Annotated in this window: 52 protein-coding genes (1 of these 52 running past the window's edge); 25 read left to right on the forward strand and 27 right to left on the reverse strand. The window is 68.2% G+C overall.

What is annotated here, in order from left to right; all coding sequences use genetic code 11:
• Positions 1-90: 90 nt before the first annotated feature.
• Positions 91-1,071, reverse strand: a complete 981-nt coding sequence (locus tag DPM12_RS04755) for a type IV toxin-antitoxin system AbiEi family antitoxin domain-containing protein (RefSeq protein WP_112257164.1) — start codon at positions 1,069-1,071, stop codon at positions 91-93.
• Positions 1,072-1,442: 371 nt separating this feature from the next.
• Between DPM12_RS04755 and DPM12_RS04760 the strand changes: the two genes are divergently transcribed.
• Positions 1,443-4,235 (forward strand): aconitate hydratase, encoded by a 2,793-nt coding sequence (locus tag DPM12_RS04760; protein WP_112257165.1) that lies wholly within the window; start codon positions 1,443-1,445, stop codon positions 4,233-4,235.
• Positions 4,236-4,270: 35 nt separating this feature from the next.
• Here the strand turns inward: DPM12_RS04760 and DPM12_RS04765 are convergent, their stop codons facing one another.
• Positions 4,271-4,738 carry a hypothetical protein gene (locus DPM12_RS04765; protein ID WP_112257166.1) on the reverse strand — a complete coding sequence of 156 codons (468 nt, stop codon included), beginning with the start codon at positions 4,736-4,738 and terminating at the stop codon, positions 4,271-4,273.
• A gap of 79 nt (positions 4,739-4,817) precedes the next feature.
• Between DPM12_RS04765 and dxs the strand changes: the two genes are divergently transcribed.
• Genes dxs through DPM12_RS04780 form a run of 3 tightly spaced genes read left to right on the forward strand, consistent with a single transcriptional unit; the run spans position 4,818 to position 8,931 of the window.
• Positions 4,818-6,734 (forward strand): 1-deoxy-D-xylulose-5-phosphate synthase, encoded by a 1,917-nt coding sequence (gene dxs, locus DPM12_RS04770; RefSeq protein WP_112257167.1) that lies wholly within the window; start codon positions 4,818-4,820, stop codon positions 6,732-6,734.
• Between the two features lie 3 nt (positions 6,735-6,737).
• Positions 6,738-7,973, forward strand: a complete 1,236-nt coding sequence (locus DPM12_RS04775) for an AI-2E family transporter (protein WP_112257168.1) — start codon at positions 6,738-6,740, stop codon at positions 7,971-7,973.
• 19 nt (positions 7,974-7,992) lie between these two features.
• A complete protein-coding gene (locus DPM12_RS04780; RefSeq protein WP_112257169.1) occupies positions 7,993-8,931 on the forward strand; it encodes an NAD-dependent epimerase/dehydratase family protein in 939 nt (312 codons plus the stop codon).
• On the opposite strand, the gene DPM12_RS04785 is transcribed toward DPM12_RS04780, so the two are convergent.
• The 3 genes from DPM12_RS04785 to DPM12_RS04795 form a co-directional block, all read right to left on the reverse strand.
• On the reverse strand, positions 8,879-10,984 hold the full coding sequence (locus tag DPM12_RS04785) for a 3-hydroxyacyl-CoA dehydrogenase NAD-binding domain-containing protein (protein ID WP_112257170.1): 2,106 nt from the start codon (positions 10,982-10,984) through the stop codon (positions 8,879-8,881). The genes DPM12_RS04780 and DPM12_RS04785 overlap by 53 nt on opposite strands.
• The gene (locus DPM12_RS04790; protein ID WP_112257171.1) at positions 10,981-12,204 is read right to left on the reverse strand and encodes a thiolase family protein; all 1,224 of its coding nucleotides are present in this window, start codon (positions 12,202-12,204) and stop codon (positions 10,981-10,983) included. The genes DPM12_RS04785 and DPM12_RS04790 overlap by 4 nt, the downstream gene beginning before the upstream one ends.
• A gap of 76 nt (positions 12,205-12,280) precedes the next feature.
• Complete coding sequence (locus DPM12_RS04795) at positions 12,281-12,985, reverse strand: DNA alkylation repair protein (RefSeq protein ID WP_211658440.1); 705 nt, start codon at positions 12,983-12,985, stop codon at positions 12,281-12,283.
• Between the two features lie 66 nt (positions 12,986-13,051).
• On the opposite strand from DPM12_RS04795, the gene DPM12_RS04800 reads away from it, so the two are divergent.
• A complete protein-coding gene (locus DPM12_RS04800; RefSeq protein ID WP_112257172.1) occupies positions 13,052-14,458 on the forward strand; it encodes a protoporphyrinogen/coproporphyrinogen oxidase in 1,407 nt (468 codons plus the stop codon).
• 4 nt (positions 14,459-14,462) lie between these two features.
• Here DPM12_RS04800 and DPM12_RS04805 read toward each other — a convergent pair whose 3' ends face one another.
• Both DPM12_RS04805 and DPM12_RS04810 read right to left on the reverse strand, forming a co-directional pair.
• On the reverse strand, positions 14,463-15,668 hold the full coding sequence (locus DPM12_RS04805; RefSeq protein ID WP_112257173.1) for an HRDC domain-containing protein: 1,206 nt from the start codon (positions 15,666-15,668) through the stop codon (positions 14,463-14,465).
• Positions 15,665-16,279, reverse strand: coding sequence for a DUF3000 domain-containing protein (locus DPM12_RS04810; protein WP_211658441.1), 615 nt, complete (start codon positions 16,277-16,279; stop codon positions 15,665-15,667). The genes DPM12_RS04805 and DPM12_RS04810 overlap by 4 nt, the downstream gene beginning before the upstream one ends.
• Before the next feature lie 67 nt (positions 16,280-16,346).
• Between DPM12_RS04810 and hemE the strand changes: the two genes are divergently transcribed.
• The gene (hemE, locus tag DPM12_RS04815) at positions 16,347-17,363 is read left to right on the forward strand and encodes a uroporphyrinogen decarboxylase (RefSeq protein ID WP_112257174.1); all 1,017 of its coding nucleotides are present in this window, start codon (positions 16,347-16,349) and stop codon (positions 17,361-17,363) included.
• Positions 17,364-17,437: 74 nt separating this feature from the next.
• On the opposite strand, the gene DPM12_RS04820 is transcribed toward hemE, so the two are convergent.
• Positions 17,438-18,340 (reverse strand): DUF4349 domain-containing protein, encoded by a 903-nt coding sequence (locus tag DPM12_RS04820; RefSeq protein WP_123788485.1) that lies wholly within the window; start codon positions 18,338-18,340, stop codon positions 17,438-17,440.
• A 190-nt stretch (positions 18,341-18,530) separates the two neighbouring features.
• Here DPM12_RS04820 and hemG point away from each other — a divergent pair, with 190 nt between their 5' ends.
• Both hemG and hemQ read left to right on the forward strand, forming a co-directional pair.
• Positions 18,531-19,997, forward strand: coding sequence for a protoporphyrinogen oxidase (gene hemG / locus DPM12_RS04825; RefSeq protein WP_112257176.1), 1,467 nt, complete (start codon positions 18,531-18,533; stop codon positions 19,995-19,997).
• Positions 19,994-20,698, forward strand: a complete 705-nt coding sequence (gene hemQ, locus DPM12_RS04830; protein WP_112257177.1) for a hydrogen peroxide-dependent heme synthase — start codon at positions 19,994-19,996, stop codon at positions 20,696-20,698. The genes hemG and hemQ overlap by 4 nt, the downstream gene beginning before the upstream one ends.
• On the opposite strand, the gene DPM12_RS04835 is transcribed toward hemQ, so the two are convergent.
• The 5 genes from DPM12_RS04835 to DPM12_RS04855 all read right to left on the reverse strand — a co-directional run bounded on the left by DPM12_RS04835 (position 20,682) and on the right by DPM12_RS04855 (position 23,743).
• Positions 20,682-21,140, reverse strand: a complete 459-nt coding sequence (locus tag DPM12_RS04835; RefSeq protein ID WP_112257178.1) for a GNAT family N-acetyltransferase — start codon at positions 21,138-21,140, stop codon at positions 20,682-20,684. The genes hemQ and DPM12_RS04835 overlap by 17 nt on opposite strands.
• 2 nt (positions 21,141-21,142) lie before the next feature.
• Entirely contained in the window at positions 21,143-21,535 is a 393-nt protein-coding gene (locus DPM12_RS04840) for a winged helix-turn-helix domain-containing protein (protein WP_211658443.1), read from the reverse strand.
• Positions 21,536-21,606: 71 nt separating this feature from the next.
• On the reverse strand, positions 21,607-22,011 hold the full coding sequence (msrB, locus tag DPM12_RS04845) for a peptide-methionine (R)-S-oxide reductase MsrB (protein ID WP_112257179.1): 405 nt from the start codon (positions 22,009-22,011) through the stop codon (positions 21,607-21,609).
• A 128-nt stretch (positions 22,012-22,139) separates the two neighbouring features.
• Complete coding sequence (gene ligD / locus DPM12_RS04850) at positions 22,140-23,204, reverse strand: non-homologous end-joining DNA ligase (RefSeq protein ID WP_245951203.1); 1,065 nt, start codon at positions 23,202-23,204, stop codon at positions 22,140-22,142.
• Complete coding sequence (locus tag DPM12_RS04855; RefSeq protein WP_112257181.1) at positions 23,201-23,743, reverse strand: hypothetical protein; 543 nt, start codon at positions 23,741-23,743, stop codon at positions 23,201-23,203. Before DPM12_RS04855 ends, ligD begins: the two co-directional genes overlap by 4 nt.
• 102 nt (positions 23,744-23,845) lie before the next feature.
• Between DPM12_RS04855 and DPM12_RS04860 the strand changes: the two genes are divergently transcribed.
• Together DPM12_RS04860 and DPM12_RS04865 are read left to right on the forward strand one after the other, a co-directional pair.
• The gene (locus DPM12_RS04860) at positions 23,846-24,931 is read left to right on the forward strand and encodes an ATP-dependent DNA ligase (protein ID WP_112257469.1); all 1,086 of its coding nucleotides are present in this window, start codon (positions 23,846-23,848) and stop codon (positions 24,929-24,931) included.
• 193 nt (positions 24,932-25,124) lie between these two features.
• Positions 25,125-25,556 carry a barstar family protein gene (locus tag DPM12_RS04865; RefSeq protein ID WP_158542743.1) on the forward strand — a complete coding sequence of 144 codons (432 nt, stop codon included), beginning with the start codon at positions 25,125-25,127 and terminating at the stop codon, positions 25,554-25,556.
• Between the two features lie 137 nt (positions 25,557-25,693).
• Here DPM12_RS04865 and DPM12_RS04870 read toward each other — a convergent pair whose 3' ends face one another.
• The gene (locus DPM12_RS04870; protein ID WP_245951212.1) at positions 25,694-26,569 is read right to left on the reverse strand and encodes a dihydrofolate reductase family protein; all 876 of its coding nucleotides are present in this window, start codon (positions 26,567-26,569) and stop codon (positions 25,694-25,696) included.
• Positions 26,570-26,622: 53 nt separating this feature from the next.
• Here DPM12_RS04870 and zapE point away from each other — a divergent pair, with 53 nt between their 5' ends.
• The 6 genes from zapE to DPM12_RS04900 all read left to right on the forward strand — a co-directional run bounded on the left by zapE (position 26,623) and on the right by DPM12_RS04900 (position 33,162).
• Entirely contained in the window at positions 26,623-26,985 is a 363-nt protein-coding gene (zapE, locus tag DPM12_RS04875) for an AFG1/ZapE family ATPase (RefSeq protein ID WP_211658447.1), read from the forward strand.
• Between the two features lie 161 nt (positions 26,986-27,146).
• Positions 27,147-28,229 carry a BMP family lipoprotein gene (locus DPM12_RS04880; protein ID WP_112257184.1) on the forward strand — a complete coding sequence of 361 codons (1,083 nt, stop codon included), beginning with the start codon at positions 27,147-27,149 and terminating at the stop codon, positions 28,227-28,229.
• A 12-nt stretch (positions 28,230-28,241) separates the two neighbouring features.
• On the forward strand, positions 28,242-29,801 hold the full coding sequence (locus DPM12_RS04885; protein WP_112257185.1) for an ABC transporter ATP-binding protein: 1,560 nt from the start codon (positions 28,242-28,244) through the stop codon (positions 29,799-29,801).
• Entirely contained in the window at positions 29,798-31,027 is a 1,230-nt protein-coding gene (locus DPM12_RS04890; protein ID WP_112257186.1) for an ABC transporter permease, read from the forward strand. The genes DPM12_RS04885 and DPM12_RS04890 overlap by 4 nt, the downstream gene beginning before the upstream one ends.
• Entirely contained in the window at positions 31,015-32,274 is a 1,260-nt protein-coding gene (locus DPM12_RS04895; RefSeq protein WP_112257187.1) for an ABC transporter permease, read from the forward strand. The genes DPM12_RS04890 and DPM12_RS04895 overlap by 13 nt, the downstream gene beginning before the upstream one ends.
• Before the next feature lie 60 nt (positions 32,275-32,334).
• Positions 32,335-33,162 carry an IclR family transcriptional regulator gene (locus DPM12_RS04900; RefSeq protein ID WP_158542745.1) on the forward strand — a complete coding sequence of 276 codons (828 nt, stop codon included), beginning with the start codon at positions 32,335-32,337 and terminating at the stop codon, positions 33,160-33,162.
• 25 nt (positions 33,163-33,187) lie between these two features.
• Here DPM12_RS04900 and DPM12_RS04905 read toward each other — a convergent pair whose 3' ends face one another.
• From DPM12_RS04905 to DPM12_RS04930, 6 genes are read right to left on the reverse strand one after another with little or no spacing between them, the layout of a single operon-like run.
• Positions 33,188-34,189: an electron transfer flavoprotein subunit alpha/FixB family protein gene (locus DPM12_RS04905; protein ID WP_112257189.1), complete on the reverse strand. Its 1,002-nt coding sequence runs from the start codon at positions 34,187-34,189 to the stop codon at positions 33,188-33,190.
• A complete protein-coding gene (locus tag DPM12_RS04910; RefSeq protein ID WP_211658450.1) occupies positions 34,190-34,942 on the reverse strand; it encodes an electron transfer flavoprotein subunit beta/FixA family protein in 753 nt (250 codons plus the stop codon).
• Positions 34,943-34,965: 23 nt separating this feature from the next.
• Positions 34,966-37,500 (reverse strand): GcvT family protein, encoded by a 2,535-nt coding sequence (locus tag DPM12_RS04915; RefSeq protein WP_112257191.1) that lies wholly within the window; start codon positions 37,498-37,500, stop codon positions 34,966-34,968.
• 27 nt (positions 37,501-37,527) lie between these two features.
• Positions 37,528-39,225: a formate--tetrahydrofolate ligase gene (locus DPM12_RS04920; RefSeq protein ID WP_170313664.1), complete on the reverse strand. Its 1,698-nt coding sequence runs from the start codon at positions 39,223-39,225 to the stop codon at positions 37,528-37,530.
• Complete coding sequence (locus DPM12_RS04925; protein WP_112257192.1) at positions 39,209-40,129, reverse strand: methylenetetrahydrofolate reductase; 921 nt, start codon at positions 40,127-40,129, stop codon at positions 39,209-39,211. The genes DPM12_RS04920 and DPM12_RS04925 overlap by 17 nt, the downstream gene beginning before the upstream one ends.
• A gap of 26 nt (positions 40,130-40,155) precedes the next feature.
• Positions 40,156-41,406 carry a glycine cleavage T C-terminal barrel domain-containing protein gene (locus tag DPM12_RS04930; RefSeq protein WP_112257193.1) on the reverse strand — a complete coding sequence of 417 codons (1,251 nt, stop codon included), beginning with the start codon at positions 41,404-41,406 and terminating at the stop codon, positions 40,156-40,158.
• A 285-nt stretch (positions 41,407-41,691) separates the two neighbouring features.
• On the opposite strand from DPM12_RS04930, the gene DPM12_RS04935 reads away from it, so the two are divergent.
• Positions 41,692-41,946 (forward strand): Smr/MutS family protein, encoded by a 255-nt coding sequence (locus tag DPM12_RS04935; RefSeq protein ID WP_112257194.1) that lies wholly within the window; start codon positions 41,692-41,694, stop codon positions 41,944-41,946.
• A 390-nt stretch (positions 41,947-42,336) separates the two neighbouring features.
• Positions 42,337-43,470 carry a M14 family zinc carboxypeptidase gene (locus tag DPM12_RS04940; RefSeq protein ID WP_164465292.1) on the forward strand — a complete coding sequence of 378 codons (1,134 nt, stop codon included), beginning with the start codon at positions 42,337-42,339 and terminating at the stop codon, positions 43,468-43,470.
• Positions 43,471-43,647: 177 nt separating this feature from the next.
• Here the strand turns inward: DPM12_RS04940 and cobA are convergent, their stop codons facing one another.
• The 4 genes from cobA to DPM12_RS04965 form a co-directional block, all read right to left on the reverse strand.
• Entirely contained in the window at positions 43,648-44,868 is a 1,221-nt protein-coding gene (cobA, locus tag DPM12_RS04945; RefSeq protein ID WP_211658452.1) for a uroporphyrinogen-III C-methyltransferase, read from the reverse strand.
• Complete coding sequence (locus tag DPM12_RS04950; protein WP_112257197.1) at positions 44,868-45,563, reverse strand: phosphoadenylyl-sulfate reductase; 696 nt, start codon at positions 45,561-45,563, stop codon at positions 44,868-44,870. Before DPM12_RS04950 ends, cobA begins: the two co-directional genes overlap by 1 nt.
• A 148-nt stretch (positions 45,564-45,711) precedes the next feature.
• Positions 45,712-47,376 carry a nitrite/sulfite reductase gene (locus DPM12_RS04960; RefSeq protein WP_112257199.1) on the reverse strand — a complete coding sequence of 555 codons (1,665 nt, stop codon included), beginning with the start codon at positions 47,374-47,376 and terminating at the stop codon, positions 45,712-45,714.
• A gap of 280 nt (positions 47,377-47,656) precedes the next feature.
• On the reverse strand, positions 47,657-49,321 hold the full coding sequence (locus tag DPM12_RS04965; protein ID WP_211658454.1) for an acyl-CoA dehydrogenase family protein: 1,665 nt from the start codon (positions 49,319-49,321) through the stop codon (positions 47,657-47,659).
• Between the two features lie 134 nt (positions 49,322-49,455).
• Between DPM12_RS04965 and rsgA the strand changes: the two genes are divergently transcribed.
• From rsgA to DPM12_RS04980, 4 genes are all read left to right on the forward strand, one after another.
• On the forward strand, positions 49,456-50,556 hold the full coding sequence (gene rsgA, locus DPM12_RS04970; RefSeq protein WP_112257201.1) for a ribosome small subunit-dependent GTPase A: 1,101 nt from the start codon (positions 49,456-49,458) through the stop codon (positions 50,554-50,556).
• Positions 50,557-50,758: 202 nt separating this feature from the next.
• Positions 50,759-50,914 (forward strand): hypothetical protein, encoded by a 156-nt coding sequence (locus DPM12_RS23075; protein ID WP_158542747.1) that lies wholly within the window; start codon positions 50,759-50,761, stop codon positions 50,912-50,914.
• 142 nt (positions 50,915-51,056) lie between these two features.
• Positions 51,057-51,890 (forward strand): NAD-dependent protein deacetylase, encoded by an 834-nt coding sequence (locus tag DPM12_RS04975; protein WP_112257472.1) that lies wholly within the window; start codon positions 51,057-51,059, stop codon positions 51,888-51,890.
• 41 nt (positions 51,891-51,931) lie between these two features.
• Positions 51,932-52,726, forward strand: coding sequence for an alanyl-tRNA editing protein (locus DPM12_RS04980; RefSeq protein WP_112257202.1), 795 nt, complete (start codon positions 51,932-51,934; stop codon positions 52,724-52,726).
• Positions 52,727-52,790: 64 nt separating this feature from the next.
• On the opposite strand, the gene DPM12_RS04985 is transcribed toward DPM12_RS04980, so the two are convergent.
• Positions 52,791-53,051 (reverse strand): hypothetical protein, encoded by a 261-nt coding sequence (locus DPM12_RS04985; protein ID WP_123788484.1) that lies wholly within the window; start codon positions 53,049-53,051, stop codon positions 52,791-52,793.
• 59 nt (positions 53,052-53,110) lie between these two features.
• On the opposite strand from DPM12_RS04985, the gene DPM12_RS04990 reads away from it, so the two are divergent.
• Entirely contained in the window at positions 53,111-53,617 is a 507-nt protein-coding gene (locus tag DPM12_RS04990; RefSeq protein WP_211658458.1) for a MarR family winged helix-turn-helix transcriptional regulator, read from the forward strand.
• A 76-nt stretch (positions 53,618-53,693) separates the two neighbouring features.
• Here the strand turns inward: DPM12_RS04990 and argG are convergent, their stop codons facing one another.
• A complete protein-coding gene (argG, locus tag DPM12_RS04995) occupies positions 53,694-55,139 on the reverse strand; it encodes an argininosuccinate synthase (protein ID WP_112257205.1) in 1,446 nt (481 codons plus the stop codon).
• A 571-nt stretch (positions 55,140-55,710) separates the two neighbouring features.
• A complete protein-coding gene (locus DPM12_RS23080; protein WP_158542749.1) occupies positions 55,711-55,857 on the reverse strand; it encodes a hypothetical protein in 147 nt (48 codons plus the stop codon).
• 265 nt (positions 55,858-56,122) lie between these two features.
• Here DPM12_RS23080 and DPM12_RS05000 point away from each other — a divergent pair, with 265 nt between their 5' ends.
• On the forward strand, positions 56,123-57,520 hold the full coding sequence (locus DPM12_RS05000) for an LVIVD repeat-containing protein (protein ID WP_112257206.1): 1,398 nt from the start codon (positions 56,123-56,125) through the stop codon (positions 57,518-57,520).
• Between the two features lie 117 nt (positions 57,521-57,637).
• Positions 57,638-57,671, forward strand: the start of a protein-coding gene (locus tag DPM12_RS05005) for a DUF305 domain-containing protein (RefSeq protein ID WP_112257207.1). 596 nt of this gene lie beyond the right edge of the window; only the first 34 of its 630 coding nucleotides appear in the window; the start codon lies at positions 57,638-57,640; its stop codon lies beyond the right edge, outside the window.

A 57,671-nucleotide genomic window follows, 5' to 3' on the forward strand; every position in this document is an offset into this window, starting at 1 on the left:
GGAACCTCGACATCTGATCAGTCTCGCAGGACGAGCGCTCCATATTTGTCAGACATGCCCTAGGTGCTGTGTGGGGATTCGGCGCCGTGATCATGTCCGGCTCCAACGACAGGGGCGATCTTGCACAGTAGTCGAGGCGATCGCGGCCCGGAAGCGCGCCGCCAGGCGGGGCCGGTTGAAGCGTGCGAGCTCCCATTCGTATCGCACGACCTGCAACCCGATCTCGCGGAGCAACCATTCCCGTTCGTACTGCTTCTTGATCACACGGCCCGCATCGAGCCGCCCGTCGTACTTGAACGCACCGTCCCCCTCGAAGGCGAGCCAGCGCACAGGGATCAAGTGATCGGGCCGGTACTGGCGTCGCCCGGCAGTGACCCAGGGGTTCGAAATCGGAACGGGCAACCCGTTCTCGATGAAGGTGAGCCGGCCGAGCGTTTCGAGCGGGCTCTCGGCGTACCCATCGGCGTGCTCGACGACCCAGGTGGCTGCTCGCACGCCCGGCCAGTGCGTGGCATGCTGCAACGCGTGCACCAGGCGGTCCGTGGTGGTCAGCGTCCGAAGCGCGGCGTCCGCGACCACCAGTGCGTCCTCCCGGCCGGCGGTGCGGGCGACGTCCACGACCGTGCGAGCCGCAGAGGTGACGCGGCAGCCGCTGACCAGGTCACGGTGTTGCGCGGGGAGGGCGACGGCACGAATGCGGCCGTAGGGGGAGTCGTAGCTCACGCCCGCGTCGTCGGGTATCACGATCAGCGGCCGGGCAGGTGGCGGACCGAGAACGGGCAGTCCCTGGACGGCGACCGCTGACCAGCCCGCGGCGTACGCGGCTGGCCCGCATGCGGCAACGAGGGCACGCGTGCGTAGAGCGAAGGCCGGCCATGGGGCTGTCTCGCTGTAGGTGCTCGCCTGCACGTACACGCCGGGCGCGAGCCGTCGTAGCACGCCGGTGCGGGCCAACCGGGAGAGCCGTGCCCGGCTCACTCCGTGCGCCTGCGCGTCGGCGACGGTGACGATGTGATCCCAGGCGAGGATCTGCTGGATGGCGGTCGGAATGGTGCAGCGTCGAGATCCCATGACCAACGAGAATGGAGGAAAGTGAATGTTAGAAGAAGTAGACAGACGCAAATTGTGGATAACGACGGCTTCCTCGGCTGGCTCGCCGCATCTTGTTGGGTCTGCGGAACGCCCAGCGGTCCAAATCCGGCCCTGGACGTTCCGCAGGCCCAACAAGTGGGCAGCGCGGAGCCCGGGGTGGCGCGGAGCCCGGGGGTGGCGCCGTATGGAACCTCCGAGTTGGCTGGCGGCGCCGCCCCGGCATGATGTATCTTGAGTTCAAGATAAATTGGATGAAGTGGTGCGCTACTGGGTAAGCCAACCCTGAATGGCCAGCGGCACCACGCGCTGCGCGAGGATGGCGAGAGCACTGTGACGCGGAAAGGTTGGGATTGGACGTGGCCAGCAAGGACAGTTTCGGCGCGAAAGGCACCCTGGAGGTCGGCGCGAACTCCTACGAGATCTATCGCCTGGCCGCGGCGGGTGACATCGATCGCCTTCCGTACAGTTTGAAGATCCTCCTCGAGAACCTGCTGCGCACCGAGGACGGGACCAACATCACCGCGGAGCACGTGCAGGCCGTGGTCGACTGGGACCCGAGCGCGGAACCGAGCACCGAGATCCAGTTCAGTCCGGCACGCGTGGTGATGCAGGACTTCACGGGCGTGCCATGCGTCGTCGATCTCGCCGCCATGCGGGAAGCGATGAACGTGCTGGGCGGCGACGCGAACCGGATCAACCCCCTGGCCCCGGCGGAGCTGGTCATCGACCACTCGGTGGTGGCCGACGTGTTCGGCGCTCCGGACTCCTTCCAGCGCAACGTCGATCTGGAGTACCAGCGCAACAAGGAGCGCTACCAGTTCCTGCGCTGGGGCCAGACCGCCTTCGACAATTTCAAGGTGGTTCCCCCGGGCACCGGCATCGTGCACCAGGTCAACATCGAGCACCTCGCCCGCGTGGTCATGACGCGCGACGGCATGGCCTACCCGGACACGTGCGTCGGCACCGACAGCCACACGCCGATGGTCAACGGTCTCGGCGTGGTCGGCTGGGGTGTCGGTGGTATCGAAGCCGAGGCTGCGATGCTTGGGCAGCCGGTGAGCATGCTCATCCCGCGGGTGGTGGGGTTCAAACTCTCCGGCGAGCTTCCCGAGGGCGCGACGGCCACCGATCTCGTCCTGACGATCACCGAGAAGCTGCGCAAGCACGGGGTGGTCGGCAAGTTCGTGGAGTTCTACGGACCCGGCGTGGCCCAGGTGCCCCTCGCCAACCGCGCCACCATCGGCAACATGAGCCCGGAGTACGGTTCGACCATCGCGATCTTCCCGATCGACGAGGAAACCGTCCGGTACATGCGGCTGACCGGACGCTCCGAGGACGAGGTGGCCCTCGTCGAGGCGTACGCCAAGGAGCAGGGCCTGTGGCACGATCCCGACGGAGTGCCCGACTACTCCGAGCATCTCGAGCTCGACCTCGGTACCGTCGTGCCGTCGATCGCCGGCCCGAAGCGTCCCCAGGATCGCGTGTCGCTCAGCGACGCCAAGTCCGCGTTCCGGAACGCCATTCCCGAGTACGTGCCCGCCGAGTCCACCTCCACCACATATGCGTCGAACGTGGACGAGGCATCGGACGAGTCGTTCCCCGCCAGCGATCCTCCAGCTCCGTACAACGGCAACGGCCATGGAGGCGCCCCGCGCGCGTCCGAGAACACCGGTCCGGCGCGGCCGAGCAATCCGGTGCGCGTGACGCTTGACGACGGCACCGAAACGGAGGTCGACCACGGCTCGGTCGTGATCGCGGCCATTACCAGCTGCACCAACACGTCGAACCCGTCGGTCATGGTGGGTGCCGCGCTGGTGGCGAAGAAGGCCGTCGAACGTGGCTTGACACGCAAGCCATGGGTGAAGACGACGCTCGCGCCCGGCTCGAAGGTGGTCATGGATTACTACGATCGTGCCGGCCTCACGCCGTACCTGGAGAAGCTCGGCTTCCACCTCGTCGGCTATGGCTGCACCACGTGCATCGGCAATTCCGGCCCGTTGCACGAGGCGATCTCCTCGGCGGTCAACGAGAACGACCTTGCCGTCGTGTCGGTGCTGTCCGGCAACCGTAACTTCGAGGGCCGGATCAACCCGGACGTGAAGATGAATTACCTGGCCTCACCGCCGTTGGTGGTCGCCTACGCGCTGGCGGGCACGATGGATCTCGACCTCACCACCGAGCCGCTGGGCACGGACACCGAAGGTAAGCCGGTGTACCTCAGTGACCTGTGGCCCACGATGTCCGAGATCGAGGAAGTGGTGGACTCCGCGATCGCCAGCGAGATGTTCACCCGCGATTACGCCGACGTCTTCGCCGGCGACGAGACGTGGCAGGAGCTGCCCACGCCGACGGGCAACTTGTTCGAGTGGGACCCGGACTCCACGTATGTGCGCAAGCCGCCGTACTTCGAGGGCATTCAGGCCGAACCCGCGCCGGTGACGGATATCTCGGGTGCGCGGGTGCTGGCGAAGCTGGGTGACTCGGTGACCACCGACCACATCAGCCCGGCGGGTGCCATCAAGGCCGATTCGCCTGCGGGGGAGTACTTGAAGGCGCGCGGGGTGGCGCGCCGCGACTTCAACTCGTACGGATCCCGGCGAGGCAATCACGAGGTGATGATCCGGGGCACGTTCGCCAACATCCGGCTGCGCAACCTGCTCGCGCCGGGAACGGAGGGCGGCTTCACACGCGACTTCACCAAGCCCGACGGCCCGGTAACCACGATTTACGACGCCTCGGTGGCGTACGCCGAGCAGGGCATCCCGCTCGTCGTGATCGCCGGCAAGGAGTACGGCTCGGGTTCGTCGCGGGACTGGGCTGCCAAGGGCACGGCGCTGCTCGGCGTGCGGGCGGTGATCGCGGAGTCGTTCGAACGCATCCACCGGTCCAACCTGATCGGCATGGGCGTGCTCCCGCTGCAGTTCCCGGAAGGGGAGAGCATCGAGTCGCTGGGCCTGACCGGCGAGGAGACCTTCGAGATCACCGGCGTGGAGGTGCTGAACTCCGGCGAGATCCCGTCGACGGTGCGCGTGCGGGCCGGCGACGTCGAATTCGACGCCGTGGTGCGGATCGACACCCCGGGCGAGGCGGATTATTACCGGCATGGCGGGATCATGCCGTACGTGCTGCGTAACCTGCTCTGAGCTGGCGGGCGAGCAGCGCCGGGTATCGCTCGCCGCTACTCGGGTGGTTTGTCGTCGAAGACGGAGAGTGGGGCCTCGACCTCTTCGTGGCGGGGCCCCATCACCACCAGGCCGATGAGCACGACGAGCAGCCCGACGAGGCCGATCCAGGCTCCGCGTTGAAGCTCCCCGAGTCGCCATTCGCCGTCGATCGCGCGCATCGCGGACCAGAGGATGAACGTCGCCGTGCCGATCAGCCATCCGAGTCCGAGGATGAACCGGAAGCGCAGCGCCGCGCCGAGGATGCCGAGAAGGCCGACGACGGCCAGTGGTGCGGCGACCGAGCCCCAGTAGGCGGTGACCGTGCCGGCGGGGTTGGCCTGAAACAGCTGCATCAGCGGCCAATCCCGCGGGCCTTCGTCCCGGTACCAGGCCGGGTAGGCGCTGGCCGCGACCGCGATGGCGCCTAGCAGCGCGATGAGTGCGCCGACGCCGCGTCGGGTAGGAGTGATCTTTAGCGTCACAGCCCTACCGTGGCACAACCGGGTGGCCCAAGCCATCTAGACTCGATGCGAGGCCGATCGACGTAGGAGGCGAGCCGCATTGGGCGTACTGGATCGCGTGCGAGAACCTCGAGACCTGCGCGGGTTGACTGGGGAAGAGCTGGACACGCTCGCCCAGGAAATTCGCGACGTGATCGTCACGACGGTATCCCGGACGAGCGGCCATCTCGGGCCGAATCTGGGTGTCGTCGAGCTGACGCTGGCGGTGCACCGGGTGTTCGATTCGCCCAGCGACCCGATCGTGTTCGACACGGGTCACCAGTCTTATGTTCACAAGCTGCTGACCGGTCGCATCGACCGTTTCGACACGATCCGGTCGCGAGGCGGCATGTCCGGCTATCCCAGCCGCGCCGAAAGTCCCCATGACTGGGTGGAGAATTCGCACGCTTCCACGGCACTGTCCTACGCGGACGGCATGGCCAAGGCGTTTGCCGTCCGGGGCGAGCGCCACCGCACCGCCGTCGCCGTCGTCGGAGACGGCGCGCTGACCGGCGGGATGGCCTGGGAGGCGCTGAACAACATCGCGGGCGGTCCGCAGACCGGATCGCACGCGCGCTCCCTGGTGATGGTGGTGAATGACAACGGCCGCTCGTACTCCCCGACGGTGGGCGGGCTGGCCGAGCACCTCGCGGCACTGCGCACCGACCCGCGCTACGAGCAGGCCCTCGACCTCGTGAAGCGGACGTTGAACCGGATGCCGGTGGTAGGCACCCCGACGTACGACGCGCTGCACGGGCTGAAGAAGGGGCTCAAGGACCTGCTGGCTCCGCAGGGCATGTTCGAAGACCTGGGCCTGAAGTACATCGGCCCTGTCGACGGGCACGACCGCGGTGCCGTGGAGCAGGCGTTGATCCAGGCCAAGAAGTTCGGCGGCCCGGTCATCGTGCACTGCATCACGCGCAAGGGCAACGGCTATGACGCGGCGCTGCGCGACGAGATCGATCACATGCACAGCCCGTCGGCATTCGATCCGATCACCGGCGAGCCGGTGGCGAGCCCGAAGCGGACCTTGACGCACGTGTTCAAGGAATCGCTGGTGGATGCCGGGCATGCCCGGCCGGACATTGTCGCCATCACGGCGGCGATGCTGTTCCCCACCGGCTTGGAAGCTTTCGCCCGGCACTTCCCGGAGCGCTGCTTTGACGTCGGCATTGCCGAACAGCACGCGACGACCTCGGCCGCGGGGATGGCGATGATGGGCCTGCATCCCGTGGTGGCGGTCTACGCGACGTTCCTCAACCGTGCCTTCGATCAGCTGCTGATGGACTGCGCGCTGCACGGTGCGGGTGTCACGTTCGTCCTCGATCGTGCGGGCATCACCGGTCCGGATGGGGCATCGCATCACGGCATGTGGGACATGTCGGTGCTTCAGGTGATTCCCGGCTTGCGCCTGGCGGCCCCGCGTGACGCCGCCCGGCTCACCGAGCAGCTCGGCGAGGCACTTGACGTCGACGACGCGCCGACGGTGGTCCGGTTCCCGGGCAAGGAGTCCGCCGAGGTGGAGATCGCCGCGCTGGAACGTATCGGCACCTGTGACATCCTCGCTCGCGACGGTGACGACGTCTTGCTGGTGGCCGTCGGGACGATGGCCGGCGCGGCGCTGGACGCCGCGCGCGGGCTGCAAGCGCACGGGGTCGGGGTGACGGTGGTGGACCCCCGCTGGGTGAAACCCATCGACACCGCACTCGTGGATCTCGCTCGTGGGTATCGTGCGGTGGTGACCGTCGAGGACAACTCACGTGCCGGCGGCGTCGGCGTGAGCCTGGCGCAGACGCTGCGCGACCACGACGTGACGGTTCCGGTCCATCCGTTCGGGATCCCGCATCGCTTCATCGACCAGGGCAAGCGCGGCGAGATTCTCGACGAGCTCGGGTTGAGCGGGCAGAGCCTGGCACGCGAGGTCACCGGGCTGGTGGCCGCGCTGGACTCCGAGAATTCGCAGACGGCGGCGGTGTAGCCGGTGACTACGTCCACACCCGACGAACCCGGCACCGAGGGCCCGCGCAACCGCCGCGCTCACCAGCACGAGCTGCTGCAACGCGAGGGCGCGTTTGCCTGGCGGTTGCTCGGGATCGGGTTGGTGATCGCCGGCGCTGTCTACCTGGCGCTGCAGGTGCAGCTGATCGTCATGGCCGTGGTCCTGGGCTTTGCCATGGTGGCGCTGCTGTGGCCGCTGGCGAAGTGGCTGCGCCAGCACAAGGTTCCCGGCGTCTTCGCGGCCCTGATATCCGTCTTGCTCTTCCTCGGGTTCTTCTCCGGGATCATCTTCTTCGTCGTCTACGAGGTCATCGATTCGTGGCAGGACATGGTCCGCTCGGTGACGGGCGCCGTGGAGGAGCTCATCGAATGGGTCGAACAAGGTCCGTTCGGCGTCGACACGGCGAACATCCAGGACATGCTCAACGACATCCAGCAGAACCTGGGTGACGTCCTCAGCGGTGTCGGCCAGGCCGCTGCGACGGGCCTGACCGTGGTCGGCAACTTCTTCGCCGTGCTGCTGATCGCGATCTTCTTCACGATTTTCGCGCTGACCAGCGGCGACAAGCTCTGGGATCAGTTCGTCCGGGCGATGCGCCCCACCTACCGGGCTCCGATGCACGCCGCATTCAAGGCGTCGATGAGGACCACCGGCAACTGGTTCTACGCCTCCACCGTGACCGGGCTGGTCGACGGGTTCATCATCGGCCTCGGGCTGGTGATCCTCGGCGTTCCGCTGGCCATCCCCATCGGCGCGCTGACCTTCATCATGGGCTACGTCCCGCTCGTTGGCGCCACGCTGGCCGGTGCCTTCGCGGTCCTGGTCGCGTTCTTCTCCGGCGGGCTGACGGCGGCGATCTGGGCACTGATCATCGTGCTGGTCGCGCAGCAGATCGAGGGCAACCTGCTCGCGCCCCTGCTGATGGCCCGCGCCGTGCGGTTCCACCCGTTGCTGACCCTGGTGCTGACCACCGGCGCCGGATTCGCATTCGGTCTTGTCGGCTTGTTCCTGGCCATTCCGGTCGCCGGTGCGATCACCGCGGCCGTGATCGCGTGGCGGCGCAAGATGCAGGAGCAGGAGCGGCTGCGAGAGGAGCGCGAGCGGCTCGCCGAGGAGGAAGAGAGCGCCGAAGTCATCATGCCCGGTGCCGAGGTTCCCGACGTGGACGTGCAGATCCCGGAAGAGGCGCTCAGGCCGGAAAACCGGCGGCGTTCGTGACGCGATCACCAGGAGCACCATGACCGAGCACGTACTGATCACCGGGGCGGCGGGCATGATCGGCCGGGCTGCCGTGCGGCACTTCCGGTCGTCGGGTGTGACCACCACCGGCCTGGTGCTCGACGACCCCGGCGACGTCGACGTGGACCGGCTCGTGATGGGAGACGTCCGTGACCGGCAGGTGCTGGACAAGGCCCTGGAAGACGTCGACGCCGTCGTGCACCTGGCGGCGCTCGCGACACCGGATTCGGGCATGGCAGACGAGGTGTTCGGCGTCAATACCCAGGCGACGTTCACCGTTCTCGACGCCGCCGGCGAGCGCGGCATCCGGCGGGCCACCATCGCGAGCAGCATCAACGCGCTGGGCTACCGGTATGGCCCGCACGTGGTGCACCCGGAGTACCTGCCGCTGGACGAGGCGCTGCCGACGCACGCGGCGGATGCGTACTCGCTGTCCAAGCACGTGGACGAGGCCACGGCCGCGGCCATGCACCGCCGGCACGGGATGGACGTGGTGGCGCTGCGCTTTCCGATGGTCGGAGGGTTCGGCGAGCAGGATTCCCTCGACGCGCGGCTGCCCCCGGCATTCGACCAGCTGGCCAGCGAACCCGGCACGGGTGCCAGCGACCTGTGGCTCTACCTGGAAGAACGCGATGCCGCCCGCGCGCTGGCGCTGGCCCTGACACCGGCCGAGCCCGGCGCGCACGTCGCGTTCGTGGCCGCGCCGGTGACGTCGGTACCGTACCGCACGCGCGACCTGCTCGACGCCTACTATCCGGACGTGCCGCTACGCGACGGCCTTGCTGGTCGCAGCGCACCGGTGGATCTGACCCGCGCCCGCACGCTGCTCGGGTTCGAGGCCGCGCACGTCGCGCCGATGGACGTGCGCGACCTCCCCGCCGGCATCACGACGCCGGCAAGCTGGCCACACCGGCCGGCAAGAACCGGCGACCGGTGACCTTCTCGGCCACGCCGCTGCGGTCCAGGTACGGTGTCACGCCACCGAGGTGGAACGGCCAGCCGGCCCCGAGGATCATGCACAGGTCGATGTCTTGCGGCTCCGCGACCACACCGTCGTCGAGCATCAGCCGGATCTCCTGCGCCACCGCGTCGAGCACCCGTTCGCGCACCTGCTCGGCGGTCAGCTCCTGGTCTCCCTGCTCGATCAGCGCGGCGGTGTCGTCCTCCAGATAGGGCTTGCCGTGCTCGTCCCACGACCACACGCCCGGCTTGCCGGCCTCGACCAGCCGGCGCAGGTTCGGCGAGACCGGGTAGCGCTCGGGGAAGGCCGCGTGCAAGGACTCCAGCACGTGCAGGCCGACGGCGGGTCCGACCAGCTGGAGCAGCACGAACGGTGACATCGGCAGGCCGAGCTTCAGCAGCGCATTGTCGGCCACCTGGAGCGGCGTGCCGTCGTCGACGGCGCGCAGCACCTCGGCCATCACGCGCAGCAGGATGCGGTTGACGACGAAGGCGGGAGCATCCTTGACCAGGACGGGCGACTTCTTCAGCGTCTTGGCCGTCGCGAACGCGGTGGCCAGCGCGGCGTCGTCGGTGTGCTCCGCCCGCACGATCTCCAGCAGGGGCAGCACCGCTACCGGGTTGAAGAAGTGGAACCCGACGAGCCGGCCGGGGGCCTTCAGCACCGAGGCCATCTCGCTCACCGACAGCGACGACGTGTTGGTGGCGAGGATGCACTCCTCGGACACGATCGACTCGAGTTCGGTGAAGACCTGCTGCTTGACGCCCATCTCCTCGAAGACCGCCTCGATGACGAAATCGGCGTCCGCGAACACGGAGTTGTCGGTGGAGCCGCTGACCAGGGCCTTGTACCGGTTGGCCTGGTCGGGGGAGATGCGACCCTTGCCGAGCATCGTGTCGAGCTCGCCGTGCACGTAGCCGACGCCGCGCGAGACCCGTTCGTCGTCGAGATCGGTCATGATCACGGGAACCTCGAGCCGCCGCGCGAACAGCAGGGCGAGCTGGCTCGCCATGAGGCCAGCTCCAACCACCCCGACCTTGGTGATCGGCCGCGCCAGCTCCTTGTCCGGCGCGCCGGCCGGGCGCTTGGCGCGGCGCTGGGTGAGGTCGAACGCGTAGAGCCCGGCACGCAGCTCTTCGGTCATGATGAGATCGGCCAGGGCCTCGTCCTCGGCGGCGAAGCCCTCGTCCCGGCTCGTCGTGCGCGCGGCGGAGATCAGCTCCAGGGCCGTGTAAGGGGCGGGCGCGGCGCCGTGCACCTTGCTGTCCGCGAACGCCCGGCCGCGGGCGACGGCTTGCTCCCACGCGTCCTCGTCGCGGTTGGGCTGCTGGCGCTCGACGGTGACATCTCCCCGCAGCACGCGTGCGGCCCACGTAAGCGACTGTTCGATGAAGTCCGCCGCATCCAGCGCGACGTCGGCGATTCCGAGCTCGGCGACCTGCGCACCGGCGAGCATCCGGTTCTGGTTCAACGCGTTCTCGACGATGACCTTCACGGCGGTGTCCGGCCCGGCGATGTTGGGCAGCAACCACGCGCCGCCCCAGCCGGGAACGAGCCCGAGGAACACCTCGGGCAGCGCGACGCTCGACGCGGCCTTGCTCACCGTGCGGTACGTGCAGTTCAGGGCGATCTCCAGGCCGCCGCCGAGCGCCGCTCCGTTGATCAATCCGAACGTGGGCACCGGGCCGTCGCCGAGCTTGCCGAGCACGCGGTGGCCCAGCCGGGCGACCTCCAGCGCCTGCTCCCGATCGGTGAGCATGCCCATGGCCTTGAGATCCGCGCCGGCAGCGAGCACGAAGGGCTTGCCGGTGACGGCCACCGCAACGATTCCCGGCTGGGCATACGCGGCATCGATGGCCCGTTCCAGGCTGCGCAGGCCGGCCGGGCCCAGCGTGTTCGGCTTGGTGTGATCGTGGCCGTTGTCGAGCGTGATGAGCGCCGCCGTACCAGCATCGGCCGGCAGCTCGACGAAACGCAGGTACGCGTGGGTGACGACTTCTTCGGGGTGCGAGATGTCGGACGTGGTCATCGGGCTGCATTCTCCTTCGCGACGCTGGCGTGATGCGGGTTCTCCCAGACGACGGTCCCGCCCATGCCGAGGCCGACGCACAGGGTGGTGATGCCGTAACGCACGTCCGGCCGTTCCTCGAACTGGCGGGCGAGCTGGGTCATGAGGCGCACCCCGGAGGAGGCCAGCGGGTGCCCGAGCGCGATGGCACCCCCGTACGGGTTGACCCGGGGATCGTCGTCGGCGAGGCCGAAGTGCTCGAGGTAGGCAAGGACCTGGACGGCGAACGCCTCGTTGATCTCGATGAGGCCGATGTCGTCCATGGACAGCCCGGCCTGGCGCAGCGCCCGCTCGGTGGCCGGCACCGGGCCGATCCCCATGACCTCGGGCTCGACACCGGTGAAGGCGTAGGCGACGAGCAGCATCTTGGGGGACAGGCCCAGGTCGGTGGCGGTGCCGGTGTCCGTGAGCAACGACGCCGTGGCGCCGTCGTTCAGCCCGGCGGAGTTGCCCGCGGTGATCCGCCCGTGCGCGCGAAACGGCGTGCGCAGCTCGGCGAGCGCTTCCACCGTGGTGCCCGGTCGCGGCGGCTCGTCCTTGGTGGCCAGGCCCCAGCCCTCCTCGGTGCTGCGGGTGGCGACCGGCACGAGGTCGGCCTGGATCTTGCCGTCCGCGTACGCTTTGGCCAGCTTCGCCTGGCTGGCGGCCGCGAAGGCGTCCGCGCGCTCCTTGGTCAGGTGCGGGTAGCGGTCGTGGATGTTCTCCGCCGTGTTGCCCATGACCAGCGCCGACGGGTCGACCAGCTGTTCGGAGAGGAACCGGGGATTGGGATCGATGCCCTCGCCCATGGGGTGGCGGCCCATGTGCTCGACGCCGCCGGCGATCACCGCGTCGTAGGCGCCGAAGGCGATGCCGCTGGCGGTGGTGGTGACTGCCGTCATTGCCCCGGCGCACATGCGGTCGATGGCGTAGCCCGGCACGCTGCGGGGGAGCCCGGCCAGCAGCGCCGCGCTACGGCCGATGGTGAGGCCCTGATCGCCGGTCTGGGTGGTGGCGGCGATGGCGACGTCGTCGACACGCTCGGGTGGCAGCTGCGGGTTGCGGCGCAGCAGGTCCCGGATGCAGTTGACCACGAGGTCGTCGGCACGGGTTTCGGCATACATGCTTCCGGCCTTGCCGAACGGTGTACGGACACCGTCGACGAAGGCGACGTCACGGACGTGGCGTGCGGTGTGCGGCACGGGAGACCCTCCTGGCTGGTGTCGAATGGGGCCGTTGACGACGATGCTACTCGCCAGTAACAAGTGCCACAACTGCTCACGCGTGCGCGACGTGTTTCAATGCTTCGCGCCGGGACAGGGGCGACAGCCGATCTCCGTGGATGCCGACGAACGTGCGCACCCACTCCGGATCCACCCGGGCATGCTGGCGCAGTGCCCACCCGATGCCCTTGCGGAGGAAGAAATCGGGATCGCCGGTGTTAGCCAGCACACATTCGCGCAGTAGCTCCACGTCCGTGTCCTCGCCCGAGCCCACCTGACAAATCACCGCCGTACGCCGGCGCCAGCGGTCCGGATCCCTGGCCCAGGCCCGGATGGTGGGCGCGGTCCTTTCCGGATGGGCACGCAGGACGCGGCCGACCAGCCGGATCGCGACATCGTCGACGTGATCCCACCACGCCCCGGTCACGATCATGTGATCGTAGAGGGGCAGCGAACTCAGCTCGCTGGACCACGCCTGATATGGGCGGGCCTGAGCGAGATCGCTCGCGGCATACCGTTCTTCCCGGAACTGCGCGCCGTCCCAGAGCGCCCGCACGGTGGCCTCCCAGCATTCCCGGTCGGAAAGGACGTGGTCGCGGAACACCGGGCGCAGCGCACGGACCCGGTCCGGCTTCTGGGCACCGAGGAACGGGATATCCGATTTCATGTAGGCCCGCATGGGCGCGGCCTTGGCCGGATCGGCCATCGCGCGCAAGGCGGCGCGGATCTCGGCAACGAGGCGTCCGTCTTCACCGGTCACGGCGACTACCTTAAAGGCGTGTCCGGGTAGATGATCACTCTGGGGGGAGATAGGCTGGCACCCTCCATGAGCACTTCTTATGATCTCATCGTCATCGGTGCCGGACCGGCCGGTCTGGCTGCCGCATGGCGCGCTGCCCTGCGTGGTTTCTCGGTGGCCCTGCTGGAACGGGCAGACCACGTGGGGGGCATGGCGGCCTCGGTCGACGTCGCGGGCATCCGGGTGGATCAGGGTTCGCACCGCCTCGACCGGGCAACTCCCGGCTACCTGCTCGCCGATCTGCGTGAGCTGATGGGTGATGATCTTCAGCTGCGGCAGCGGTCGAGCCGGATCCGGGTGCTGGACAACTGGCTGTCCGTACCGTTGCGGGCCGACGAGGTGACCCGCCGGCTGCCGCGCTCCTTGCTTGCGCGGATCGCGCGGGACTCGGCCACGACGTCGTTCCGGCGCGGCGGCAACGAGAGCTATGCCAGCGTGGTGCGCAGCCGGGTCGGCCCGGCGCTGTACGAGACGGTGTACGGGCCTCTCGCCGAGAAGCAGTGGGGCATCCCGGGAGACTGCATCAGTGCCGTGCAGGCATACCGGCAGGCGTCCCGGCTGAGCGCGTGGAAGGTGGCGGGGCGGGCCGTCGGCCGCATCCGCCGCAAGACCCAGGAAATCGCCGGGGGGTACTACTATCCTCGCCACGGCTTCGGCCGGCTGGTCGAGACGCTCGCCGACGCGGGCGCCGAGGCCGGCGTGGACATCAAGCTCGAAGCCGAGGTCGACCGGGTGCGCGTGTACGAGGACGAGGTGGAGGTCGCCACGCAAGACGGCGACGTCGTGCGGGGCGGGCTGGTCTTCTCCACGCTGCCGTTGCCGCTGCTGGCCCGCATCTCACGCCCGGCCCCCTCGCTGACCTCCATCGAGTCGGCCGCCCGGTTGCGCTACCGGGCCATGCTGCTCGTGTACATCGTGCACAAGGGGGGCCGCTGGAGCCCGTACGATTCCCACGACATCCCCGACCAGCGCACACCCGTCCTGCGTATTTCCGAGCCGATGAATTACCGCGACAACCCGGACGATCCCAGCGATCGCTCGGTGCTGTGCGCGGAAATCCCGTGTTCCATGACCGACGAGGTGTGGGGGCTGGACGACGAGTCGCTGGCCGACCTCGTCGACGAGACCCTCGGCATGACCGGGCTGCCCGGCGTGGAGCGCGCGCACGTGGAAACCCGCCGGCTCGGCCAGGTCTATCCGATCTACCGGCTGGGATACGAAGACGATCTCACCGAGGTGGATGCGTGGGCACGGATGATCCGCCGGATCGTCACCCTGGGCCGGCAGGGCCTGTTCGTGTTCGACAACGTCCACCAGGCACTGCTCATGGCCTACGACGCCGTCGACGCGATCCGCGAGGACGGCCGATTCGACCGCTACGCCTGGACCGTCGCGCGCGAACGCTTCGCCAAGTCCGCTGGCCACTACCACTGAACGATCATGCAGTCGCGAGCGCGTCCGCGACCGGGCCGGCAGTCAGCCTGATCTGCCACTCGCGCGCACCCCGGGCCCGGAAGGCCGCGGCCACGGCAGCCTCGGTGATCTGATCCGGCGGATCCCACGTGACCCGGCGCAGCACGTCCGGCGCCAGCAGGTTCTCCACGGGCAACGTGTGCGCCTCGGCGATTTCGGCGACGACGGCACGCACGGACGCCAACCGGGCGGCGGCTTCGGGTTCCCGCGAGGACCAGGTGCGCGCCGGGGGTGGACCGTCGTAGCGTGCGGTCTGCGAGGGAAGGTCGTCCTCGCTCAGCGCGCGGGCGCGCGTGATCGCCGCGAACCATCGGGTCGCCTCGCGGCGTTGTGCCCGCCCACGGAAGACCGATATGGCGGTCAGCTCCTCGAGGCTTGCCGGCTGCGCGATGGCGGCCTCGACGATCGCGGTGTCGGGCAGGACGCGCCCGGGCGACAGGTTACGCTTGCGAGCGAGAGCGTCGCGGGCGTACCAGAGCTCGCGGACCATCGCGAGGCCACGGCGGTCACGCACCCGGTGCACCCCGGAGGTGCGCCGCCAGGGGTCGCTGCGCGGAGGCGGGGGAGGAGCCGCCACGATCGCCGCGAACTCCTCGTGGGCCCACTCCAGCTTGCCGGCGTCGCGCAGGTCACGCTCCAGCGCGTCGCGCAACTCCAACAGGAGTTCGACGTCGAGGGCCGCATAGCGCAACCAGTCCGGCGGCAGCGGCCGGGTGGACCAGTCGACGGCGGAATGTCCCTTTTCCAGGTGGAACCCGAGCACGCTTTCGACGAGCGGGGCCAGGCCGACGCGGGGCAACCCCAGCAGCCGAGCGGCCAGCTCGGTGTCGAACAGCGTGGCCGGGCGCATGCCGATATCCGCCAGGCACGGCAGATCCTGATGTGCCGCGTGCAAGACCCATTCGGCGTCGCCAACCACGGTGCCCAGGGTCGAGAGATCCGGCACGCCCAGGGGGTCGAACAGGAAGGTCCCGGCTTTCGCCCGGCGTAGCTGTACGAGATAGGCGCGCTGTCCGTAGCGATAGCCCGACGCTCGCTCGGCATCGATGGCCACGGGACCGTGACCGCCGGCGACGGATGTGACTGCGGAACGCAGCGCGCGCTCGTCGGCAACGACATCGGGTAACCCGTCACGCGGCTCGGTCAGCGGGACGGCTGGTTCAGAGGTCACCTGCGTTGCTGCCGTGGTTTGCGGTTGGGGATGGCGACGACGCCGCTGGGCAGGGGCACCAGCCCGGCGGCCGTGCTCAAGGCGTCCGCCCAGGCGAGCGCGTGCGTTTCGAGGTCGGGCTCAAGCGGGGTCCACGAGGCACGGATCTCGACGTCGGCGGTGGCAGGTTGGCTGGCCATGCCGCCGAAACCTTCGGACGCGGCACGCGTGACGGTGCCGCTGGCGGCCGTATACGGCGCGGAACGGCCGTCGAGCGCGTCAGTCAGCCAGCTCCACGCCACCGGGAGGAGCATGGGGTCCGCGCCGATGTCTGGTTCGAGGCTGGCCTGGATGTACGTCACCAGACGGAACTCCCCGTGCCAGGTCTCGTGACCACCGGGCTCGTGCAGCAATACGAGCCGGCCCGTCGCCGCCGCGGTGGCATCGTCCTCGGGATGGGTGTCGGGGAACACGTCGGCGCTGAGGGCGAACGTGTACGTCGCCAGCCGCTTGGGAGGCGACAGCTCGTCGACATGGACCTCGGGCCGGAATTGGGCAGAACACAATGTCTCGACCGCCCGCACGAAGGCGGCCGGAGCCTCCGGCTGGAGGTGCTCGCTGCTCCTCGCCACATCTCGCAGGTTAAGTCGGATAACGCCCAGTGTCAGCGAGGCACGCCCAACATGAAACGATTGACCTGTGAAAAACAGCCTACTGGTCCGTACCTGCCGGGGGATCCGGTCCGGGCGGCCACCGGTGTGGTTCATGCGCCAGGCGGGCCGGTCGCTACCCGAATATCGCCAGGTACGCGAGGGCATGTCGATGCTCGAATCGTGCCAGCGCCCGGACATGGTCGTCGAGATCACGATGCAGCCGGTACGGCGTTACGGCGTGGACGGCGCGATCTTCTTCTCCGACATCGTCGTGCCGTTGAAGGCGATCGGACTGGACATCGAGATCGAACCGGGCGTCGGGCCCGTCGTCGCCGAACCGATCCGCCGGCCAGCCGACCTTGAGCGCCTGCGACCGCTGGAGCCCGACGACGTGAGCTTCGCCACGGAGGCTGTTCGGGGCCTGCTGGGCGAGCTCGGGGAGACGCCGCTGATCGGGTTCGCCGGAGCGCCGTTCACCCTGGCGTCGTACCTCGTCGAGGGCGGGCCGTCGCGGCACCACGAGCGAACCAAGGCCCTGATGCACAGCCAGCCGGATCTCTGGCACGACCTGCTCGCCCGCGTGGCCCAGATGTCGGCCACCTACCTGCAAGTCCAGGTCGCCGCAGGCGCCAGCGTGGTGCAGCTGTTCGACTCGTGGGCCGGAGCGCTGTCACGTGCCGACTACGAACGGTTCGTTCTCCCGCACAGCACCACGGTGCTGCAGAGCGTCCGCGACGTGCCCCGTATCCACTTCGGCGTCGGCACGTCGGAGTTCCTTGACCTCATGGCAGGTGCTGGCGCCGACGTCGTCGGCGTGGACTGGCGGCTCGCGCTGGACGAGGCGGCGCGCCGGGTCCCGGGCACGGTGCTGCAAGGAAACCTCGATCCCGCGCTGCTGCTGGCGGACTGGCCGGTGATCGAGGCCGAGATCGAGCGGATCGTCACCGAGGGGCGCGCCGCGCCGGGCCACGTCTTCAATCTCGGACACGGCGTCTTGCCGTCGACGGATCCCGATGTGCTCGCCGCGGTGGTGGAGCACATCCACACCCTCAGTACCCGCTGATCATGAACAGGAAGCGACCACATAGGTCGCTTACTGTTCATGATCAGCGGGACGAGGGGGGCGGAGGTGGGCGGTCAGGTGGACGGGGACGGCTCGGGCTGGGGCTCGGAGCGCACGCGCCGGCGCCGGAACCAGTACCACAGCGCGACGGCGAGCGGCCCCGCGATGATCAGGAACGGGAGGATGGCGCCGAGCACCGCCGTCGCCACGACGAGCACGCCGACGAACGCGTCCCACCCGGCGCCGAGGCCGGACAGGAAGCCCGGTGTGCCGGCCTCCTCCGTGTCGCCTTCCTCGTCCAGCTCGAACGTCACCGTGACGGTCGCCAGGGAGGTCTGATCTTCCAGGTGCTCCTGCCGGGACAGCAGCGCGTCGAGATCGGCCTCGCGCCGGGCGAGCTCGCTCTCGATGGAGACGATGTCACTGACGTCTTCGGCCTCCTGCAGGAGCTCCTGGATCCGCGCGATACTCGCGCGTTGCGACTCGATCCGCGACTCGACATCGACGACCTCGTGCGTGACATCCTCCGCGGTGCGGCTACGGTCAGCGACGTCGCCGAGATCCTCCAGCTCGGAGACCGCGTCGGCGTGCTCGTCCGACGGGATGCGCAGCGTGAGCGTCGCACGCTCTTCCGTGGCTCGCTCGTTGGCCACGAAGCCCCCCGCACCCTGCGTGATGGATGTCGCCCGCTCCGTCGCCTCGTCGAGATCCTCCGTGACGACCCGCAGCTCGACCGTGTAGATGATGTCGCGGCCCAGCGCCTGCTCTTGCACCTGATCGATGACGCCGCCGGCGTCCTCCGAGGCGGCGCCGTCACCGCCGGGGGCGTCCATGTCGCCGGCGTCCGCGCGCTCCGGCGCGGCGCCCTCCTCGATATTGGCGTCCCCCGCGGCCTGCTCGTCCTTGGTCGCATCGTCAGCGCCACCACATGCGGCCAGGGCCAGCACCGCTGCGATCGCCGCGTATCCTATTACCATCCGTCGGTGCACGGTCTCCTCCACGATTCAGCGGAACGTTGCGGCAGATATGTCGCGAAAACGCGGTGGATATCTGCCATGGATCGGTATGCGGTTCGGGCCCGTCCGCTTTCTGTCTGTTCGGACGGAAGGGCCGAGCCGATGGTTGCAGGCGGCATGATTACGATCGGGCTACGGGAGGGTGAAGCCGATGACGCGGGCGCCGCGGGTGGCGGTGATCGGCGGCGGGATCAGCGGTCTCGCGGCGGCGTGGTCGCTGCGGCGTGAACTCGCCGGGCATGCCGGTCAGGACGGGCATGCTGATCAAGCCTGGGAGGGCGATCAGGCCGAGATCACGCTCTTCGAACAGCGCCGCATGCTGGGTGGGCACCTGCGGGTGTCCGACGTCGCCGGCCTGCCGGTCGACGAGGGCGCCGAGTCCGTCCTGGCACGCCGGCCCGAAGCCGTGGACCTCGCCCGTGATGTCGGTCTCGGCGACGATCTCGTCCATCCCGCACCGGTTGGCGCCGGAATCTGGAGCCGCGGGTCGATTCATCCGATGCCGGCGAGCACCGTCATGGGGGTTCCCGCCGATCCGGTGGCCCTCTCCGGCCTGCTGACCGGCGCCGAGGTGGCCACCGTGGCCGGTACCGACGACGCCGCCGTCCCCGGGATGCCCATCGAGGCCGACGTCTCCATCGGCCGGCTGGTCGCATCACGCATGGGACGGGCCGTCGTGCAACGCCTAGTCGAACCGCTGCTCGGAGGCGTATACGCGGGCCATGCCGACGAGCTGTCCCTGGACGCGACCGTCCCGGCGCTGGGTGCGGCGGCACGGCAGCATCCCACCTTGCGCGAGGCGGTGCAGAGCGTGCGCGAGTCGGCCCCGGCGCCCGACGGCCCGGTCTTCGCGGGGATTGACGGCGGCGTCGGCCGGCTCCCGGAGGCGGTGGCGCGCGCGGCCGAAGCAGACGTGCGCACCGGCGTGACTGTCCGCGAACTCCAGCGTGACGGCACCGGCTGGCGGCTGGTGACCGGACCGGTCCCGGCGCCCGACATCTTTCACGCCGACGCCGTGATCCTCGCCGTGCCACCCGTGCCGGCAGCGCGGCTGCTGCGCGGCCACGCCGACGCCACCGCCGCCGAGCTGGACGGTATCGAGTCGGCGAGCATGGCCGTCGTCACGCTCGCGTTGCCGCAGTCGGCCTTCCCCGAACCGCCCGCGTCGTCGGGTTTCCTGGTCCCGCCGGCCGAGGGCAGGACCATCAAGGCCGTGACCTACTCGTCGGTGAAGTGGCCCTGGCTGGGCCAACGGGCCGGAGACCTCGTGGTACTGCGCGCGTCCATCGGACGGCACCGCGACGCCGCCACCCTCCAGCGCGACGACACCGAGCTCGTCGACGCCGTGCTGGCTGACCTGCATGACGCGGTGGGGGTGCGGGGCCGCCCGATCGATTCCCGGGTCACCCGCTGGGGTGGAGCGGTGCCGCAGTACACCGTGGGCCACGTGCAGCGCGTGGAACGCATCCGCGCGGGCGTCTCGCAGCTGCCTGGCCTAGACGTGTGCGGCGCCGCATACGACGGCGTGGGCATCGCCGCGTGCGTCGGCACGGCCGGGGCAGCGGCACGACGGGTGGCTGACGACGTGCGCAGCAGTCGTGTCAGGATCGGAACATGAGCGAGCAGCCAGCGCGCCCGAAGGCGCGTGATCTGAACGAGGTCATTCGGTACACCATGTGGTCGGTGTTCCGCCTGCGTGAACCACTCGGCGACATCGACCGCGCCCCGCTGGTGGCTGGCGTCGACGGGCTCGTCGACGAGCTGGCCACCAAGGACGTGGTGGTTCGGGGCACGTACGACGTCGCCGGGCTGCGGGCCGACGCAGATCTCATGATCTGGTGGCACGGGCCCACCATCGACGAGCTCCAGCTGGCCTACCAGCGTTTCCGGCGCAGCGGCTTCGGGCGCTACCTCGAAGCGGTGTGGTCGCAGGCCGCCTTGCACCGTCCGGCCGAGTTCAACAAGAGCCACGTTCCCGCGTTCCTGGCCGGCGAGGAGCCGCGGGCGTACGTGTGCGTGTACCCGTTCGTGCGCTCCTACGAGTGGTACCTGCTGCCGGACGAGGAACGCCGCCAGATGCTGGTGGAGCACGGGCAGATGGCGCGCGACTACCCGGACGTACGAGCCAACACGGTTCCGGCGTTCGCCCTGGGGGACTACGAGTGGATGCTCGCGTTCGAGGCCGACGAGCTGTACCGCATCGTCGACCTCATGCGGCACCTGCGCGGCTCGTCCGCCAGGCGCCACGTGCGCGAGGAGGTGCCGTTCTACACCGGGCGCCGGGTGCCGGTGGAAGAGCTCGTCAACTCCCTGCCGTGACGGCCGCCCGCGCCATCGGGACATGCGGGATGCCGTCGTCGAGGAACTCCGGGCCGGTGGGGGAGAAGCCGTACCTGCGGTAGAACTCGACCAGGTGGGACTGCGCGTGCAGCACGCACCGGCGCTGGCCCACTCGCGCCAGGGCGGCGTCCATGAGCTGCCCGGCGAGCCCGGTTCCGCGTGCGGCCGGCAGCACGAGCACCCGGCCGATGCGGCACGTGCCGTCCGGGTCGGTGAGCAGGCGCAGGTAGGCAACCGGTGAGTCGTCGTGGTCGAACCAGAGGTGCAGGGCGCCCGGTTCGAGATCGCGCCCGTCGAGCTCGGAGTAGGGGCACTGCTGCTCGACGACGAACACGTCGACGCGCAACGCCAGCAGCGCGTAGAGCGTGGGGACGTCGAGCTGGCCGGGCGTGGCGACGTGCAGGCGCGGCTGGTCGGTCATGCTCACCGGATCCGGACGAAGGTGCCCTTGGCAGGCAAGGTGATCACGAGCTGTCGTTTCTCCAGCTCGGTCCGGACCCGCCGGATGGTGCCCAGCGAGACGCCGTACTCTGCCGCGAGGTCACGTTCACTGGGCAGGCGGCGGCCCGGTGGCAGGTCGCGGGCCTCGATGCGGGCCGCCAGGTGCTCGGCCAGCCTCTTGTAGGTGTACTCGGTGCTGCGCACATCGGGATCGAACTCCGGGATGTGCACCGAAACCGGCGGCTCGACACTGACGCTGTCCAGGGCCGCAGCGGTAGCACGCATGGCCATGACATCGGCGTGGCGCAACTCCCGCACGACCGGATCGTGAAGCTCGGCCGCGACGTGGTGGGGGACCCCCTCCTCATGCAACATGCCGAACGATCGTAGCCGAACCGACATGGGCGAACAAGCAGGTCACGCGTCTAGTGGATCTAGAAGAATCGCTACGGTTCCACGCGGCGCAGCGCCACACCGTTGATGCAGTACCGCTCGTCGGTCGGTGTCGGAAAGCCCTCACCTCGGAACACGTGACCGAGATGCGAGCCGCAGCGCGCGCACCGCACCTCCGTGCGAACCTGGCCCATGCTGCGGTCCTCGTGGTATTCCACCCGGTCTTCGGCGAGCGGGGCATAGAAGGTGGGCCAGCCACAGCGCGCGTTGAACTTGGTCTCGCTGTGGAACAGCTCGGCACCGCACGCCCGGCACTGGTAGATGTACGAGCCGTCGTCCAGATGCTCCAGCGGGCTCGACCCCGGAGCCTCGGTACCCGCCTGGCGCAGGACGTAGTACTCATCAGCCGACAGTTGCGCGCGCCATTCCGCGTCGCTCTTCTCCACCTCGTAGGACATACTGCGAGACTACGACGCCCGCGCCGTAGAAGGGCGGTCTGGCGAGCAGGGAACCGGCGGCCACATCCATCTCGCCGATGTGGCCGCCGAGGGTCAGGCCGGCAGCCGTCGAGCCCGGCTCCGCCGGGTCACGGCGAGCTCTCGGCGCCCGTCGCTCCCCTGGCGCGGCTGGGCTGGACCCGCGGCGGCTCGCCGGGCATCTTCGGATAATCCGGGGGATAGGGCAGCTCGGCGGGCTCGCCGTCGTGCTCGTCACGGTCGGCCATCTCCAGCAGTGGCTCGATCGAGTACGCCCGCGCCTCCAGGGACGCGTGCAGGTCACCGAGCTCGGTGAAGCGGGCCGGCATGGTGGCGATGTCGAAGTCGTCGGGTTCGACATCGCCGAGCTCGTCCCAGCGCACGGGCGCCGACACCGTGGCGCGCGGGTTGGGGCGCACCGAGTACGCCGAGGCGATGGTGCGGTCCCGCGCCATCTGGTTGTAATCGACGAACACCTTCTCGCCCCGGTCCTCCTTCCACCACGACATCGTGACCTGCGACGGCATCCGCCGTTCCAGCTCCCGCCCGTACGCGATGAGCGCCCGGCGCACCTCGGTGAACTCCCAGCGCGGCTCGATCGGCACGTACAGGTGCAGGCCACGCCCGCCGGACGTCTTGGGGAAGGCGTCCATGTCCAGCTCGTGTAGCAGGGCCCGGGCCTCGCCGGCGACACGCACGGCGTCGGCGAAATCCGTGCCCGGCTGGGGATCGAGGTCGATACGCATCTGATCCGGCCGATCGACGTCGGCGCGGCGCACCGGCCACGGGTGAAACGTCAGCGTTCCCAGGTTGGCCGCCCACGCGACAACGGCCAGCTCGGTGGGGCACACTTCGTCAGCGAACCGGCCGCTGGGAAACGCGATCCGGGCCGTCTCCACCCACGACGGCGCACCCTTGGGGATGCGCTTCTGGTAGAACGCGTCCCCCCGGTTGTCCTGGCGCGTCGACAACCGGGCGCCGTCGAACACCCCGGCCGGCCAGCGCTCGAGCGTCGTGGGCCGCTCCCGCAACGCTCCCAGAATGCCGTCACCGACGCTGACGAAGTACTCGACGACGTCGAGCTTGGTGAAACCGCGCTCGGCAAAATAGATCTTGTCCGGATTGGAGACACGCACCGACCGGCCGGCCGCGTCGACGAAGGCGGGCTCGTTCACAATTCCGCATTCCCTTCCTGGTGATGCCGGGCCTCTGACTCCCAGTCTGGCTCGGACTGGGCGAGCAGGTGCAGGACCGGCACCTTGAGCTTACGCCGAGCGCGGTTGGTCCAGTCGACGTGAAAGAACTCCGCCACCAGATGCGGGCGGGTGAGGATGATGACCTCGGCCGCGCCACACTCGTCGACGAGCGACGCGAGCCGTTCCAGGGGATCGGCCGCCGTGATCTCGCCGGTCACCCGTACCCCCTGATCGCCGAACGCGGTCACGGAGGTGTCGAGTGCTTGCCGGCTGGCCTCGCGGATCTCGTGGTGGACCCGTTCGAGGTCTTCCTCGTCCAGGTACAGCGCGGCCGTGCCCATGACCTCGCTGGCAGCCAGCGAACCGATGGTCGCTTCCACGCGGGTGGCGGCGTCTTCGACGGGGATGAGGACGTAGTAGTGGACGGTATCGGGGACGTCAGCGTGCAGCGCGACGATCTGCCGGGCATCCCAGCTGGTGACCGGCTGCTCGACCAGAACGACAACCTTGTACGACATGGCACACCTCCGAGGGTGCCGACGGAACGTCGCGTACCGTCGATCGAAGGATTCATATGTCATGGTGACACCAAATCGGTCCAGATGGGTGAAGATGAAACCATGCAGTTACCCGTGATGCCGCCCGTGGCGCCAATGCTGGCGAAGTCCGCGAAGAAGATCCCCTCGGGGATGCACTACGAAGGCAAGTGGGACGGTTTCCGCTCGATCATCTTCCGCGACGGCGACGAGGTCGAGATAGGCAGCCGCAACGAACGGCCCATGACCAGGTACTTTCCCGAGGTGGTGGAGGCGGCTCGGGAGCACCTGCCGCCACGGTGCGTCGTCGACGGCGAGATCATCATCGTCACCGGTGACCACCTGGATTTCGAACGCCTGCTGGATCGGATCCACCCTGCCGACTCGCGCGTGCGGGAGCTCGCCGAACGCACGCCCGCGAGCTTCCTGGCGTTCGACCTGCTCGCCCTGGGCGACGTCAACAGCATGGAACACCCGTTCGAGCAGCGCCGCGAAGCGCTCGTGGGGGCGCTCGCCGATGCCGGGCCACCGGTCCATCTGGCCCAGGCCACAACCGACGAGACCGAGGCGCGACGCTGGTTCGACCAGTTCGAAGGGGCGGGACTGGACGGGCTGATCGCGAAAGGACTGAACGATCCGTACCGGCCGGGGGAGCGCACCCTCGTCAAGGTCAAGCACGACCGCACGGCCGACTGCGTCGTCGCCGGCTTCCGCTGGCACAAGAGCGGCGGCGTGGTCGGATCCCTGCTGCTGGGCTTGTACGACGACGCGGGAACGTTGCAGTTCATCGGTGTCAGCTCGGCGTTCCCGATGAAACGGCGGGCCGAGCTGGTGGAGGAGCTCGCCCCGTACCGGATGGACGCCGGCGCCCTGGCCGAGCACCCCTGGGCCGACTGGGCACGCGCCGAGGCGCACGAGGGCGCGCGGCTGCCCGGCAACCAGAGCCGCTGGAACGCCGGCAAGGACCTCTCGTGGGAGCCGCTGCGCCCCGAGCTCGTGGTCGAGGTGGCCTATGACCACATGCAAGGCACGCGGCTGCGGCACACCGCCCAGTTCCGCCGCTGGCGGACCGACCGGGACCCGAAAAGCTGCACGTACGAACAGCTGGAAGAACCGGTCAGCTACGACATCGCCCAGGTCCTCGGCACACAACCCACCTCCACAGAATGATCATGTTTGGTACGTTTTCTCGGGCGATAACACGTCTGCAGACGTGGTACCGCCCGAGAAGGCGTGTTACGGCTTGTGTCTCATGTTTCGTTCGGGGCCCGAGCGGATGAGCGACGTCGGGGTACTGTTGAGGGTCGACGCAGACTTTCGGCCGCTTCTGCTCCCAGGTGATCATCAGGTGATTGGATCGGCGATGATCGGCTGGGTTGAGTCTGGCCTGACCGCCCGGACTGTCCGCGGTCGCAAGATGCACACGCTTCAGGGACTCTTCGATGAGTTCGCAGCAGCGCTTCAGTTCCCGCTGTACTTCGGTGAGAACGAGGATGCGTTCAACGAGTGCATCGCCGAACTGGAGACGCTGCCCGCCGGCGAGGGCTACGTCGTGACCATCACCGAGCCGGACCAGGTCCTCGCCGATGCCGGCGACGAGCCGCTTGGATGGCTAGCCCGGTCGCTCGAATCTGCGGCTGAGGAATGGGCCCAGCCGGTCGAACTCGGCGAATGGTGGGACCGGCCCGCGGTCCCGTTCCATGTCGTGCTCGCTGGAGCGCGGCACGTGATCGAGCTGGCAGCCCGCCGGTGGTCGAGCGCAGGGGCGACGCCGGTGCCGTTCGAGCAGGCGTGATCGCGGCCGAGTTCGAGAGGGCACTTGTTGGCTCTGCGGAACGTCCAGCGGCCCGCATCCTGCTCTGGACGTTCCGCAGAGCCAACAAGTGGGCCCGGCGCTTGCTGCCCGCTGCCCGCGCCCCGGCCGCGCTGCGGCTACGCCCGGGCGAGCCAGCGGGTGAACAGCGTGCTCGCGTCTTCGATGATGTGTGCGAGCTGCCAATCACTGCCGATGATCGGCTCGCCGTCGAGGATGTGGGTCGCATAGCCACCGGTCAACGCGGGCGTCATGGTGAAACACAGCTCGTCGAGATGCCCCGCCCGCACCACATGCGCCAGCAGCTGCGGCCCGCCCTCGCACAGCACCCGGCGTAGCCCGCGCGTAGCCAAGTGCTCCCGCACCGCCTTCACATCGATGTCGGCATCCCCGGCGATGATCACATCAGCGACCTCGGCCAGCGCCGAGCGTCGCTCCACCGGCGAGGCATCAACCGTGAACACCATGGTGCGCTGCTCGGCACCGGTCATCTGGCACGCGTGCGTGAACAGCGGCGACGACGGATGCAGCTCCAGGCGACGACTCACCACGGCCATCGGTGCGGCCGGCGGCTGCCCGTAGCGGGCTCGCATGTCCGTCAGGATGGGATGCGGCTCCACCGGACCATAGTGTTCGGCCCGCGCCGTCCCGGCGCCGACGAGCACGACGTCGGCCAGCGCCCGCAGGACACCGAGCAGCCGTTGGTCAGCGGGATTGGACAGCGTTCCGGAACGCCCGTCGGGTCCCTGTGCGGCACCGTCGATGCTGCTCACCATGTTGCCGCGGATCCAGACACCGTCATCGAGCGGTTGCGGGAAGGCGTAGAGGCGAGCCAGCGCCGTGTCGCCGTCGAGGTCGGCCTGGCGGTGAACGGGGTGGTGGAGATCGGCGCGGCCGAGGTCGGCAGGCTCGCCCACATCAACGGGTGCGGGGGAGCCCGCGTATCCCGACGACGAGGCGCCGGGCGGGGTCGGTGGCGGGTAGATGAGCTGCACGATCAACTATTCCATCAGACTGTCCTGGAGCGCCCCGACCAGCTCGTGCGCCGGTGGAACCGTACGGCGACGACACGCTCTCCGAGCTGGCACATTGTGCCGACGACGATGCCACGCTCGACGATTTCGACGCCTTGTGCCGTCATCTGGAGGCGGTTCATTTGTCGCAGCACGGCCCGCTGTTCGGCGGTGTCCCGTCGGTGTTTCTCCGTGGGCTGCGACCCGTCGATGATCAGAGCGTGGCGCTCCGGCTGGCGGTCCTGGCCGGCCGCCTGTCCGACCGCACTATCCCCGTGCAGGTCAGCGGCGTTTCGCTGGACAAGCTCTGCGCACCGGAATTGCTGACTGGCGGCTATCGCACGACGTACTATCGCGCCACGGGCCGCCTCGTCGCGCTCGCCCGGCGGCACCCGTGAGGCCGGCACCGGTTACTGGTTGGTTACAGCTCGATATCGTGGACTTTCGCCCCTGACGAGCGGGGCTGACTCGATATAGTCTTCGTGGCCTGCCTTATGAGAAGACTCACTATCAAGACGCTCTATCAAGACGCTGAACATCACCGGCCTGGAGGACGACCGTGAAGAGACGTTTTCGATTCGCCGCAGCACTTGGAGGACTCGCGCTCGTCGCCACGGCCTGTGGTGAGGCGCCCGACGAGGAGAACGACACCGCCACCAACGGCGAGGAGGAAGGCGCGGACTTCGAGGCCTGCATGGTCACCGACGAGGGCGGCGTGGACGACAAGTCGTTCAACGAATCCGCGTGGAATGGCCTGCAAAACGCCGTCGACGCGGGCGTGATCAACGAGGACCCCAGCCTTGCCGAGTCGAACTCCCCGTCGGATTTCGAACCGAACCTGCGCAGCATGGTGGACCAGGACTGTGGCCTGATCGTCACGGTGGGATTCGCCCTGGCTGATGCCACGCAACAGTTCGCCGAGGACAACCCGGACGAGCAGTTCGCCATCGTCGACTTCATCTACGAGGAGGAGATCGACAACGTCAAGCCGCTGGTCTTCAACACGCACGAAGCTGCCTTCCTCGCGGGCTACGTTGCCGCGGGCTACACGGAGACGGGCACGGTCGGCACCTGGGGCGGGGCCAACATCCCGACGGTCACCATCTTCATGGACGGCTTCTGGGACGGCGTTCAGCACTACAACGAGGTCAAGGACGAGGACGTCGAGGTGGTCGGCTGGGACAAGGAAGAGCAGGACGGCCAGTTCGTCGGCGACTTCAGCGACACCACCCTCGCGTTGCAGATCAGCGAGAATTTGATCGATGCCGGCGCCGACGTGCTGCTCCCGGTGGCGGGTCCGCTGGGCGAGCAGGCAGCCATCGCCGCCCGTGACGATGGCGACTCGGTGGTGATCTGGGTCGACGTCGACGGTTACGAGGCCGCTCCCGAGTACTCGGATCTCATGCTGACCAGCGTGGAGAAGGGCATCTCCGTCGCCGTCGAGGAGGCGGCGAGCGCCGCGGCGGCCGGCGAGTTCTCGAACGAGCCGTTCGTCGGGACGCTGGAGAACGACGGTGTGGGACTCTCGCCGTACTACGACTACGAGGACGAACTGTCCGACGAGCTCAAGTCGGAGGTCGAGGAGCTGCGCGAGCAGATCATCTCCGGTGAGCTGACCGTCGAGTCCGACGCCGCGTTCTAGGCAGCAACGTCCGTGAAGCTCGAACTCCGAGGGATCACGAAGAGGTTCGGGCCGGTCGTCGCGAACGACGGCATTGACCTCACCGTCTTGCCAAGCGAGATCCACGGCCTGCTCGGTGAGAACGGCGCTGGCAAGAGCACGTTGATGAACGTGCTCTACGGCCTGCTCGAACCGGACGGCGGAACCATCTCGGTCGACGACCGCGAGCTCGCGCTGACCAGCCCGAACGACGCGATGGCGGCGGGCATCGGCATGGTGCACCAGCACTTCATGCTCGTTCCGGTCTTCACCGTGGCGGAGAATGTCATGCTCGGGGCCGAGCAGACCTACGGCCCCGGGTTCCTCGACCTGGCCGCCGCCCGGGAGCAGGTGCGCGAGGTCTCCGAACGCTACGGCTTCGACGTCGACCCCGACGCCGTGGTCGAGGATCTACCCGTCGGCGTGCAGCAGCGCGTCGAGATCATCAAGGCGCTCGTCCGCGACGCCCGGGTGCTGATCCTGGACGAGCCGACGGCGGTGCTCACTCCCCAGGAGACCGACGAACTGATCGACATCATGCGCCAGCTGAAAGCGGCCGGCACGTCGATCGTTTTCATCACGCACAAGCTGCGCGAGATGAAGGCGGTCGCCGACCGCATCACGGTGATCCGTCTCGGTGCGGTCGTGGGCGAAGCATCACCCGACTCCAGCGAGAACGAGCTGGCGTCGATGATGGTCGGGCGGGCGGTGAGCCTCATGGCCGACCGTGGCGCCGGCGAACCAGGCGATCACGTCCTCCAGGTCGACGGGCTCACCGTCGTCGACGGCCGGGAGCAGGTGGTCGTCGACGACGTGTCCTTCGACGTCCGTGCCGGGGAGATCTTGGCCGTCGCCGGTGTTCAGGGCAACGGCCAGACCGAGCTGGTCGAGGCGATCCTTGGCCTGCAAGAACGGGTGACCGGATCGGCACGGCTGGATGGGAGCAACGGCACGGAGCTGCTCGGCATGTCGGTGCGCCAGGTGCTGCACGCGGGTGTCGGGTTCATTCCGGAAGACCGCAAGGTCGACGGCCTGGTCGGCCAGTTCACGGTGGCCGAGAACCTGATCCTCGACCTGTACGATCAGCCACCCTTCGCGGCCGGGCCGCGGATGAAGCCGGCTGTCATGCGTGACAACGCGCGCCAGCAGGTCCGCGAGTTCGACATCCGCACCGACAGCATCAACACGCTGGCCGGCACCCTGTCCGGAGGAAACCAGCAGAAGCTCGTCGTTGCCCGCGAGCTGTCCCGCCCGCTCAAGCTGCTGATCGCTGCCCAGCCCACCCGGGGGCTCGACGTCGGTTCGATCGAGTTCGTGCACAGCCGGATGGTCGCCGAACGCGATCGGGGAACGGCGGTGCTCATCGTGTCGACCGAACTCGACGAGGTCAGCGCGCTCGCCGACCGGATCCTGGTGATGTGCCGGGGCAGGGTCATCGGCATCGTCCCCGGCGACACCAACCGCGACGTGCTGGGCCTGATGATGGCGGGGTTGGCACCCGAAGACGCCAAGGCCGAGGCCAGCGCCCGCCCCGATGATCGCGGAGCACCATGACTGAGACGCGGGAAGACACGCCCCCGGAAGAGAAGGGCCCATCGGCCGGGCAACGGTTCTGGCAGGAGCTGACCACCGGGAACATCATGGTCACGCTGCTGTCCGTCGTCCTCGCTCTGGTCATCGGCGCCGTGCTGGTCGCCATCTCGGATCCGCGGGTACAGGACGCGGCCGGGTATTTCTTCGCCCGCCCGGGCGACCTGTTCAGCGCCACGTGGAGCTCGGTCGGCGACGCATACGCCGCGCTCTTCACCGGATCACTGATCGACGTCAGCGAATACACGGTGGGCCGGGCGCTGCGCCCGTTCGGTGAGACGCTGACGAACGCGACCCCGCTGATCGCCGCCGGGCTGGCCGTTGCCATCGCGTTTCGCGCCGGGCTGTTCAACATCGGCGCCGAAGGCCAGATCATCCTGGGCGCCATCTTCGCGGGCTACGCGGGATTCGCCTTCGACCTGCCGATCATCGTGCACGTCACCGCTGCCGTGGTGGCGGGCATCGTCGGAGGCGCGATCTGGGCGGGAATCGTTGGCGTGCTCAAGGCGAAGACGGGCGCGCACGAGGTCATCGTCACGATCATGCTGAACAACATCGCTGCGTTCCTGCTGGCCTACCTGCTGGGGACCGTCGCGTTCCAGCGGCCGGGCCGCCAGGACCCGATCAGCCCGTTCGTCGACGAATCCGCCCAGCTGCCCCGCCTGGTCGAGAGCACCCGCGTGCACGCCGGATTCCTGCTCGCCATCCTGGCGGCTGCCATCATCTGGTGGCTGCTCAGCCGCAGCACGCTGGGATTCCGGCTGCGCGCCGTGGGCAACAACCCGAATGCCGCGCACACCGCCGGGATGTCGGTGGCCGGTACCTACGTCGTCGTCTTCGTGCTCGCCGGCATGCTGGCCGGGCTGGCCGGCGCGTCGCTGGCGCTGGGCACCGAGCGGCACCTGAACACCGGGATATCCGGCGGCCTCGGCTTCGACGCGATCACCGTCGCGCTGCTTGGCCGGGCCAACCCCTGGGGAACCGTCGCGGCCGGGATCCTGTTCGGCGCGCTGCGAGCCGGCGGTGTCACCATGCAGGCGCGCACCGGCACGCCCATCGACCTGGTCCTCGTCGTACAGGCACTCATCGTGCTGTTCATCGCCGCGCCGCCGCTGATCCGGGCGATCTTCCGGATCCGGGTACGCGCGAAGGAACCGGTGGCCACCGCGTCGAAGGGGTGGGAGTCGTGAGTACCGCGCGCGTGCTGACCCGCAGCTGGAGAACACCGATCACGTTGACCGTGCTCGGTGCCGTCGCTCTGGTCGTCTTCGGCCTCCTCGCACCACCCGGCGAGCACAGCACGTTCGGCGTGTCGACGGGCGGCGACCTGGTCCAGTTCGAGCCGCTTGCCCTGCCGTCCCGTCTGGTCGGCATCCTGCTGGGTATCGCCTGCCTCGCGCTCGCCGGCTGGTCATTCACGCTCGTCGCGCGGGGGAGACGGGTACCGATCTGGCTGTCCATCACATTCGGTGTCGCCTTCGTTCTGGCGTTCCTCACGTGGTCGGTCGCCGGGGCACAGATCTCGCTGCCCGCACTGCTGCAGGGCGCGCTCGCCCTGTCGGTCCCGCTCATCTTCGGCGCGCTGTGCGGGCTGGTGTGCGAACGTTCCGGGGTCATCAACATCGCGATCGAAGGGCAGCTCCTCGGCGGTGCGTTCCTGTCCGGCGTGGTGGCGTCGCTCACCACCAGCGTCTGGGCGGGGCTCGTGGCAGCGCCACTGGCGGGGCTGCTCGTCGCATATCTGCTGGCGGTGTTCACCGTCCGGTACTACGTCAACCAGATCATCGTGGGGGTCGTGCTGAACGTGCTCGTCATCGGGCTGACGAGCTTCATGTTCGGCCGCCTGCTCAGTCCCAATCCCGAGACGTGGAACTCACCGGGACGGTTCCTGAGCATGAAGATTCCCATCCTGGGTGACATCCCCGTGATCGGTCCGGTGCTGTTCGACCAGACGGTGATCGTGTACATCATGTACGTGACGGTGGCCGTGCTGTACGTGGCGCTGTTCCGGAGCCGGTGGGGCCTGCGTGTACGTGCCGTCGGTGAGCATCCGGAGGCGGCCGACACGGCCGGGATCCAGGTGAATGCCGTCCGGTTCCGCAACGTCCTGATCGGGGGTGCCGTGGCCGGCCTGGGAGGCGCGTACTTTACGCTCGGCCTGTCCGGGTTGTTCAGCCGCGAGATGACGGCGGGGCAGGGCTTCATCGCCCTCGCTGCCATGATCCTGGGCCGGTGGAATCCGATCGGTGCCGTTTTCGCCGCCTTGCTGTTCGGGTTCGTCAACAATCTGCAGAGCGTGCTCGGCATCATCGGCACGCCGATCCCCAGCGAGTTCATGTTGATGGCGCCCTACGTCGTCACCATCATCGCCGTGGCCGGCCTGGTGGGCCGGGTGCGACCACCCGCGGCCAGCGGACAGCCTTATATCAAGACGTGAGGCAACGCGCCGGAAACCGGGTCACCGGTCACGGTGGCCAGCTCGTTAGACTCTTTGCGCGTGGAGTCAACCAGCAACGGCCGGAATGCCGGTCACATCCAGTCCGTCGAGCGCGCGATTGCCATCCTGGAGTTGTTGGCTCGCGACGAGTGGGCCGGTGTCACCGATGTCGGCAACGCCCTCGGCGTTCACAAATCGACGGCATTTCGGCTGCTCAACACGCTAGAGAGCCGCGGGCTCGCCGAACGGAACCTGCACACAGGCAAGTACCGGCTGGGCTTCGGACTCGTGCATCTCGCCCACGCGGTCACCGTCGAGCACGACGTCACCCGGCAAGCTCAGGTGGGCTGCGAGTGGCTCGCCCAGAACAGCGAGGAAACCGTCACGCTGTCGGTGCTCGAGGCCAACGAATCGGTCACGATCGACCAGATCCTGTCGACGTCCACCGTGGCCAGCCGCAGCTGGCTGGGCAGGCGCACCCCGCTGCACTGCACGGCTCCAGGCAAGGTCTTGCTCGCCTACCTCGGTGAGGAAGAACGCGAGGAGATCATCGCCGGGCCACACGAACGCTATACCGACTACACCATCCTCGATCCGCAGCAGCTACGCGAAGAGATCGAGCGGGTGCGCGCGCACGCCTACGCCACCACCTACGAGGAGTTCGAGGACGAACTGAGCGCCGCCGCATCCCCCGTCTACAGCACCGACGGCTCGGTCGTCGCCGCGATCGGGCTGTCCGGGCCGTCCTACCGGCTCGATCGCGAGCAGTTGGCCGCCTCGGCACCCGTGGTCCGCGAAGCCGCCGAGCTGGCCTCGGCCGGCTTCGGGCACACCGACCTCACCGACTACCCGGACACCTCGGAGTCCGACGAGACCAGCGATCAGTGATCGGGCGGGTATCGGGCACCCACCTCTAGGCGCTCTGGCGGTTGCCCAGCGTCCGGCGGTGGATCTCGTCGACGATGGCCGGGACCACCTCGCCGACGTCGCCGATCACGCCGTAGGTGGCGCGGGTCAGCAGGGGCGCCTCCGGGTCGGTGTTGATGGCCAGGATCGCCTTGGAGTTCATGCACCCGACCCAGTGCTGCGTGGCGCCGCTGATGCCGCACGCGATGTACAGATCCGGGCTGATCTTGGTGCCGGTCTGGCCCACCTGATCGCTGTGCGGGCGCCACCCGTTGTTCGTGGCCACCCGCGAGCACCCGACGGCCCCGCCGGTCAGCTTGGCGAGCTCCTCCAGCGGCTCGAAGCCTTCGGCACTGCCCACGCCGCGTCCGCCGGACACCACGATCCGGGCGGTGGCCAGGGTCACACCGCTGTCCTGCGTGGTCTCATCGACAAGCTGGGTGTGTACGACGCCGTCGAGCTCCGGCGTGAACGATTCCACCGGCACCTCTCTCAGGCTGCCCAGCGAGGCCGCTTCCACGGCCCCGGCGGCGGTGGACGCGAACGTGGTCGGCGCCGTTACCGCGGCGTCTTCGAGGAGCAGACCTCCCTGGCGAGCCCGGGTGAGGGTCCAGGTGGGCGGGTCGCCGTTCGCGCGGCGATCCAGCGAGATCGTCGTACAGTTCGCCACCAGAGGTGCATCGGCACGTGCAGCCGCCTGCGCCATCACCTCCAGCCCGCGATCCGATCCCGGACCGAGCACGATCGACGGCTGCAGGCGGGCGATGAGCTGGTGCAGCGACTCGCCCCACAGCTCGGGGGAGTAGGTGGCGAGCATCGGATGATCGAGCTGGTGCAGCCGGGACACGGCGAGCCCGCCGGACTCCGCGGCCCGGCCGCCGTCGCCGAACACCACTGCCTCCACTGCCTCGCCCAGCTCACCAGCCAGCCGGTGCGCCAGGGTCAGCGTCTCCCGCGACGACGCGGACACGCCGTCACCGTCCAGCTCGATCATTACGAGCGCGTGCATTCAGACCACCTCCAGCTCTTCGAGCAGGTCGACGACGGCGGGAGCGGCGTCGGCGCCGTGACCGAGGACGACCGTCTGCGTACCTGCCTCCTCGGGGTGGCGCAGCCGGATCCGTCGCAGCGTGCCCGGCGCCACCTCGGGCTGGATGCCGCGCACCTCGGCCTTGCGGGCCCGCAGGCGCCCGCGCATGCTCGGATAGCGCGGCAGGTTCAGGCCCTCCTTGACGCCGACGGCTGCCGGCAGTGCGGCCTCGTAGACCTCAACCCCGGCGGGAACCTCGCGCCGGAACCTGGCCCGGCCGTCCGCCTGGTCGATATCGATGCCCTTGACGCCGCCGACCATCGCGCGGCTCAGGGCACACGCCACCCGGATGCCCACCTGGTAGTGGCCGGCATCCGGAGATTCGTTGCCGAACATGATCAGGTCGAACGTCGCCCCGTCGGCCTCGAGGGTCCGGATCGCGTCGGCGAGAGCCGCCGCCGTGGCCTGGGGGTCGAGTTCGGTGTCGCCGGTGTCGACGAGTACGCCGTGGTCGGCTCCCATCGAGATGGCGTATCGGAGTTGCTCGTCGGCCTCGGGCGGGCCGGCGGTCAGCACGGTGACGCGGCCGCCCGCATCACCGGCGATGCGGATCGCCTCCTCGACGGCGCACTCCTCGTGCGGCCCGACGGTGAAGGCGAGGTTGCGGGTGTCGACGCCGCCGCCGTCGGCGCTCAGCTGCGGCGTGCCACCCGACGCGCGAACGCGTTTCACGCAGACGAGGATGTTCATGTCACTCACGCCTTCATGCGGGTGTCGTCGGGGTCGAACAGGGGCGTGCGGCCGGCCCGGGCCACCGTGACCGGGTAGCGCTCGCCCATGTACTGGACGAGGAGCCGGTTGCCCTCGACGGCGTGCTCGACCGGGAGGTAGGCCATCAGCAGGTAGGCGCCCACCGACGGCCCGGAGCCGGCGCTGGTCACGTACGACGGGCGGCCCAACCGGTCCACGATCCGTTCCCCGTGGGGGGTGAGGATCGGCTCGCCACCCTGCGGGAAGCGGCGGGTACCGAGGGAATCGCGGTGATCGTCCACGGTGAGAGTGCACATGACGGCGATGCGTTCGTGCTCGCGCGCCCGCAGGTAGCCTTCCTTGCCGATGAAGTCGGCATCCTTGATCTTGCGCGGGCCGAGATCGGCATCGACCGGCGTGTACTCCGACGTCAACTCGGCGCCCATGAGCCGGTAGCCCTTCTCCATGCGGCCCGTGGTGCCGTAGACACCGATCCCGGCGGGCACGATGCCGTACGGTGCACCGGCCTCGGCAATGATGTCCCACAGGGCCAGGCCCTGCTCGAACGGTGCGTGCAGCTCCCATCCGAGATCGCCGACGTAGGAGACGCGCAGGGCCAGCACGGGAATGGTGCCGATGGTGATGTGCCGTGCCGTGGCGAACTTGAAGCTCTCGCCGCTGACGTCGTCGTCGGTCACCGCCGAGAGCACGTCCCGCGCTCGCGGACCCCACAGCCCCAGGGTGCACACGGCCGACGTCAGATCGGTGAGGGTGGCCGAGCCGTCGGATGGCAGGTTCCGGCTGAACCATGCCCGGTCCCGCGCACCGTCGGAACCACCGGTGATGACGCGGTAGCGGTCGTCGTCGAGGCGGATGACGGTAAGGTCGCTGCGGAAGCCCCCGTTGGGTGCCAGCACTGGCGTGTAGATCAGCCGCCCCACCGGCCGGTCGGCTTGAGCCACGATCATCTTCTGCATGTAATCGACGACGCCGGGACCGGCAACGTCGAAGTGGGCGAACGCCGACAGATCGATCATGGCCACCCGCTCGCGCATCGCCAGGTGCTCGGCATTGATGATCGGCGACCACCACCGCTGGTCCCACTCGTGGGGACGGTCCTGCACGGACTGGTGGCCGGCCTCGGCCATCTCCTCCAGAAGGTGCCGGTTCGACTCGTACCAGTGCGGCCGCTCCCATCCGCCGACCTCGAAGAACTCGGCACCGAGCGCCTGTTCGCGGGCGTAGAAGGGGGAGCGCCGGGCGCCACGGGCGGACTCCCACTGCTCACGCGGGTGCACGATGCCGTAGATCTTGTTGAAGCCCTCGTTGGCCCGGGCGCGGATGTGCGCCGGGGTGCGCTGGTTCGGGTAGAAGCGCGCGATGTCGGCGGCGTGCAGGTCGATCTCGGCGGCCCCGTGCGTCATCCACTCGGCCAGCATCCGGCCCACGCCGGGCCCTTCCTTGATCCACACTGCTGCCGCCGACCACAGCCCGCGTACCTCGGGCGTCTCACCCAGCGCCGGCCCGCCGTCCGGGGTGAACGACAGCAGCCCGTTGATGGCGTGGCGTACGCCGACGTCCTCGCGGTCCAGAATGCTGCCGAACAGTTGCAGCGCGTCCTCCATCTGCGGGTCGAAGTCGGGCGCCGTGAACGGCAGCTGGGTGGGGGAGAGCTGGGCGGCCGCCAGCGACGGGATGTCGTCCGGATCGTGCAAGATGGGCCGGTGTGCATACGAGCCGATCTCCAGATCGGGCCCGTTCTGCCGCTCGTACATCAGGGTGTCCATGTCCCGGATGATCGGGTAGGCAATCTCCACCCCTGTCGCGGCCAGCTCGGGGATCGGCCCCGCGTCGATCATCTGGTGCACCAGCGGTGTGAGGGGGATGGTCGCGCCGGCCATGCGCGCGATCCGCGGGCTCCACACCCCGCAGGCGACCACCACGGTCGACGTCTCGATGTCGCCGGCACTGGTGCGTACCTTCGTCACCTCGCCGCGCTCGGTCTCGATGTCCAGCACCTCGGTCTGCGCCGAGATCGTCACGTTGCCGATGTCGCTCGCCTGCTCGCGCATGAGCGCGCCGGCCTGAAGCGGGTCGACGACCGCCGCGGAAGGCGTCCAGAAACCGAGCCGGATGATGTCCCGGTTGACGAACGGCACCAGCTCGGCCACCCGGGCGGCGCTCACCAGTTCGGCATCGATACCCCAGGAGGTGGCCGAGGCCATCCGCCGGCGCAGCTCCTCCTCGCGTTCCTCGGTCCGGGCGATCTCGATCCCGCCGCTCGTCGTGAGCACGCCGAGCTTGGCGTACTGGTGCATCGAGTCGAGCGTCAGGTCGGTGATCTCCTTCGAGTGATCCACCGGGAAGATGAAATTCGACGCGTGCCCGGTGGAGCCGCCCGGGTCGGGCAGCGGTCCTTTATCGATCAGGACGATGTTGTCCCATCCCTGATCCGCCAGGTGATAGACGAGGGAGTTACCTACGATTCCCGCGCCGACCACCACGACGTCCGCTCGTTCCGGCAGTGTCTTGGTGTTCATGACGACGTCCTCCCTCCGGTGGGGAGATCACCGGAGCCCGATGATCTCTCCGTCCTGGTCGATATCGATGGTTTCCGCCGCGGGCGACGACGAGAGCGCGGGCATGGTGCGCATGTCCCCGCAGATGGGATAGACGAACCCGGCACCGGCCGAGGCGCGTACTTCCCGGACGGGCAGCCGCCACCCCCGAGGTGCACCCTTCAGCGAGGGGTCGGCGGACAGGGACAGGTGGGTCTTGGCGATGCAGATCGGGAGGTTGCCGAATCCGGCTCGTTCGTAGGTGTCGATCTGGCGCTGGGCCGCGGGGGCAACGTCGATGCCATCGGCGCCGTAGATGCGCCGGGCGATCGTTTCGATCTTCTCGGTGAGCGGCAGTTCCGTGTCGTACAGGTGGTGGAACGACGACGGCTCCTCGCACGCGTCGGCGACGGCCTCCGCCAGTTGCACGGCGCCCTTGCCACCACCGGAGAAGTGGGTGCTCACCGCGGCGCGGGCGCCTTCCTCGGCGGCGACGTCCAGGATTGCCTGCTGCTCGCTGGGGTGATCGGTGGGGAACGAGTTCACGGCAACCACCGGCGTGACGCCGTGCGCGCGGACGTTCGCGATCTGCTGGCGCAGGTTGACCGCACCGGCCAGCACGTCGTCGACGTTCTCTTCCAGCAGTTCGTCCGGCAACGGCCGTCCGGCGACGATGCGGTACTGCCCGGAGTGTGCCTTCAACGCCCGCACCGTGGTCACGATCACCGCGGCGTCGGGTACCAGCCCGGACGCGCGGCACTTGATGTTGAAGAAGCGCTCGGCCCCCATGTCGGCGCCGAATCCGGCTTCCGTGATGAGGTAGTCCGCCGCGCGGATGCCGATACGGTCGGCGATGATCGACGAGTTGCCGTGCGCGATGTTGCCGAACGGGCCGCAATGCACGAGCACGGGTGTCTGCTCCACCGTTTGCATGAGGTTCGGCTTGAGGGCCTCGCGCAGGATCACCGCCATCGCTCCGGCCGCACGCAGCATCTCGGCCGTCACCGGTTCACCGTCCTTGGTGTAGCCGACGACGATCCGGCCCAGCCGCTCGCGCAGGTCACGCAGGGACGTCGAGAGCGCGAGTACGGCCATGACCTCGCTGGCGGCGGTGATGTCGAACCCGGTCTGGCGGGGCGTGCCGTCGGCGCGGCCACCCAGGCCGGTGACGATCTGGCGCAGGTTGCGGTCGTTGACGTCCATGACCCGGTTCCACGTAATGGAGTGGGGGTCGATTCCGAGGTGGTTTCCCTGGTGGATGTGGTTGTCCACCATGGCCGCCAGGAGATTGTGCGCGGCCGTGACCGCGTGCATGTCACCGGTCAGATGCAGGTTCAGCGATTCCATGGGCGTGACCTGGGCATATCCACCACCGGCCGCGCCGCCCTTGATGCCGAACGTGGGTCCCATCGACGGTTGCCGGATGGCGACGACACCGCACTGGCCCAGCACGCCGAATGCCTGGCCGAGCCCGACGGTCGTTGTGGTCTTGCCCTCGCCCAGCGGCGTCGGCGTCACGGCGGTGACCACCACGTAGCGGGCCCGGGGCCGGTCGGAGAGCTCGTCGGGCGCATCCAGCGAGATCTTGGCGACGGAGTGGCCGTACGGTTCCAGCAGATGGTCACCGATGCCCATCTCCGCAGCGATGCGCTCCATCGGCCGGAGTGCTGCACCCCGGGAGATCATGAGGTCAGACGGCATGGTCATCGGCGGGCCTCTTTTCGTGTACGTCTTTGTATACGTGTGCGGGTATGTCTTCGTCCGCGGCGTGCCCGAGGCGTTGCTCGAGCCAGCGCACGGTCGCGGAGGTTTCGTTGAACGTGTAGATGTGCAGCCCGGCCAACGTGACCCGGCCCTCGGCCATCTGCCCGGCCAGGCCACGAACGATCCCGTCGGGCCGGTAGGCGCGCGGCGTGAGTAGCCGCCGCGCCATCGAACGATTCCCGCGCACGAAACGCAAGGAATCCCCCACACCGACCCGCAAACTCATGCGCAGCAACTTCGCGGGTGCGACCACTCCCGGAACACCCACGACGATCGGAAGATCGAACCCGTGCATCCGGGTCGAGGCCGCGAACCGGCCGATCGCGTCAGAATCGAAGCACAGCTGCGTCACCGTGTACGTGGCGTAGGGTCGCTTGGCTCGCAGAGCTTCCCAGAGGGTGTCGTCGTCGATCTGCGGGTGGCCCTCCGGGTAGGACGGCACCCCGATCCGGCCGAAGCGGTATCCCGAGGCGTCGATCGCCTTCAGCAACGCCAGGCCGTCCGGAAACGCGCCGTCGGAGGCGGACGCGTCGCCCCCGACGACGAACAGGTCGTCGACGCCGGCATCGTGCAGGCGTCGTAGGGCGTTCGTCAGCTGCGTCTCGTCGCTGAACTGGCGCGCGGCGAGATGCGGGACGGCCGCGTATCCGCGTGCGGCGAGCGTCTCGGTGAACGCGATCGTGTCCTCGATGCCGCGCCGGGGCGAAGCGGTCACCGTGACCGTCGCCCCGGCCGGCAACCGGGTGACGCGCTCGAGCGCACCCGCCACCGGAAGGACCTCGAAGCGCGGGTTACTCAGCAGCGTCTGCCGCCACCGCTTCACCCCTGGTGCGAGCTGCTTCATCATCGACCTCGACGTCACTCACGGGCCGGTCAGGACCTCGGAGTCCGCTTGCCGGGATCGACGAACGGCTTCTCGACGACCACCCCGGCCTGCGGCCCGGACGGAGTCTCGACCACGACGTTCGTGCCGAGCTGGGTGAAGTCGATGTCGAGCATGGCAAGCCCGATGTTGCGCTCAAGGCGTGGCGAGTAGCAGGCACTTGTCACGCGGCCGATGCTGGCGCGGTGCGTCGCCGACGGTTCGACGACCTCGAACGGCTCGATCATGGAGCCGTCGTTGTACGAGCCCAGCGGGTCCCCGCCGATCTCCAGGCCCACCATGAGGCGCGACACTCCGGTCTCGCGAACCCGCCGCAGCGCGTCCTTGCCGATGAAGTCGGCCTCCTGATCGAGGTCGACCATCCACCGGTAGTCGTAGCCGACCTCCATCGGGTTGGTGTCGAGCGTGATGTCGCTGCCGTAGGAGAGCATGCCCGCTTCGATGCGCCGGATGTGGCACGGCCCGATGGGGCGGATGTCGTACGGCTCGCCGGCCTGCCACACGGCGTCCCAGAGCTGATCGGCGTCCCGGCTGGCGTTGTAGAGGTAGATCTCGTAGCCGACCTCGCCGGAGTAGCCGGTACGGCTCACCACGACATCCATCCCGTTGAGCGTGTACGGCCGCAGGTAGTAGTACGAGATGTCGAGCACCGACTCGCCGAACAGCTCGACCATGACCTCCTTGGACCGCGGTCCCTGCACCTGCACGGGCGCGACGTCGACCTCCTTGATCTCGACGTCCCAGCCGCCGGTGTGCGCCAGGCCCATCGCCCACAGCCGCACGTCGCTGTCGGCCAGCGACAGCCAGAAGCGGTTCTCGTCGACCCGCAGCAAGATCGGGTCGTTGATGATCCCGCCGTCGGGGGCAGTAATGAAGACGTACTTGCACTGGCCGACAGCACACTTGTGCAGGTCACGGGGGACGAGCATGTTGGTGAAGTCGAACGCGTCCGGTCCGGAGATCTCCAGCTGGCGCTCGACACCGACATCCCACAGCGTCACGCTGTCAAGCAGGTGCCAGTACTCGGCGACCGGATCGCCGTAGTGCCGGGGGTGGTACGTGTGGTTATACACGCTGTACATCGCGACGCCATGGGCGCGGGACTTCCAGAAATACGGAGACTTCCGCAGCCGCGTGTACAGCAGGATCTGCGGGCTCGGCGCGGTGGTCGGAGTCCGTGCGGTGGCGGGCGGTGCGGTGACCGCTGTCTCCGTGAACTGGTGTCCGAGTAGGTCGGTCATGTCGCCCCCTTGGTGAGGTTCGCAGGTGTGGGTTTGGTACCTGGACAGGCGAAAATAGGCCTGCAAAGGTGCTGGTAGAAGGGTTGTGTTGCGTATTGAGAAACTGTTCTGTACTACGCAACTCCAGTGTGGCGCGGTAAAAGAGGGAGCGTCAAGGAAATCTGATGGGAATTTCGGGCCACTGTGCGTGATGGTCCGCGCGTGGGGATTGACTTGTGGTGTGGACGCTCTCCAGGGGCGAGGATCGACTTGTGCCGCGGGCGCTCTCCAGGGACGATCGGAGGCGTGAAGCTGAAGCTGGACCTGCACGACGTCTACAACCGCGGGGACCAGATTGACCGGCGGTTACGGGACGTGATCGACGAGGCAGTCGCCACCAAGGCGAAGACCGTGGAGATCATTCCGGGCAAGGGGTCGGGCCAGTTGAAGAAGCGGGTCCTGCGGTTCCTCCAGCAAAAGGAGATCAAGGCGCTCTACCACCGGGTGGAGAAGGACTCCGACAACTTCGGCCGGATCTTCGTCCACTTCAAATGGAAGTAACCCGCTACTTCCGAATGATCATGTTTGGTACGTTTCCCCGGGCCGTGACACGGCTGTAGACGTGTTATCGCCCGAGAAGACCTGTTACCGCGACACCGCTGTTCCCCGGCACGCCGCTGTTCCCCGGCACGCCGCTGTTCCCCGACACCGTTGTTGCCGCGACACCGCGACGTCGTCGCCGAGTATCTGAACCTCACCCTGGAGCCCGAATCGACAGGCACGTCTGTCACCGAACCCGAGCGCACGCCGGACTAAATGGTAGACCACTGGCCCATTGACGCTCAGTGATCGACGCTGCTATACAGCATCATTCATCAGATATGTCCTCGGGCTGGTCGGGAGGAAGGGATATCCATGCGGGGTCCACGCCGTCACCTTCTGATACTGCGTGTGTGGTTACTCGTCGTCGCGCTGGTGGTCGGCACCGGCGGCGTCGCCGTGTCCGCCTCCGCTGGCACAGCCGCTGGCGCGTCTGCTGGCACGCCCGGTGGGCCGCACGTGCCGCCAGAGCAGGGCGAGCCCAATCGTTCGGCGATGCTGAGCTACGACGACGTCCAGGAGGAGCTTTTCGCGATCGAGTCCCGGAGCAACGGCGACGTCAAGGTCGAGGAGTTCGGCCGAAGCGGGGAGGGCCGGGCCTTACGTGCGGCGTACATCGGCTCCGGTGACAAGCGGGTGTGGGTCCAGGGCCGAATCCACGGCGACGAACCTTACGGTGCCGAGGCGTCACTCGCGTTCTTGAAGCACCTGGCGGCCGGTGGCAAGCAGGCGACGCGGGTGCTCGAAGAGATCACGTTCGTCATCATCCCGCTGTACAACCCCGACGGTTACGAAGCGTACATTCGCCAGGACACCACGCACGGTATCGACCTCAACCGGGACTGGGGCGTCGATCGGGACACCTTCGATCTGGTCAACCAGATCCGCGAGGAACGTGGCCAGCCGCCGCTACCTGATTCGGTCTTCGACAACTACACGCAGCACCGGGCCGTGGAGTCGCAGGCGCACTGGTATCTGTGGGAGGAGTTCCGGCCGCACTACATGATCGACATCCATCACCAGGGCACGTACTACTCCGGGGACTCCGACGACATGACCACGTTCTCCATGGGCATCTCGCTTGACCCGGGAATGCTCGATGACGAGCAGTGGGACGCGGTGCGCCAGATGGCGGTCGTGGCAGCCGACGCGGCCGGGCGCAACGGGGCGGTCAACGTGACTCGGTATCCCTACATCAACATCCCTGAAGGGGTCATCTCCGCGGCCATGCTCGACGCACCCGGTCCCGACGGCGAGTACGCCGGCTGGCAGTCGAAGGCGATGTTCTTCGAGACGCGGGGCGGCATTGGCCAGAAGAGCCGGGGCTACCTGGTGCGACAGAACGTGGAAAGCTTGCGGGCCGTGACCGACGCGATCGCCAACGGCAGTCTTGCGGACGTCGATCCCGGCCGTTGGGCGGACCTTCCGCCGCGCGGGGAGCCGATTACGCAATGCTCGACGTTCCCGCAGCAGTGCGTTTTCTGATCAGCCGCCCGGGCCGTGCCAGGCCGCCTCGGGCCATGCCAGGCCGTGCCAGTCTGCACGAAGGCCCAACACCGCTAGCCCTACGAGGTTTTCTCGGGCCGTAACACGTCTACAGCCGTGTCACGGCCCAAGAAAACGTACCAAACATGATCATTCGGAAGCAGCGGGGTGGTGGGGTTAGCCGGACGCGAGGGTGACGACGTCGCCGACGACGATCACGGCCGGCGGCTTCGCTCCGACGGCAGCAGCACGGTCGGCGATGTCGTCGAGCGTTCCCGTGGTCAGCCGCTGGCGCGGACCGTAGCCATCCTCGATGACGGCCGCCGGGGTGGAGGGGTCCATGCCGGCGGCGATCAGGTGGGTGGCGGTGTCGGCGAGCAGCGACACGCCCATGAGGAACACCAGCGTGCCCTGGCTGGACGCCAGCGATGGCCAGTCCAGACCCTCGTGTCCGGAAACCACCGTGAACTGCTTGCAGATGCCACGGTGCGTGACCGGGATCCCGAACGCGGCGGGAACCGAGACGGCGCTGGTGACACCGGGCACCACCTCGACCGGTATCCCGGCGTCGTGGCACGCCCGTGCTTCCTCGCCGCCGCGCCCCAGTACGAACGGGTCACCACCCTTGAGGCGGACGACATGTGCGCCGGATTCCGCATGTTCGATGAGCAACCGATTGATCTCGTCTTGCGGAACCGGATGGTTTCCGGGAGTCTTGCCGACATCGACCGTCACGACGTCGTCGTCCAGCTCGTCGATCAGGCTGTGGGGCGCGAGCCGGTCGAACACGACGACGTCCGCGGCAGCCAGCAGCTGGCGCCCACGCGTCGTGATCATCCCGGCGTCGCCGGGACCGCCCCCGACGAGCGAGACGCAGCCCGAGCGTCGCGGCCGCAGGTGGCGCAGCGGCAGGTCGCCGGTTTCGAGCGCGGTCTGTACGGCGTTTCGCAACGCCTTCGCGCGCCCGGGGTCGCCACCGCCGCTGACGGCGACGAGCACGTCGCCGACCCGGGCGACGGCCGGCGTCCAGGCCGAGGCGGCGCCGGCGTCGTCGGCGCGCACACACCAGATCCGCGCGGTTTCCGCCTCGTCGGCAACGATGCTGTCGACGTCGCGCTCGCCGGTTGCGGTGTGCACGAGCCAGGCACCGTCGAGATCGCCAGGGCGGTACTGGCGCGGCTCCCAGCGGGCGTGGCCATCGGCGACGAGTTCGGCGAGCGGCTCGCACAGTGCCGGGGCGACCACGACGAGATCGGCGCCGGCGTCCACGAGGGGGCTGGCCTTGCGCGCGGCCACCGGTCCACCGCCAACGACCACCACGCGCCGCCCCGTGAGATCGAGAAGCAGCGCGTACTTCTGGTGGTCGGTGCCGTTGCGGTCACCGGACGATCGGTGCACTAGATATTTATCCCACACTCGGTCTTGGTGTGTCCGGCCCATCTCCCCGCACGCGGGTCCTCGCCGGGGGCGACGGGCCGGGTGCACGGCTCACAGCCGATCGAGAGATAGCCGACCTGTTTCAGCGGGTTCACGAGAATGTCGTGCTTCGCGATGTACGCTTCGACGTCGTCGTCGGTCCACGTGGCGAGCGGGTTCACCTTGACCTTGCGCCGCTTGGGGTCCCAGGCCACCACCGGGGTGTCGGCCCGGGTTGGCGACTCGGCACGGCGCACCCCGCCGGCCCACGCCTCGTATGGGGCGAGTGCGCGATCCAGCGGCCAGACCTTGCGGATGGCGCAGCACAGGTCGGGGTCGGTCTCGTAGAGCTTGCCGTACTCGGCCTCGTGTTCGGGCACCCGCATGGGATGGGTGACGTTCTCCACGTCGATGTTGTAGGCCGCCGCGATCGCATCACGTGTCCCCAGCGTCTCGGCGAAGTGGTACCCCGTGTCCAGGAAGAGCACCTTGATGCCGGGCACCGCCTGGGCTGCCACGTGCGACAGCACGCCGTCGGCCATGGACGCCGTCACGGCGAACTTGTCACCGAACGTCTCGTATGCCCACCGCACGATCGTTCCAGCGGGCGCGCCTTCGAGCTGGCGGGCAGCGTCGAGGGCGAGCTCTTCGAGCGGCTCGGTAGTGGTGATGGTCATCACCTACTCCTTCGGGTCGATAGGCCGAGCATCTTCACGGAAAATACCCGCAGACAGGATCGGCATTCCCAGCCACCGTCTTCCTCTACGGGAAACAGGTCTTCCTCTCCGCAGAACGGACAGTGCAGGATAGCCGCGCGCGTCTCGCTCATCTCAGATCCGCATCCTCCGCGCGGCCTGCCCATTGCGCGAATCGTTCGCCGGGCTCCCGCTGGTCGATGAAGCGCCGGACGAGCCGTTCGATGTAGTCAGGCAGTTCCGCCGCCGTGACCTTGTGCCCCCGCAGCTTGCGCCCGAACCCGGCATCGAGGCCCAGGCCACCGCCGAGGTGCACCTGGAAGCCTTCCTCGTCCTTGACGATCTGGCCTTTGAGGCCGATGTCGGCGACCTGGATCCGGGCACACGAATTCGGGCAGCCGTTGACGTTCACCGTGATGGGCACGTCGAGCTGGTCGTGCACGTCGGAGAGCCGCTTTTCCAGCTCGGCGACCGTGTCGGCTCCGAGGCCCTTGGTCTCGACGATCGCCAGCTTGCAGTACTCGAGGCCGGTACAGGCCATGGTGTTGCGACGGAAGATGCTCGGACGGGCCTGCAGGCCGATCGCGTCGAGCTCGGCGATCAGGGGCTCGACGGCATCGGCGTCGACGTCGAGGATCACCAGCTTCTGGTGCGGCGTGGTCCGCAGCCGGTACGACCCGTGTGCCTCGATGATGTCGGCCAGCTTGCCGAGCATAGTTCCCGACACCCGACCAACCAGCGGCGCCACACCGATGAAGTAGCGCCCGTCGTGCTGGCGATGCACACCGACGTGATCATATTGCTGGGCCGGCACCGGGGGAGCCGGCCCGTCGATGAGAGCGCGGCCGAGATAGTCGTCGGACTCGAGCACTTCGCGGAACTTCTCGGGCCCCCAGTCCTCGATGAGGAACTTGATCCGGGCGCGGTGCCGCAGCCGCCGGTAGCCGTAATCGCGGAAGATGGCGGTGACGCCGGCCCACACCTCGGGAACCTCCTCCAACGGAACCCACGCGCCGAGCCGCTTGCCCAGTTTGGGATTCGTGGAGAGACCGCCACCGACCCACAGGTCGAGCCCGGGGCCGTGCTCGGGGTGGTGGACACCGACGAAGGCGATGTCGTTGGTCTCGTGGACGACGTCAGGCAGGCCGCTGATGGCCGTCTTGTACTTGCGCGGCAGGTTGGAGAACTCCTGCGAGCCGATGTAGCGGCGCTGGATCTCCTCGATGGCCCACGCGGGGTCGAGGACTTCGTCGGCGGCGATCCCGGCAACGGGGGAGCCGAGCACGACGCGCGGCGCATCGCCGCACGCCTCCATCGTGGACAGACCCACGCTCTCGAGTTTATCCCAAATGGCCGGGACGTCCTCAATTCGTATCCAGTGCAGCTGCACGTTCTGCCGGTCGGTGACGTCAGCGGTGTCTCGTGCATACGTGGTGGACACGTCGGCGATCACCCGCAGCTGTTCGGTAGACAGGGCACCACCGTCGATGCGGATGCGCATCATGAAGTACTCGTCGTCGAGCTCCTGGGGCTCCAGGACCGCGGTCTTGCCGCCGGGAATGCCGGGACGACGCTGCGTGTAAATCCCGTACCAGCGAAAACGTCCCCGAAGATCCTGGGGATCGATGCTGGCGAAGCCCTTCTTGCTGTAGATGTTCTCGATCCGGGCGCGGACGTTCAGCGCGTCGTCGTCACGCTTGGTCCGCTCGTTGGGGTTGAGCGGTTCCAGATGTCCGAGCGCCCATTGCCCCTCGCCGCGGGAGCGGCGTGGGATATCTACCTGACTGCGTGGCATAGAAGTATCTCGTCCTCGAGAGGGTCGGGGACGCACGTCCGCGCGCGGGTCAGATCGACGGTGACCTCAAAGCCGACACGTCCGAGCGCCCGGGATGATCTACGGGCGGCGGGTCAGCAGGCCAGACACATCATGCTCGAGACGCGACGGTAGTCCACGTGGCGCCGGACCACGAGGAACAGTATCGACGCGTGCAACATGCCCCTATAGTCGCATGCGGCGAGGGACACGACGAGATGGCGTTCAATATATGGACCACCGTGTCTCACATGGTGTCGGATTAGCGCGTGGGCGTGGCGCGGTCGACGATCGCGCGTGCGTCCACGGCGGACGGAAGCAGGCCGAACACGCCGTGCGAGGCATCGAGCCGGGTGGCGCAAAAGGCGTCGGCCACCTCGGCCGGCGCGAAACGGATCAGCAACGACGCCTGGAGCAAGACCGCCATGCGTGCGGCGAGCACGCGGGCTCGCCGCAGCGCCGCCTCGCGGTCGGCGGCGGCGTCCCGCAGCAGCACCTCTACCTCGGAGAGCGCCGTACGCAGCGATTCGGCCGTCGCCGGGGGAGTGTCGTCGCTGCCGGCCACGTCGCTCACCTCCGCACGCCACGCGTCGACGGCCTCCGGCTCGCGGGACAACACCCGCAGCATGTCCAGCGCCTGGATGTTGCCCGCGCCTTCCCAGATGGAGTTCAGCGGCGCTTCCCGGTAGAGCCGCGGCATGCCGCTGTCCTCGACGTAGCCGTTCCCGCCCAGGCATTCGAGCGCCTCGCCGACGGCGTGTGGGGTGCGCTTGCACACCCAGAACTTGGCCAGGGGAAGGCCGATCCGGCGCAGCGCCCGCTCGTGGGGATCGCCGGGACGGTCAACGGCGGCGGCCAGGCGCATCGCGAGAGCGGTCGCGGCTTCCGACTCGATCGCGAGATCAGCCAGGACGGCCTGCATCAGCGCCGCATCCGTCAGCTTGGTGCCGAACGCGCTGCGGTGTGCCGCATGCCAGCTCGCCTCCGCGACGGCGCGGCGCATCAACGCGGACGAGCCGAGCACGCAATCCAGCCGGGTGGCAGCGACCATCTCGATGATGGTGGCAACGCCCCGCCCTTCGGCCCCCAGCAGCTGGGCCGACGTGCCCTCCAGCTCGATTTCCGCCGACGCGTTCGCCCGGTTGCCGAGCTTGTCCTTGAGCCGCTGGATCCGGAACGGGTTGCGCGAGCCGTCGTCGCGAATCCGGGGAACGACGAAGCAGCTCAGCCCGCCGGGTGCGTGGGCCAGCACGAGAAACACGTCGTTCATCGGTGCCGAGCAGAACCACTTGTGCCCGGTGAGGTGAAACCAGCCGTCCGCGCCGGGCTCGGCCGAGGTCGTGTTGGCCCGCACGTCGGAGCCGCCTTGCTTCTCCGTCATCGCCATACCCGCCAGCACGCCGGCCTTGCGCCCGGGCGGGCGAAGCCCGGGGTCGTAGCTCGTCGACGTCAACCCGGGCTCCCAGCTCGCCGCGATTTCCGGGTCTGTCCGCAGCGCCGGCACCGCCGCGTACGTCATCGAGATGGGACACATGTGTGCGGCCTCCACCTGGCTCCACACCAGGAAACCGGCTGCCCGGGTGGCGTGCGTACCGCCCGATGGCGACCCGGACGGCGACCACGCGGCCGCGTGCAAGCCGTACTCCACCGCGATCTCCATCAAACGGTGATACGACGGGTGGAACTCGACCTCGTCGACGCGGTGCCCGTAGCGGTCGTGGGTGCGCAGCGCCGGCGGGTTACGGTCGGCCTGCCACGCCCACTGCTGCGCCCGCTCCGAACCCGCGAGCGTGCCGAGCTCGTGCAGCCGGGATCGATTGCCGTCGCCGTATCGGTGGAACGCCTCGACGAGAGCGGCGTCGGCGCCGAACACGTCGTACTCGGCGAGCGGTGGCGGCTGGTTGGTGACGGCGTGTGTCGAGCCCACGCCACAACCGTACGGCAGGTCGGCCGCCATCCGCCCGGGTGAAAACCCGTCACCCACCCGAGTGAAATTCGCTCGCGCGTTCCGTGCCGCCGCCGGTAGCGTCCCAGAGGTCGGCCGCTCCCAGGGAGTTTGCCATGTCCGAATGGTTGAATCCGTCCACCAGCGCGTACCGGCTCACCGATCTGGGCTGGTCCACCGAACACGATCACCAGTTTCTGCCGTATCGCGGCACGCATGTACCCGCCCGCGTCGCGCGCGTGGAACGCGGCGGCGTGGATGTGCTCGGCGCCGCCGGGACACTGCACGTCACCTACGGCGGGAGCGTTCTCGCCGCCGCAGCCGCCGATCACACGCAGCACCCGGCGGCGGGCGACTGGGTGGCCATCGCACGCTGGCCCGACGGGCGGCTCACCCTGGAGGCCATCCTGCCGCGCCGCACCGTTCTCACCCGCGACAGCTCCAACCGAACCTCGCACGGGCAGGTCGTCGCGGCAAACGTCGACCTCGTCGTCATCGTCGAGCATCTCGACCCGGACTCCGACCTCGGCCGCATCGAGCGCCTGCTGGTGCTCGCCTGGTCCAGTGGAGCGACACCGCTGGTGGTCTTGACCAAGGCGGATCTCGTGCCCGATCCCGAGCGCATGCGCGAGGAGGTCGTCGCCGTCGCGCCCGGCGTCGACGTGCTCGCCGTCGACGCGACTGCCGACGACGGTGCGACCGCCCTGCGTCAACGGCTGGGGCCAGACGTGACGATGACGTTCGTGGGGCCATCCGGTGCTGGGAAATCGACACTGGTCAACGCGATCGCCGGTGCGAACGTCATGGCCACCAATGAGGTGCGCGGCCGGGACGGCAAGGGCCGGCACACCACGACACATCGGGAACTGGTGGTGGTACCCGGCCATGGTGTCGTCATCGACACGCCGGGGTTGCGCGCCGTCGGGCTGATCGCCGACCCGGACGACATCGCGGATGCCTTCCCGGACATCGACGAGCTCGCCGGCGAATGCCGGTTCCGGGACTGCGCGCACGAGGCCGAACCGGGATGTGCCGTGCTCGCTGCCGCCGGCGACGGCGAACTCGACAAGGATCGGCTGGCCCGGTGGCGAAAGCTCCGGCGCGAGGCCGCCTACCAGGCCCGTCGGGCCGACGCGCGGCTGCGGCGCGAGGAGCTCGCGCGCTCGAAACGGCGCGCGAAGGCGCTGCGGCAGCACTACCGGGCGCGGGGCAGGTAGCGGGCTACGCGATCGGCTGGTTGGCCGCACGACCGGTAGCTGGCCACGCGGCCGTCAACTCCGGCGCTCGCCGCCCCTGCATGGGCCTCTCGCCAGGGAAAATCATCCGAACGGCCGATCACCACACCGCGACATCCGGGTGCTGACGTGACAGAATTCACGGTGGCCAGATTTTCCATCCACGTTTGGAAAGGACACGCGAGTGATCCGGGGGATCCTCGACCACGACCAGAACGGCTGGCGGGTCGAAGTGTACGACACCGAACCATTGCGACACACCATCGTCGAGATCAACTCGTTGCCCACGTGGGCAGAGGCATCCGAGGTAATGAGGCGCACGTTCCGCCTCTTCGCCTGAGCGGCTGCCACTGCCGTCCGTGACGCATTCACGCGGGCTCCGAGACGCTTTCCCTGCCCTTCGGGGCGCATATGTGATCAGCGCGGTTCCGTCTACGCTCGTAAGGGTGGACGTTGACGAGGTCGCTGACACGGCACGGAACATGGGCTCGGTCCTCGGGCCGGGCCCGGTCGCCGTTCTCACGGGCGCCGGAATCTCCACCGACTCGGGAATTCCCGATTACCGCGGTCCCGATTCCCCGCCGCGGAATCCGATGACCTACCAGCAGTTCGTCGGCGATTCTGGTTTCCGGCGCCACTACTGGGCCCGCAACCACGTCGGCTGGCGCCACATGCAGGAGACCGAGCCCAACACGGGCCATCGTGCGCTGGCCGCTCTGGAGGAAGCGGGCGTCGTCGCCGGAGTGATCACCCAGAACGTGGACACGTTGCACGAGGTGGCCGGCAGCAAGCAGGTCATCGACCTGCATGGCCGCTACGACCGGGTGCTCTGCCTGGCGTGTGGGCGGACGATCAGCCGCGAACATCTCGCCCAGCGGCTCACCGAGCTGAACCCGGGATACGACGCCGACGTGTCCGACATCGAGATCGCCCCGGACGCCGACGCCGTCATCGCGGCCACCGCCGATTTCCAGGTCGCCGACTGCGAATACTGCGGTGGCATGCTCAAGCCGGACATCGTGTACTTCGGCGAGAACGTCCCCAAACCGCGGGTGCAGGAGGCGTACAGGCTGGTCGACGCCGCGTCGTCGCTGCTCGTTGCCGGCTCGTCGCTGAGCGTGCTGTCTGGGCTGCGCTTCGTCCGGCACGCCGCCAAGCAGGCGAAGCCGATCGTCATTCTCAACCGGGGCGCCACGCGCGGTGACGACCTCGCCACATTGAAGATCGACGCCGGGTGTTCACCGGTACTGGAGGCACTGGCGGCAACATACAGCCGCAGCGAGCGTGGCGTTGCGGGGGAGCGGCTCGTAAGCTAGGCCCCGTTCGAGCTGTTCTCGCTGAGGAGCGCTGGTTCGAGATGGCCGTGCCCGGAAACCGCCAGCCTGCCGAGCCCCCACGCGATCTCGCGGAAACGGAGCTGTTCTCGGTCGACGCGTACGCGCGCTCGTTCGACAGCGCGGTAGCGGAGATCGACCACGAGCAGAACCGGGTAGCCCTGGCGCGCACCGCCTTCTATCCCGGCGGGGGTGGACAGCCACCCGATGTGGGGACGCTGCGCTGGGACGGCGGCTCCGCGACGGTGACCAGGGTAGCCCGTGACGGAGGGCGGATCTGGCACTGGCTGGACATCCCCGAGATCGCCGGCGACGTGCGCGAGGTGTACGGGGAGATCGACTGGGATCGCCGGCACAGCCTGATGCGGACCCATACCGCGCTGCATATCCTGTGCGGTGTCATCTGGACCGAATTCGGTGTCGCCGTCACCGGCGGCAACATGGAACCGGGCACGGGCCGCCTGGATTTCGCGCTCGACGGCATCACCACGGACCTGGGGAAACGTGTCGAGCGCCGGATCAACGAGGAGATCACCCGGGCCCGTGAGGTCCTCGTGGATTTCCTCCCGCGCGGCGAGGCCGATCTCGACGACGCTTTGATCCGGACCCGTGCCGATCTCATCTCGCGCGAGATCGACCCGCTGCGGGTGATCGACATCGTCGGTCTGGACAAACAAGCCGACGGCGGCACACACGTGGTGAACACGGCCGAGGTCGGCCACGTCGTGGTCACCGGGGCCAGCTCAAAGGGCAAGAACAACAAACGTATCCGTCTTGAGATCGCCGACGGTCCGGGCGGCGATGCCCAGCCGGGGTGAACCCGGAGCCCGTTGTCCGATGTGCGTCCCGGGGTTATGCCCTCTCAAGCCCGGGGATTCGCACTCACGTGGACGTGCCCGCGTCTCCGGTGGATGAGGACAGCGGGGTGTTCGGCCGTGACGCCGCGACGCGCAGGCCGCCGCAGTGCGGGCATGGCACGCCGGCGCCCGGCGCCATGGCGGGCAGCCCATTACGGAACCACAAGCGCAGCTCCTCGTCTCCGAATCCAGCGGTGTGCTGCAACTCGTAGTCGATCGACCAGTGGTGGCCGCACCGGCGGCAGTCGAATGCCCATGTCTCGTCGGTGACGTAACTCTCGTGCACCATAACCTCCTCGACATCGTTGTCGTCAGCAAATAATGCTCTGTGCAATAATTTACCGCGTGACACAGCCGACGTCGACGCCAGGCCAGCCGAGTGACGAATCGAGTTGGGACGATGTGGTGGAAGCCGTCGTCGCGGCCAGCCGCGTGCTCGTCGCAGTCGCAGCCCAATCCCTGGCCGGGCGTTCCGACGAGGTGACGCTGCCGCAGTATCGGCTCCTCGTGATCCTGACGGCGCAGGGTCCGCAGCGCATCGTGGACCTGGCGATCAATCTGGACGTCAACCCGTCCACGGCCACTCGCCTCTGTGACCGCCTCGAACGCAAGGGACTGGTAGACAGGCAGCGGATGTCCAGCGACCGCCGCGCCGTGCAGCTCGTCGCCACCAGTGCCGGTCACGAGCTGGTCCGCGACGTCATGGACCACCGTCGAGTGGAGATCGGCCGCATCCTCGCGTCCATGACGCCCGATCAGCACCGGCAGGTGGCCGAAGGGCTCAGGTTGTTCTCCGAGGCGGCCGGGGACGTTCCCGACCGGCACTGGACCGTTGGCTGGCGCCCACAGTGACCCGGCGGTGAGCTAGCAGCGAGGCGGCAGCAGGGCGGCAGCGAGCCGGCTGGTGCCGCCTGCCCCGAATGCCGGCTCAATCCGTGCCGGACTCCATGGCCACCCGATCCAGCCAGTCGTCGTCGGAAGCCTCCCCGCCCGAGGAGATGGCACCGGAGGTGCCCTCGGGCATCGCGCCGATCAGCCCGGTGGAGGCCGCCTGCGCGGCACCGATCGACTCCCGTTGGGAGTCACCGATCATGCCGGCGCCCACGTACTGCTCGAGCTTGGCGCGCGAGTCCGCGATGTCGAGGTTGCGCATGGTCAGCTGGCCGATCCGGTCTTCGGGGCGGAACGCGGAATCCTCGATCCGTTCCATGGAGAGCTTGTCCGGGTGATAGCTCAGCGCCGGCCCGGAGGTATCCAGGATGGAGTAGTCCTCGCCGCGCCGCAGCCGCAGGGTCACCTCCCCGGTGATCGCCGTGCCGACCCAGCGCTGCAGAGACTCGCGCAGCATCAGTGCCTGCGGGTCCAGCCAGCGGCCCTCGTACATCAGCCTGCCGAGCTTGCGGCCCTCGTCGTGGTACGCGGTGAGGGTGTCCTCGTTGTGGATCGCGTTCACCAGCCGCTCGTACGCCGCGTGCAGCAATGCCATGCCCGGCGCCTCGTAGATGCCGCGGCTCTTGGCCTCGATGACACGGTTCTCGATCTGATCGGACATGCCCAAGCCGTGCCGGCCACCGATCTCGTTGGCCTCCAGCACCAGGTCCACGGCGGAGCCGAATTCCTTGCCGTTGATCGTCACCGGCCGGCCCTGGTGGAAGCCGATCGTGACGTCCTCGGTGGGTATCTCGACGCTGGGATCCCAGAACCGCACGCCCATGATCGGTTCGACGGTCTCGATGCTCACGTCCAGGTGCTCCAGCGCCTTGGCCTCGTGGGTGGCGCCCCAGATATTCGCGTCGGTGGAATAGGCTTTCTCCACGCTGTCCCGATACGGCAAGCCATGGGCGAGAAGCCACTCCGACATCTCCGTACGGCCGCCGAGCTCGCCGACGAACTCGGGGTCTAACCACGGCTTGTAGATCCGTAGATTCGGGTTGGCCAGCAGGCCGTAGCGGTAGAAGCGCTCGATGTCGTTGCCCTTGAACGTCGAGCCGTCGCCCCAGATGTGGACGTCGTCCTCCAGCATCGCCCGCACCAGCAGGGTGCCGGCGACGGCACGGCCCAGGGGAGTGGTGTTGAAATACGCCCGGCCACCGGACCGGATGTGGAACGCCCCGCAGGTCAGGGCCGCAAGTCCTTCCTCCACGAGGGCCGCGCGGCAATCTACCAGCCGGGCCACCTCCGCGCCGTAGGTCGTGGCGCGCCCCGGCACCGAAGCGATGTCGGGCTCGTCGTACTGGCCGAGATCGGCCGTGTAGGTACAGGGCACCGCGCCCTTGTCGCGCATCCACGCGACCGCCACCGAAGTGTCGAGGCCACCGGAGAAGGCGATGCCGATGCGCTCGCCGACGGGCATGGAGGTAAGCACCTTGGACATGAGTATGAGTATGCACGCTCATGCATGACCATGCAATCGGCATGGAGATGATGCGGGGTCTGGGCCTACATCGCCCCTGCTGAGATACGCTCGTACCCTGATGGATGCTGCGCACGCGACCGCGTCGCGATCCCGGTGTGTTGAGGCGTGTGCCGAAGCCACGCCCCACATCGCCATGTCCCCAAACCGTCGAGCGTGATCGGCAACAACCGTGATCTGCATCGCTTGCCGCCACGGACGGCACGACGAATGCCCGGCACACGCCAAGGCGCCCTCGTGGTGCGACTGCCAGCATCACGAGACCCCGCCACGTGCCGAGCCGTACACCGGCCGCCCATCGGAATGAGACGCGAGACAAGACGCGAGCCATCGTCGTCCCGATCGATATCGGGCTCCGCAGATGCACACGGCATAGCAGCGGCTGCGCCGTCGCCCACATGATCATTGACGACCGTACACACGTCCATGTCGGCGATCGTCGACGATCAACAAAGCCGGACCGCCGGTGCCAGCGAGATGATCTACCTATGGAACCGGGCCCGCATGAGATTCTGGCCGGTTCACTTCGAGATCAGTCGACAAAGAGCACTGCCCCGGCCGCAAACACGGCTGTTAGCAGCACACCAACCGCGGCCGCACCGAGGATGGCGAGCACCATCTGCCGCCGACCCCTCTCGATGTCCGCACGACGCTGCTCGCTTAACTCCTCTTCTCGCATTCAGGCAAGTTAGCTCAAACACACGAGTACCGTCGATCCATTTGAAATCTCACGTTCCCTCCTGCGAGTGCGGACATCTCCGCCGCACTCGACAAGCTCGCACCAGGTCATACGAGCATGCGTCCGGCCGTCACGCCCCATTCGAGTGCCATGGCGCACGTGTGGGGCCTTCTGTGGGAGGCGACTCCGAAATTTCCTACATCTGTCTGTTGATCCTCATCACCAGCCGTGATCTGTTTTGCCAAACGGAAGGAGGATCCCACCCATGCCTACCCCCGTTCTCGGACGCAGATCGCGTCGTGGAGTACAGGCGGCCATCCTGAGCGCCGCCCTGGTCGTCTCGTCCCTCGCCCTAGCCGGCCCATCGGCCGCGCAGAGTGACGAGCTCGACGTGGACGAAGTGTCCCACAGCAAGTACATCAGGTCGGTGGCCAACGTCCCGAGGCAAGAACCGGTCCAGGACGACTGGCACAGCGACATCGCCTTCAAAGGTGACCATGCCTATCAGGGCAGCTACGGTGGCATCACGATCTTCGACATCAAGCACCCCCACAAGCCGGAGGTCGTTGGCCAGATCGAATGCCCTGGTGGGCAGGGCGACGTCTCCGTGACCGCTGAGCGCGACTTGCTGTTCATGTCGGTCGACGCCGCACGATCGGACGACTCCTGCACGAGCGCTCCCAGCTCGCCGGTCAACCCCGACGCGTGGGAAGGCATCCGCATTTTCGACGTCCGCGACGTCAGCAACCCGGAGTACGTCACGTCCGTACAGACTGACTGCGGGTCCCACACCCACACGCTCGTTCCGGGCGACAGCGACGACAAGGTCTACATCTACGTCTCCTCGTACGGGCCGAACGCGGCATTCCCCAACTGCCAGCCCCCGCACGATTCGATCTCGATCGTGGAGGTTCCGCTGGACAACCCCGCCGAGGCATCCGTGATCGCCAAGCCGGTCCTCTTTCCCGAAGGCGGGGCACCCGGCACCGCCGGCTGTCACGACATCACCGTCTTCCCTGAAGAGGATCTCGCTGCGGGCGCATGCATGGGCGAGGGCGTCTTGATAGACACCTCGGACCCCACGGATCCCTACGTGATCACCAACATCGCGGACAGCAACTTCGCCTTCTACCATTCGGCGACGTTCACCAACGACGCGGACAGGGTGGTCTTCACCGACGAGCTCGGCGGCGGCCTCGGCGCCACGTGCAATGAGCAGGTCGGGCCGGAGCACGGTGCCAACGCCATCTACGACATCGTTGGCGAGGGTGACGACCGGGAGCTCGTGTTCCGCAGCTACTTCAAGATCCCTCGGCACCAGCAGGACGTCGAGAACTGCGTCGCGCACAACGGCTCGCTAGTCCCCGTCAAGGGCCGCGACATCATGGTCCAGTCCTGGTACCAGGGCGGCGTCTCGGTCTGGGAATTCACCGATCCGGACAACCCGGTCGAGATCGCCTTCTGGGAGCGTGGGCCCGCGTCCGACGAGTCCGTAGTCGCCGGGTCCTGGTCGGCGTACTGGTACAACGGGTTCGTCTACTCCAGTGACATCACCAAAGGGCTGGACGTCCTCAAGCTCACCGGTATGAAGGGCGTACCCAGCGCCAACCGCGTCAAGCTGGACCTCTTCAACGCGCAGACTCAGTACCGCTATCCGGAATGACCCTGACCGGCGGGCCCGGCGGCACACCTGCCGGGCCCGCCCATCTCCTCGTCGTCGAGCACGCCACGCCGGTCGAACCCCGTGCCCCGCGTGGCGAGGCAGAAAGGAACGGGCACCATGAGGTATCGGAAAGCCGCAGGCGCGGCGCTGA

Source organism: Phytoactinopolyspora halophila (assembly GCF_003287285.1).
GTDB classification, from domain to species: Bacteria; Actinomycetota; Actinomycetes; order Jiangellales; family Jiangellaceae; genus Phytoactinopolyspora_A; species Phytoactinopolyspora_A halophila.

Bases quoted from the DNA above. Each gene is read 5' to 3' on its own strand.
- DPM12_RS04865 (WP_158542743.1), top strand. From the start codon at position 25,125: ATGATCGGCTGGGTTGAGTCTGGCCTGACCGCCCGGACTGTCCGCGGT.
- msrB (WP_112257179.1), bottom strand. From the start codon at position 22,011: ATGTCCTACGAGGTGGAGAAGAGCGACGCGGAATGGCGCGCGCAACTG.
- DPM12_RS04840 (WP_211658443.1), bottom strand. From the start codon at position 21,535: ATGTTGCATGAGGAGGGGGTCCCCCACCACGTCGCGGCCGAGCTTCAC.
- DPM12_RS04890 (WP_112257186.1), top strand. From the start codon at position 29,798: ATGACTGAGACGCGGGAAGACACGCCCCCGGAAGAGAAGGGCCCATCG.
- DPM12_RS05000 (WP_112257206.1), top strand. From the start codon at position 56,123: ATGCCTACCCCCGTTCTCGGACGCAGATCGCGTCGTGGAGTACAGGCG.
- DPM12_RS04915 (WP_112257191.1), bottom strand. From the start codon at position 37,500: ATGAACACCAAGACACTGCCGGAACGAGCGGACGTCGTGGTGGTCGGC.
- DPM12_RS04780 (WP_112257169.1), top strand. From the start codon at position 7,993: ATGACCGAGCACGTACTGATCACCGGGGCGGCGGGCATGATCGGCCGG.
- hemG (WP_112257176.1), top strand. From the start codon at position 18,531: ATGACGCGGGCGCCGCGGGTGGCGGTGATCGGCGGCGGGATCAGCGGT.
- DPM12_RS04960 (WP_112257199.1), bottom strand. From the start codon at position 47,376: ATGCCACGCAGTCAGGTAGATATCCCACGCCGCTCCCGCGGCGAGGGG.
- DPM12_RS04860 (WP_112257469.1), top strand. From the start codon at position 23,846: ATGCAGTTACCCGTGATGCCGCCCGTGGCGCCAATGCTGGCGAAGTCC.
- DPM12_RS04975 (WP_112257472.1), top strand. From the start codon at position 51,057: ATGGGCTCGGTCCTCGGGCCGGGCCCGGTCGCCGTTCTCACGGGCGCC.
- DPM12_RS04820 (WP_123788485.1), bottom strand. From the start codon at position 18,340: ATGGTAATAGGATACGCGGCGATCGCAGCGGTGCTGGCCCTGGCCGCA.
- DPM12_RS04855 (WP_112257181.1), bottom strand. From the start codon at position 23,743: ATGTCGTACAAGGTTGTCGTTCTGGTCGAGCAGCCGGTCACCAGCTGG.
- DPM12_RS04925 (WP_112257192.1), bottom strand. From the start codon at position 40,129: ATGATGAAGCAGCTCGCACCAGGGGTGAAGCGGTGGCGGCAGACGCTG.
- DPM12_RS04785 (WP_112257170.1), bottom strand. From the start codon at position 10,984: ATGACCACGTCCGACATCTCGCACCCCGAAGAAGTCGTCACCCACGCG.
- DPM12_RS04800 (WP_112257172.1), top strand. From the start codon at position 13,052: ATGAGCACTTCTTATGATCTCATCGTCATCGGTGCCGGACCGGCCGGT.
- DPM12_RS04905 (WP_112257189.1), bottom strand. From the start codon at position 34,189: ATGCACGCGCTCGTAATGATCGAGCTGGACGGTGACGGCGTGTCCGCG.
- DPM12_RS04930 (WP_112257193.1), bottom strand. From the start codon at position 41,406: ATGACCGACCTACTCGGACACCAGTTCACGGAGACAGCGGTCACCGCA.
- hemQ (WP_112257177.1), top strand. From the start codon at position 19,994: ATGAGCGAGCAGCCAGCGCGCCCGAAGGCGCGTGATCTGAACGAGGTC.
- rsgA (WP_112257201.1), top strand. From the start codon at position 49,456: ATGTCCGAATGGTTGAATCCGTCCACCAGCGCGTACCGGCTCACCGAT.
- DPM12_RS04835 (WP_112257178.1), bottom strand. From the start codon at position 21,140: ATGACCGACCAGCCGCGCCTGCACGTCGCCACGCCCGGCCAGCTCGAC.
- DPM12_RS04980 (WP_112257202.1), top strand. From the start codon at position 51,932: ATGGCCGTGCCCGGAAACCGCCAGCCTGCCGAGCCCCCACGCGATCTC.
- DPM12_RS04755 (WP_112257164.1), bottom strand. From the start codon at position 1,071: ATGGGATCTCGACGCTGCACCATTCCGACCGCCATCCAGCAGATCCTC.
- DPM12_RS04950 (WP_112257197.1), bottom strand. From the start codon at position 45,563: ATGACCATCACCACTACCGAGCCGCTCGAAGAGCTCGCCCTCGACGCT.
- DPM12_RS04920 (WP_170313664.1), bottom strand. From the start codon at position 39,225: ATGACCATGCCGTCTGACCTCATGATCTCCCGGGGTGCAGCACTCCGG.
- argG (WP_112257205.1), bottom strand. From the start codon at position 55,139: ATGTCCAAGGTGCTTACCTCCATGCCCGTCGGCGAGCGCATCGGCATC.
- DPM12_RS23080 (WP_158542749.1), bottom strand. From the start codon at position 55,857: ATGCGAGAAGAGGAGTTAAGCGAGCAGCGTCGTGCGGACATCGAGAGG.